This is a genomic window from Nostoc sp. 'Peltigera membranacea cyanobiont' 232, assembly GCF_002245985.1.
Classification (GTDB): Bacteria; Cyanobacteriota; Cyanobacteriia; order Cyanobacteriales; family Nostocaceae; genus Nostoc.
The window spans coordinates 1-57,671 of record NZ_NOLK01000043.1 but is presented as its reverse complement, the minus strand read 5'-3'; the positions used below and the strand labels follow the sequence as shown (position 1 = coordinate 57,671).

Here is a 57,671-nt window from a genome sequence, read left to right as displayed (position 1 = left end):
GCCGAAGAGTCAAATTTTTATATTGTCTTTGTCTGTCAGTATCAGTTCGTTCAGGCAGTCTGCGACTACCGCTACTATTGGGCTGTCTATTATTGTCATTATTTTTGGGTTGTTTTTTATTTGTAGTCATGCTACCTTCTCGATTTGCGCTCTAAACCGCATAAACAAACCAAACGCATCAATCAACCTAAACGACAAAGCTTCCTGTTCCCGGAAAGTATGGCAATAATCATTACTTTTATCCTTGAATACTTCTTGTACCTGCTGCTGTAGGTCAGCACCCCAATAAGTTGAAATTTCTTGAAAGCAGTCTTGTAACTCTTGCTCTAAGTACAATGCTGCGCCACCGCTCAAAATTACCTCGTTCACCGCAGGTAAAGTTGATTCCAGCCAATCGTAAAGCCTAGACCAATACTCAGCTTTAGCAGTAGCAATGGCATTAACAATCATCTGCAATTCATAATCAAGATTTTTAGGTTCTCTGCTTTTGACCAGAGTGCGAATTGCTTGATTATCAGTCGTGATATCTGAACCAGCTGCATAGATGGCAGAGGTCAAAGCAGTGGCATCCTGTCCAGATGTGCGCTCAATTACTCGCTTTACCATTTGGTGAAAGCCCAGCCCATTAGTGTAACCCGCCGTCATCTTGCCCCGTTCAAATAATAGAAGGCTGGTATTGCGATGCCCAAACATTAGCACTGCGATGGTTTGAGCGTTAAACCATTCTTTACCATTCTGGCGTTGGCGAATCATTGCCAATCCCGCACCTTCAGGTAAGCACTCGAATCGCTCCAGTTTCACCCGCAACCTTTGACCCCGAAACCTAAAATCCTTGAGTGCAGACTGTAACTGTTGCTCAAATGCTTGGCGATTTTGATATTCACCATAGGGCAGTAGTGAGGTCAGTGATAGTGAAAACCTGTTAGGCAATTTGTTTTGTTGAGCGATCGCACCAATAACCGCCAAGGCTTTGTGAATTGAGGTTTCGTACTTGAGCTTATCAAGTCTGGCAGATGCTGAAAACTGCCGTGCCAAGAATCCAACTACTGTACATTGTGTATCACCATCCGCAGGACTTGACACCCAGGCTTCATCTACTGGTTTAGGAGATTCCAGACCCTTGCGACTCGACATATAAGCGTCAATCGAACTTTGAGGCAATTTCAGCATTTCTGGTTCCATTGTCATCAAACATGGTTTGCCTTCAGTTGCTAGTTCGTAAACAATCTTGGTCAAGGAAGCACCAGGGTCAAAACTGACTATCAAGTTTGACATTGACTGTGGTTCACCTAAAAGCTTTCCTTTAAGTTAAGTGCAAATATAAATCATGCCAATCTACCCACTGACCATTTTTATCAGGCGAAAAATTAGCCCATTGGTTATTTTTTTGCTGCATTTTCTCAAGTAGTTATTTTTGTGCTATTGAATTCGATTCAAAAATACGCCACTCAAATGCCAATTCAACGCCACTTAAGCGTCACTTGATCGCCAATTCAATCCCAATTGAGCGCCAATTCAACGCCACTGCATACATTGTGTATATATTCTTCTTATCAATAACTAAGCTTATTGACAATAAAATGGTCAAAAAATGCCAATTCAGTGCCACTTAAATGCCAACTCAATGCACTGATGTTTTTAATTTGAGTAGCCCAAAAAAACCTTTGGTGAGTAGCAAGCTATGTTGCTGTCCGGACATTTTTTCTGGGGAGAAAAAACGCACCCCCAGGTGCGGCAACAAACTTGCCCTCTTTTCACGGTTCCCCTACCTCAGTAGGTCAACCACCGTGACAGAGGGGAAGACGATACGAAAATTCTCTGTAAAAGTTTAGCCTAGAAAATTTCTGCGAGGTTTAAGCAGATTAGCTTTTTAATTGCGCGATGTGCTACGCCTTGCCGTAGGCGATCGCTTTCGCTATATCGAGATGCCCCTAGCGCTATCTTGACTTCCTTAGTACTCAACCAAAGCTATTGCAGCGCATTCCATTATCTCGCGTCGCATTTTGGCATTGAACCAGAATCGTAAGTAACCGCTTGGTCAATGACAAATGATAGTGCAGTCGTCAAACTTAAAACAGCTAATGACTAATGCATCAATAATGCGACAGAAACGCTCACACAGGATAGACATTAGACTGACTTTGGCAGAATATGAGAAAGTACAGTTAATGGCAGATGAAAATAATCTCACTATGAGTGAATTGTTTCGTGCCAAGACTCTGAAAAATAGATTGCCCAGGCGTGTCACCAAAGTAGCAGGTCAAACTTACTGGGAGTTGGGGAAAATAGGCAATAACCTCAACCAAATAGCTAAAGCAATCAATACTTCAGTACTCATGGGAGAACCTGTGGTCGTAGATAGAGCATTGTTGTCACAGGTAAGAGATTTGGTGAAACAGGTGCGCCGAGAGATTGCTGAAATTGATTTAATCACTGATTTACAAGATGAAGGATGATTGGCAAGCACATCAAAGGTAAAAGTTTTCGGGGACTGCTAAACTACCTTTTTGGCAAAGATGGAGCGAGACAAATCGGTGGGAATATGGAAGGAACAAACCCACGCGAACTAGCAGCTGAATTTGGTATATCTCGAAGATTAAACCCGAAGGTGAGCAGAGCTGTTTATCACGCTTCTCTCAGTTTGGCCCATAAGGAGAGTTTAGATGATGATACTTGGGATGAAATCGCCCAAAAGTATCTGCAAGCAATGGGTTTTGATATGAACCAATATGTCGTAGTGCGGCATACTGATCGGACTCATGAACACATACATATTGCTGCCAGTCGCATTCAATTAGATGGCACTACGGTTTGTGATAGCTGGGACGATCGCAGAAGTGAAGCGGTAATTCGCAAGTTGGAGCAGGAATACAATTTACAATCGGTGCAACCAAGTTGGGAAAAAGATAAGCATAGTCCAACTACTGGTGAACGTAGGCACCTTGCCAGAACTGGAGAGGAAAGCGTTAGAGTGAGACTTCAGCGATCGCTCGACCAAGCAACCCACGACCATCCCACTATGCCAGAGTTAATAGAGCGAGAGCAACAACAAGGTATTAATATCCGCGTTGTTTATACTCGCACAGGCATTGTCAAAGGCATTAGTTATCAACTTGATGGTGTGGCTTTTAGTGGTACGCATCTCGGTAAAGCATATACCTTTCCTGGTTTACAAAAGCATCGAGGTGTAAACTACAGTCCCAAGCGGGATGACAAACGCATCCAGAAACTCATGGAACAAGCTATTGAAAATCCTACACCAGCAGTACCTGCAAAACAGGATGACAAACGTATCCAGAAACTCATGGAGCAAACTGTTGAAAATAACACGTCAGCAGTTACTCAAACAAACTCCTTGCCTACACGAGAACCAACAAACTGGGAGCAAATACGCCTAAACTTAAGCCAGCAGTACAATTTACCCAATTCTCTGCTCACAGAATTGTATGAAAAGGGTTGGCTCTATGCAAGTCAAACAGGTCAAGCAATATTTGTGGAACGCACACTCGATGATCTTCCAACTCTTGCCAAGCAGCTAGAACCAACAGGTAACTTCACCGCCATTACTCTCAACTCTGAAGCTACGAAAAATGGTAGTTTTTGGATTGCTACAGATGCCACAGTAGAAAGAGCAGTGCTACTAAGTGACCCGATTGAAGTTCTCTCTGTCATTGCCTTAGAATCAACTGTTGACAAAGAAAAGCGCAAACCTACATTGTATTGGAGTGTAGGCGATAGCGAGCAAATACCTTTAGAATTTTTGCGAGCGATCGATACAGTAGTCATCGCTTTTAAAAATAATGAGAAAGTTGAGGACTTGATAGTTGAGATACTGGCTGAACTACCTCAAGCCAAAAAAGTTTCTCCCGGTGAAGCTGGTTGGAATGGGATGCTAACTAACAATCACTCACAACCCAACCAAAGCCGAATACCAGAGCTTCAAGGTTGGGAACTTTGATATCATTTATCATTACAGCAATTTTCAGGTAATTGAACTACAAGAAACGGCAAGCTAAAGAGATAGTGATTGTCAAATTCAATGCCAGTAGCTTACTCAAAAGATTTGCGTGGTCGTGGTTATCGGCGAGATAGTAGTTTGGATGTTGTCTGTCAGTATTTAGGGCTTCATGAACCGACACGCTCAGATGAAAATTTGAACAACACCTGTAATATTTTCATTGCCATACCAAATGGCTATCGCTTCCCAGTAGATGTTGTAAATATATAGTTGTCACCCCGATCTGAAATCCCTGGGAAAACGGAATCGGACAGACCGATTTTCAAATATTTGGTATGAACTGTGTAATCACTCTCCTATAAATCTTGGCACAGTTGTTGTGGCAATTGCTTCATCACACGGACAAAAGGAGCCACATCATCCAAACCCTGCGCCACAATCAGAGCGCCTTGAATGGCAATAGCAGCATCTTCCCCACGCTCATGAGCCAGGGTCTCATCTAATCCGGCTGCCCTCAAAACAGTTGCTATTTCATCAATCCAGGTTCGTAATAGCGTTTGCACCTTGGTATGAAAGATATCTCGTGCTGACCCCATCAACAAGATGGCACACATACAGGGTTGTTGTCCGCCTTCATATAGCTCGTTAATCTGCTCACACATCTTAGTCAACCGAGTGAGCGCATCTCCTCCACCGCGAAGTATCTGTAAAATGTGTTCCTCCAACCAACATTCCATAAAATCCAACACCGCCGTCACCATTTCATCCTTCCCACCGGGGAAGTGATGGTAGAGACTGGCTTTCCCCAAACCTGTCGCTTGTGAAATTTTCGATAAAGTCGCCCCATCGTAACCATACTGTCGAAACAGTTGTAGCAAGCAGGGAATATAAGTATCTTTTGCCATTTACAGAAATTGAAATCTCATCTCTTGACATTATACCGAACGATTGGTACAGTTATTTTGTACCAAGCGTTCGGTACAAAATAACTGTACCAATTCCTTAATTTGCAGGGATGTCTATGCAGCATCTCGAATCGCAAGAGGTATCAGTTGACAACGGGAGAAATCAACTTGCCGTGACTATCTCTGATTGCTGTCGTTCTTATTCCCGTTAGACCGCTAATTTTTAACCTAACAGTGCTTCTTTTTACAGAATATTGAGGATTAACCAATGATTAAGCTTTATGGTCACGAACTCTCTGGTAACAGCTATAAGGTCAAGCTCTTGCTATCACTATTGGGCATTGAACATGAATGGATTAAGGTCGATTTGCTGAAGGGGGAACACAAAGCCTCTGAATTTCAGTCGCTTAATCCCTTCGGTCAAGTTCCCGTATTAGTGGATGGCGACACAATTATAAAAGACGCACAGGCAATTTTAGTTTATTTGGCTCGTTGTTATGGTGGTGAACAATGGTTGCCACTGGATGCTGTCTCACTTAGTCAGGTTGTACGTTGGCTATCTACAACTGCGGGTGAAGTGCGTCAGGGGCCAGAATCGGCTCGTTTGTACTATCTGTTTAATGCCACCAGTATTGATATTGACAGAGCTAACCAAAAAGCAGAGTTTATTCTTACACAACTTAACCAACATTTGCGCGATCGCCAATGGTTAGAGTTCGAGCGGATAACTATTGCAGATATAGCAGTATTCCCCTATGTTGCCTTAGCACCAGATGGCAAAATTGCTCTTGACTCTTATCCTCATATTCTGGCATGGATTGAGCGAGTTAAGACCCTTCCCGGTTTTATAGGAATGCAAGGAATTGCAGCACCTACCTTGGTATAGGCAAATAACACCCAGTTTAGATGGAGAAGGTAGAGAGTCAGAGGAATTTTTTCCCTTCTCTGCTCCCCTGTCTTTTCTCTATCTTCCCCTGTTTTTAGATATGTAAAAATAAAGAGTTATATGGCACGTAAATTTACGCAAATTGCTTTCACGCCTGCTGTCAAAGTTGCTCAAGAACAACGTGGCTCACGGCAGACCTATGCTCGATTTGAGCAAAATGGCCCTTCTAACGATACCATCACACCAGAAATTGAGGAATTTATCGCCCAAATGGATGGTTTTTATTTAGGAACCGTCGGTTCTAATGGTTATCCATACATTCAATTTCGTGGTGGACAACCTGGGTTTTTGAAAGCTATAGATGAAAAGACTTTAGGATTTGCTGACTTCAAAGGCAATGTTCAATATGTTACCGTTGGTAATCTTGACGAAAATGACAAAGCTTTTTTGTTTTTGATGGATTATCGCCATCGCCGACGGTTGAAAATTTGGGGACGGGCTATGTATGTAGAAGATGATAGTGAACTAATTGAAAGCCTGAAACTTCCTAACTATGAAGCAGAAGTGGAACGAGTGATTCTGTTTCACATTGAAGCTTGGAATTGGAACTGTCCACAGCACATTCCTATTCGCTATTCTGAACAAGAAGTGGCGGCATTGCAAGCGAGAATAACTGAACTAGAGGAACTTGTTGCTAAGAAGCAGCAAATCTAATTTTTCTGAGTGAGCCAAGCCAATCAAAGGTTTCACGCGAAAATTTATCTAAGTCAAATGTGGAAAAGTTTGTTCTAGCGCAGCTAACGCCACTTAGAGAGGGATAAATTCTCTAGGCGTAACTGCCATGATCTTCAATCCCAGACAAACAACCATTAAATTTCTTAGACAAATAGGCTTTACCACCGGAACCAAAATTTGGCTCAGAATTTCTTGGGACTTGCCCATAGAAATGATACCTAAAAACTGGAATAACTACTGTCGCAATGGTCAATTTGTCTACTCCCACTACATTCTCTGCGGTAAAATCACCCAGCAAGGATTTCAACTCTACTGCTGTACTTACGGAGGTCGAGACAAACAAGGCAACACCTGCTGGCGGCTGACACCTAAACGCTATGCTGATGGTTGGGCATTGGCATTTAAAATGTCATATCTTGGTGCCACAGTCAGCTTTTACCCCAACCAACCAGACAAGGGAATCAGCAATCAGCACGTTAGTCAATGCCAATGTTTATTCTACGAAATTGATGATTTGGCGTTGAATGAGCAGCGACAAGCTGTAGATTGGCTAAAGGATGAAATCAACTTGGAACCTGCCGCCGTAGTTTACACAGGTGGGAAATCCCTGCACGTTTACTTTAAATGCAGTCATTTCTTGAATCCTGCTGAATGGCTGTATCTCAATCGCCAACTGACGATTATCCAAAACGCAGATCCAGCCATTTGCAACTTAGCTCGTTCCATGAGATTGCCAGGTATGCTTCGCAGACGGGTGGTGGATGGAATATTGAGTGCAACCATCCCCATTACCCTACAGTATTGGTCAAACTGTCAGTATAATGTGGAAGAGCTAGAAACCGCATTTGATTCTACAGCCTTATTTCCCTACGAACTTTCTGAGCAACGTTGGCGCAAGTGGGTACAACTTCTCACAAGAGCGAAAAATGGAGAAGTTCTCGACCCACAAGCAGCGTTACTGCAACCTTCTGTGACTGTCCCTCGCTCAACCTTGCATTGCCGACGAGGGACAGTAACACAGGCTACAACCAGAGATAATCGCTCATCTCTTAAACAACTACGCGCTAGCGGAGTGTCTGTTCCTTTATCTATCTGTTTAACAAAGAGCGATCGCACTTTACTAACTTATGGCGAATCTCAGGGAAACAGAAACAATTCTGGCTATAAATTAGCTCTTAACCTACTGGGTACATCTAATTTACTCACTAGAAACCGAATCGCTTATCATCCCGAACCACGCCAACTATTTGACCGATATTGCGATCGCTGTATACCTCCACTTGAACCAGCTGAGGCGGATACAATTTGGCACAGTGCAAATAAAACAACAGCCTTTGCCAGCCGGGACTTTGGCTCAATTGTCATGAGCATTCGTGAGTGGAAGTCACACCGCAAATCAAACAAACAGTGCGTAAAAAAACCAAAAAGATTAGTTAACGCGAGGTTGACAAAATCGATGTAATACCCTTGCAATTTTTACCCATAATCTACCGTGTACAGACAACTCTAAAATACTTGTGTGTACACGGTAGCCCTATTTTGGGGAGACTATATGACTATTAAAGGTACTATCTCTAGTTTTATTTTCCCATTTTTGGTAAATAAGACTGACGATAATTGTTCTTAGCCATCAGCCTAGCCTCACGCTTTGTCCACTGTTTTTGTAAAGGAACATCAGCCAATCTTTGCAATAATATGAATACACTATCATCTCCAGTCAACCGAGCGATGATTTGAGCGATCGCCTTACAACAACTCCAAGGATGACGCACCACCTGAACTTCTGCAAATCTCACTACACCCCAATTGCGCTCCAAGAAAAAACGGTTACGGATTTTATCGTCATCAACATCAATACAGTGGTGAGGTTTACCTGTATCTCCAGCATAAGGTTCATCAATCTCAATATCGAGAGCCAACCCAGAAAACCGATGGTAAAGGATAAAATCAGCCGAGTAACGTCGAGACGAACCAGGAATTTCAAATTCCACCGCTTGACAGATAATATTCTCTAGAAAAGCACACAGTAAATGGCGAAAAAATTGCTTTTCACTGACACCTTGTTTGGCCGTACCATTTCCATTTGGTAATTGAACGCATCCTTGAAACGAAGCTTTCAGATGCTCCCGACTTGTAGAATCCTTAGTGTATAAACGTCTTACTAGTGGTGGATAAAGAATAATTGGATAGTACCCAGTAAACATAACCACACGTTTGTTAAACTTTTAGCAATCAAGAAGAACAACATCAAGACAATAACTAGAAGTTATCTAATCTAATATCCTTCCAAATATCAGAAACTTGCCATCCCGTCTTACCAACAGAAAGGACTATAGGATTATCACGCGCTGGAATATAGTTAGCTTCCTTATTACTTCCACCTATTTGTGGCTGTTCTTCAAGCATTGGTTCTTGCATATTAATAATGTCAATTTGAAAATTCTGTTCTTGTGTTTCCTCGATGATTTTTGTTTCTTGGAGTAGCTTTTCCGATTTTTTGATGAGCTTCATATCTATTTGTAGTTTTAACGCTTGACATTGACAAAATAACAATAATCTGAAATTAAGTTAATTCCTAAAAATTTGGGAGAATACCAACACATATAGGTGCGCTATCGCGCCAACATTGATGGTGTTAAACAACCAAAGCAATGCAACAATTAACAGCAATTTTCACTAAAGTTAAAGCGCAATTGGTTACTCCTCCCATTTCAAATCTTCACCCTACACAAAAAGTCACTTCCAATTTATCTTTCAATACTAATTTAGATTCAGGCACTATAGCTATCTTAGAACAGATTGAAGCTGAATATGAATACTATCAAGTTTGTGAGGAGTGGTAGTCATGAATTTAGCACTCGCTCAACAATCCTTAGCAGGACTTTCCCAAACTGCTGCTCATCTCTGGGAACAGCTAACTAATTGCCAGACTCCTGAAGAAGAAGCTGAGATCATCACCGCTATTTGGGAAACTCAGGAAGTTCAGGAAGAAGTTGTTGATATCCAAGCAGAATTAGCATTGCAACTGGATGCTGAAATAACGGCTATTAAGCAACGACTAGAACATCTAAAAGCTGTACATCAATCAGCACTATTAAGACTAGAACGCTGGCGACAAAAATTAGATGAAACTATTTTAGAACAAACCGCCGCCGGAATTCTACCTGAGCAAATGATTGGTAATTCACTTCGCATCACAATTCAAGAAAATCCGCCAAGTTGTGAGGTGCTGATAGATGCAGAACAATTGTCTCCAAAATACCGCAGAGAAAAGACTGTTTACTCAGCAGACAAGAAAGCTATTATTGCTGCTTGGAAGAAAGGTATTCCTGTAGATGGCACTCACATCATACGTAAGCGCCGAGTTATCTATGCTTTGACAGCAACAGCAATTCATGACTTCAAAGACTCTCTTTTAACTTAACAATAGCTTTAACTAACTTATCAGCCAACAGCAGGAATTTCACTGTTTTGTTGGCTGCTACTTATAACTATTTTTTGATACTTAAGTAGGTTGACACTAGGAAAGTTAAATATGTTCAAACGTAACTCAATTAAGCCTGGTTTCTAAAATAAATAGTGTTTCATCTGTTTCTCTAACTGCTCATTTTTAGCCAACCAAACACAGTCGCAACAGTTAACTCCAAGTCTATCCCGGCTAACACTGGCAAACGCTCATCACCCTGCAAAAGTTCTGGTTGCTGATTTGGACGGAAAACCAAAATGGAACGATCTTCTGGGTCTATTAACCAACCTAATTGGCAACCATGATCTAAGCAATAGAGAATATTGCCTGTAACTCGATTTGAACTTTGTTCGGGAGAAAGAATTTCAATTGTCCAGTCTGGAGGAAGCAGAAAATCGTTGGGTGCTTCCCCATCAGCACCAAAGGGAATACGCGACCAGTTGAAAACTGCTACATCAGGTACTATTGAGCGGATACCAAAACTACACCGTAGTTCTGGAAAGGCATAAGCAACATGAAGGCTTTCGGCAACATCGTTGATACTGTTGCACAACCTTAACTGTAATCGGCTATGCTTCCCTTTTGGCATTGGTTTTTGAATAATCTCACCATTAATGTAAATGTTTGCAGGCTTTGTTTCTGGTAGCTTGAGAAACTCCTCCAGAGTCAGGGATTGGGTAATTACCGTAGACATGGCTCAGTCGAGAAAAGCAAAGGGGATATGTTTTAGTCTAGCAGTACCTACTCTCAAAAACAGTTTCTACTTCTGGCTACCGCCACAACTGCTTGCACACCACTTAACAAGGCCAAAAAAGCTATGACTACAAAATGGCTAACACCAGAACAGGCCATTGTCAAAGCCAACCTCACTGTTACATCTGAAATCTTAAAATCTTACATTTCAGAACAACAGGGAAAAACCACTGCTGAAGAACAATTCCAAGCTTTAGGATTGCTATTTGACAGGGAACGTTTGCGTGCAGGTAAAGCTAACTTTTTACAACTTTTAGAACCAGTAAGTGATGAGAATAGCTACGCCGAAGATGAAATCGACTCTCATCAGTTAGATGACGATGAGATACAAACATCTGCTACCAACAAGGTAAATCAACTAGAACCATTTATTTTCGAGCAATGCAAAGTTCAAATTGTCATCACTTTACTACCTACACAACAAACAGGAGATAGACCTGTAATGATTGCTGCCAGCAGTCACGGTGATTTCCCTGTAGTTACCATGCTCAAACAAGAAGAACTCGGTGATTTACCACCTGCAATTGTTCAACTACTGGACGAACTGAAAGCCGATTTTCCTAATCGCCAAATTCGCCGGAATATAGCCCAGACTAAAGTTGTCAAAACCAATAAACCGCCCACTGCCCAGACTCCAGTTCGCACTGAAACTGCTAGCTCAGATACTACTAAACCAGTAAGTAATACTACGCAAATTTCACTTTTTTAAATGCCATGACTACTACAAATAGTAACAAATTACTTGTTATCTACGAAGGTCAACAGCACTGGATTCCAGAAGCGATCGCCTTTGACGACCAATTACTACGGGATGCCTTCACTCCTCTTTGCGCTGAACTGGCAAACGCAGACATTGAGCGTCAACCAGGAGAACCCATTCACATCATCAAGAAACCCGGTAAGAAAGGTGCTTCTTCTCTAGATTCCCTGATAGTGGCTCCTGAAGAAATCAACCCCGCAGTCCAAATGTGCTACCAAATGCGTCAACGTCAAGTCATTACTGGAATTGACTGGCAATATGCAGGACAGCTATCAGTCCAGATTGAAGAGGCGATCACAGCTGGGACAGAATTTTCTGAGTCACTCAACCAAACCCTAAAATCCCTAATAGCCTGCACTCCTACATCTAGCGTTATCCCTGAAGGTTTTTGAGTGCTGATAAAAGGAGTTGGAAATTGACTTGAGGGGTAAATTATTGTCCAAATTACAGCAGTTTGCATTTCGGCTGAAGTAGACCCCATACCCTACCTGCATCTCTTCTTTAATTCCAACGCTCATAATAACGAATTGTACAAAGTATGTCTCACCTCGTACCCCTCAGCATGGCAGAGGCAATTTATAGTCTTTATCAGTGCCAACTTACCTTAGATGCCAAAGAATCACTCGATTATCTGGAAACCCAACTCAACATTTACTCCTTACTAGCACTGTATCAGCACTATTTTCCCACCGAATGGAAAGCCAGCCAAGCCACTATTTACCCACCTACAGATGTAGATTGCCATAGTCCCAGAGAACTGGAATTCATTGTACTGATTTACACTCATCTATTTCCGTTATCTCACTGGACTGTAGAAACAGCCTATGAACAAAGATTGCATAGCATTCCTATTACCCCAATGGGTATTGACTGGACAATGGATGGAGAAATTGAACATCTCAAAGATGGTTGGCAACTACTTTTACCTTTTAGCCATGACAGTCGCCGTTGGCTCGATGAAATACACCCAGAAGGTAGCGATTGGTTTGATAGTGAATTTGCAATTTACGAAATTACGTACAGTGACATCGACCGCCCAGACAAAATTGACCACAAAAAACTGAAACGCCAGTGTCATCACTTAGATAATCCTTTAAAGTTTCTGCCTTTAACTTTAAAGCTGCTAGACCATGAAACTAAAAACCTTTGGTTGGACGAGTACGCAGACGATTATTACTACCAACCTGACTGCACCTCTCTACCTTGGTCAAAAGCATCTATTGATTTGCTCACTAGAAAATGGCAGCAAGCCACCCGGATGCTGAACTGTGCAGCCAACTTAATTGATTGGCTAGAAGCAGACTTAAAACCTCATGCTCAGATTCTACTACAACTATGGAAACAAGCATTGAAACCACATTAATCGACGTTACATCTACAGCAATTCTATCCAGCGAGATTCTACGAGCAATTTTGGCAGACCCTCCTCGGAAATCTCCAGTAATTCAAGCAGAATTGCTGTTTTTGGATGGCATTTACATCTTCCACCACCGAGACAAAGAAATTCCCGATGCTCATATTTACAAATGTATCTCACCCGCAGCCCTGAGAACTGCTTTCAGTAACGAACCCATTGATACTGGTTGGATGGAACCAGGAATTGTGCGCTGGGGTACGGGCAGTACAGACACATATTTGGTAAAATTTATCCCACCAGCCACTCATACGATCAATTGCGATGAACTTGGATCTTTAACCGTTCCACTACCTGCAATAGTTTTTGTGGGCAAGGGATTAAAGTATTGGGTTTGGGCAATTCAAGAACAAGAGTTTAGTCCTCAAGCACCAGCCTTTCATGTGCCACTACCCAATGTCTACAGTTCTGGACAGGTGTGTTGGGGAGTGAACGAACCATCTGCTGCTAATGGTCTATCAATTAACTATGCTTGGAATTTGTTTATTTTCAGTATTTTCACCAACCATTTAACAATAAGTAAATCACAAAAATACCGCAAGGATGTTCGCCAGCAACTTCTAAAACTGCACAAAAGATGCAGACGCACAACCTATCCTGTATCTGACCTTGTGCCTATCGGCAATCAGAAAAGTGTCGCTATGCTTGTGCAGGAAATCCTCGATGAACCCATTGCTTGAAGGCATTATTGGTTACAAAATTGTCACAACTTCATCTCTACCAACACACACCAGCAGTGGACTAGAGTACCTTTATGCCGGAAATGGCATCTTTGCTAGAGCCATTCGTCCTGGCATAGAGGTATTAATGCCTATTTGCTTGTGTTCCCAAACTATCAAAGGGCTACCTCACCTAACACCTTATCTCAAAGTCACTCCCTTAATTCCCAAACCGCTGCTACTGGAAATGTGGCGGTCGAGTTATCAAGCTGGCAATCAATTTCATGAAATTCTCTTTCACCTCCACTGTACTGATGCAGACTGGGATTTACAAGTCCCAGAGCAAATTCAAACTCCAACTAGCTGCCAGCCAACTCATTCTGGCAGTGACTCTTCCCACCAGAAAGCGGCTGTAGACATCCATTCCCACGGTTCCTTACCTGCCTTTTTCTCTACCACTGATAATGCTGATGAATCTGGCTTTCGCATCTATGGCGTACTAGGTAGAGTTAATACCCTGAAACCAGAGATTAAATTACGGGTTGGACTGTTTCGCCACTGTTGGGATGTACCTGCTAGAGCAGTGTTTGACATTGACCGAGACTTTTTTATGGTTGATGTCTCACTTTCATCTGGCTGTAAATTTTACAGTACCGATGTACCGACTGTAAATGTGATGGAGAAGCTATAAAGGTGAATTTCAATTTAGCAAATGCTTGTCCCCTCACCAATACTTATATCAACTTTAACCAAGCTTACTATGGAGCTAAATCTTGATTTGGCAAATGCTTCTCCTGTCGTGACTGTCAACTACTCGAAGATAGAACTGTGGCTAGTTGGGTGTGGCGGTACTGGTTCTTGGTTGGCTCCTTCTTTGGTTCGGTTAGGTAGAGTTCTTTCTCAGCAAGGTAAACAGGTGAAACTCTACTTTGTTGACCCGGATCGTGTTGAGTCAGCTAACGTTTTACGCCAGTGCTTCTGTGATGCAGAAATCGGATTCAACAAAGCCAAAACGTTGGCGGTGCGCTACTCCCTGGCTTGGAAGATGGAAGTTACAGCGATCGCTCAACCTTTCCAACCCAAATGGATTGTTCCCAGTTACAATACCCTAATTGTTGTCACTGCCTGTGTGGACAATGCCAAAGCCAGAGAGTCAATTACCCAAGTTCTTCAGCACAACACTCATCGCCCTGCGCCTCACATTTGGCATTTAGATTGCGGTAACTCCAAGCGTAGTGGTCAGGTACTATTAGGTTCTCATCTGTCTACTAACCCCAATGACTATGATTTCGAGGCTTTAGGCTGCTTTCGCTTACCTGCGCCAACTATACAGCAACCTGACCTACTGGTTTTACAACCAGAAGAGTTGGCAGACAACAACTTGTCCTGTGAACAAATGGCCTTGCTCAATAGCCAGTCCTTGAGCATTAACCAGCGAGTTGCTGCGGAAGCCTTTGATTATTTGTTGCAATTGACGACGGGGAAACTACGACGATTTGCTACTTATTTCGACTTAGAAAGTGGTAGCGGAAAATCTCTGTATACAACGCAAGTCAGTATTATGCAGGCAATTCTCCTGAGTCACTCCTGTGCGTAGGCGTAACCCGTCGTAGACATCGCTCCCCTCTCAAATTAATAACCAAGCACTGTACAGTTGCTTCTGTACAGTGACTTCAATTAAGCAAACCAGCCCGTAAAGCTAATACTGCTGCTTGAGTGCGATCGCTTGCACAAAGCTTGTTCAAAACCCCACGCACATATACTTTTACACTTCCCAGGCTGAGATAGAGTTTCTGGGCAATCTCGTTATTGCTATAGCCTTGGACAATTAACTCCAAGACTTCCAGTTCCCGATTTGTCAATGGATCTGCTTGCAGAATGCTTGCTTGCTCTGGGTCAATTGCAGAGATCGTCACCGTCTGAGTAGCATTCGGTTTTACCGCCGTCGCCGCTCCTTGACGAGTATGCTTGAGAACGATACGAGCGATCGCTGGATCAATCCAAGACTGACCTTCATGGGTGATATGCAGCGCTTCCAACAACAACTCGAACTTAATTGTCTTCACACAGTAAGAGTCTGCCCCGGCTGCAAACGCTGCTAGTACCATTTGCTCTTTAGCAAAGGAAGTGAGCATCATTACTTTAGTCTGTGCTGCTGTTTCCGACACTAAAGATTCCCGAAACTGCTGCACCAGCCATATTCCGTCTCTATCCGGCAAGCCAATATCGACGATCGCTATGTCTGGTTTTGTACTTTGGAGCAGTTTCAACCCATTGGAGGCTGTAGCTTCATCACCCACGACTTGAATACCTTCTTGCTCGTTGAGAGAACTACGCATCCCAATCCGCGTTAAGCTGTGGTCTTCAATAATTGCTACTCGAATATCTACCATCATTTACCTCAGCAGCTTGGTAACTATACTTTTTTAACTGTCGAATATGGTTTCAAGGAAAGGATTACTCCATTGGACGAAAAATTTTAGCTATTCAGCCAAAATGTCGCTACTGAGATGCAAAGCGGCATTTCAATGTTATTAAACCTCATCCAGGTTGAAACCAGTAGTTTTTACAGTATTGGCTGAAAAGTTCATATATCAAGGGCTACATATCTCAACTAGCTGTTGAAAAAGCTCCAATGTTCAAAATGGACATCGTTTAATCTGAAAATTCTCTGAAAAAATCTTCCCAAAGTATAAAAAAATATAAAAGCACTGAAGTTAAACTGAAACCAATACAGTTTATTCTGACTTGTGTCCACATCACACCCATAGGAGGATGTAGCTTATTTCTAAGCGAGAACCCTGGCTCTTACACATAGGCAGATTAACAATTGCGTTTTATGAAGAACACTTTATCTTGGAATATAACTTCAGAACAAAGAAACCAAAGAATTCTGCTGGTTGATGACTCAGCTGACAGCCTCCGCTTGCTACAAGTCACTTTAAAGCTGAAGGGATACAACGTGATCATAGCCGACAGTGGTGCTGAAGCATTGGTAAAAATTGCCGAATCTCCTCCCGATTTGGTACTGCTTGATGTAGTGATGCCGGATATGGATGGCTACGAAGTTACGCGGCAAATTAAGCACAATTCAAACTTACCTTTTATCCCAATTTTGCTGGTGACAGGTTCTGAAAAATCAAGTGTCGTCAAAGGTTTAGATGCAGGTGCAGATGAATTTATTTGCAAGCCAGTAGATAAGAAGGAATTACTGGCCAGGGTGCGGGCTTTGTTGAGACTGAAACACAGTATGGACGAACAACTGTTCCTCATTCAGCGACGGGAAGATTTTGTGACCCGCCTCACTCACGATCTGCGAACTCCGTTGATAGCTGCTGACCAATTCCTAAAGTTGCTGCAAAGAGGTGTTTTTGGCAATACCTTATCAGCAATGCGTGAATCTTTAGAACAAATGGCTCAGAGTAACCAAACTTTGTTGTCAATGGTCGATACCTTATTAGAAGTTTACCAGTATGAAGCTGGAGGCAAAACTTTGGATTTCTTTGTGGTTGATCTGTGGGAATTATGTCAGCAAGTAGTGCAAGAATTAATGCCTTTGGCTAATGTTAAACAGTTAACTCTCAAAGCTGCTTTGACAGAGGATACTGAAGCTTCTTTAGCTAGGGTTAGAGGCGATCGCCTGGAACTACGCCGACTTCTCACTAACTTAGTTGGTAACGCCATTCGCTTCAGTGATGCTGGGTCAGTAGAAATTCGCCTCAATTCCACTGTTCAAGGGGTAACGATTGAAGTAGAGGATACAGGTATTGGCATGAATCCAGAAGAACAATTACTCTTATTTGATCGCTTTCGACAGGGCAAGCATCAACGCCGGGGGAACGGTTTAGGATTATATTTGTCCCGTCAAATTGTTGAAGCCCATCAAGGGAATATCTCTGTTTCATCGACTGTTGGGAAAGGCAGTATCTTCACAGTTTATTTACCTGTGCAAACAGCTTATTCAAAAATGTTATCAGCATAAAAAATTTGGGAAATCGAGCTTAAGGATTTGCACCGAAATAACTTACCTACTTTATCAAAAAAAACTGATAATCAAGGTTTTCAGTTATTCAAAAAGGTAACTTATTAATGCGTGCCTCTTAAGGAAAGTTTTACCAAGATTCATCTGGTTCAGGTGGACGCCAACCACGAGTAGTTGAACTTTCATCACCTAGTCGATCAATTGCCCCAGGATCGCTGTTGAGGAATTCATCTAAATCTTCGTATTGACTTGGATAATAATAACCTGATGTAGGTTTGATAGGATTTTCCTTAATTATTATGCTTTCACCAGGTTTGAGATGAGCATATTCGGGGTAATGCTCATCTTGGGATACATTATCAGAAGGAACGATCAACTCATCTCCTGGCGAATCTGGGTCATCGTCATAAAGCATTACTAATAAACCATCTTCTAGCCGTTGAATTCTTTTATTCATAAAATCTAGTGGTAGCTTCAAAATTGTGTAGCCTCAGTAACACAGTGGAACAATGATAATACGATTAAAAGCACTGTTCAGCTATTTAACTTTCTTGGAAGTCTGCTAGCAGAGCTAATACCGTATAAAATACCGTCTGCCATGAAATCAGTAAATTATCCACTTGGATGATTTTATCGAGTGTAATTTCGTGCCAAGGTGGATATTGGAGTCTCATGCTTGCTAGATAAGCTGTCTAATAGATGATTGGTAATGGATTTAACCACTAGAGTCTCAGAAGGTTCTGGTTTGAGCATACCTATCTTTGATGGGTCGTATAACAATGGTAAGGGGAGATATTTATCTGAACCAGAAATCATTAAAAATTCTCTGCTCGAACAGATGTTTGAAGCAGAAGATTTACAATCTCTACTACTGGTTAAAATTGATAGTAAAAATCCAGATGCCAACCATTTAAGACAAAGAACCTTTCAGGATGGAATCCGACGCAAGTTAGCTTTCAGTTCTGGTAATAGTTATTACTTTGCTGATGGTTCACTGCATAAAAAAATTAGACGCTTATTCGCTACAGAACCAGATACTGCCTGTCGCTATGGTTCTTTACTAGTTAGCAATTGCTACAAAGGCTCAGAAACTTTTACAGGGCTGCGAGTCAAAATTGTGGACTTTGAAGATCCACAGTATGCTCATTATAAAACAGGAGACTGTCACGGCAAGATTTCGCCTCAACTTGCCAAACAATTGGGAGGAGAAGGCAATTGTCCATTCCAATTTCGCTTTGCCTGGAGAAGTAATTGGGCTGAACCAGATAATTCCCTGTGCCCAAAAACCAGCTTCTTATCCAAAGGTACTTTCCTGCCCGATGCCAATTTGACTGATGCCAAAGGGTACGACATTATTATGGATCGTTCCTCAATTAAAGGCATTAAAAAGTCGGAACTCAAAAACTTAATACCCTGCGGTGACTATGAGTTTCCCCAAGCGGTAATCGGGAATCGAGGTAACGCCAAAGCTACCAGCTACGATAATAGTTGGCAGTTTACCATTTGGTACTCAGAAGAAGCAATCAAACAAGATTTGAGCAAACCCACCCAAGAAAAAGCTAGAGAACTTGCCGAGTTGCAGCGTAATCCCTTGGTGTTGGCAAAATATATCATCCAACAATATGACAAACAACAGCGATCGCAGCAAGAGCAGTCAGAAGAAGCTTTTAACGAAATTGAGGCTAATGCTAACAATCAAGCACAGGAATCTCGCTGGATTTCCCTATTACGTAGCGATAAATATGGTCAATTGATTGAAACCCCCAAATTTCGCAAGTTTGCTACCGATTACATAGCCAATCAATGGCGTGACTTAGCGATTAAGGGAGGATACAACCATAATTCGGGTATGGCAATGCCTTGCGATCGCCTAACTAGTGGCACAATCTGTGTACCTCATCTACCGGAAGGAGATGTCATTCTCACCCGTTATCCCATCGTCAATTCAGACAACATCCGCCTCTACCAAAATATCCACGATCCAGAATTGAAAAAAACTCGCAACGTAGTTTGGATTCACCCCAAGGATGCCGAGGAATACCACCAAGCCGATTTTGACGGCGACCAATTAATGGTCAGTTCTGCTAGTAAACTACCTCATATTGCTCAAGAAACTCTCCGCGCAGGTGAACCGGGACGATTTGAGCCAGTTAAACAACGTCCTAAGCTGGCGTATACGGAAATTACAGATGAAGAAGGCAACTTAAAATACAAAAATTTAGCAGAGATTGCTGCTGCCAGCAGTCAAAATAAAGTAGGGCTGGTAGCAACAAATATTGGGCGTGTACAGTCATCAATGCCCCAAGACGGGGAGAACGTAGAGCGATTTGAAAAACGACAAAGGAAGCTACTAAACCGTCTATTTCAGGCACTTCAGGTTGAGGTAGATTCGCCCAAAAGTGCAGAAAGATTGGAAGATATCAAGGAAATAGGTGGGGAAAATTTACTCGCCGATGCCAAAAAATGGTCAGAGTCTCACCCCAGTTACTTCTTTGACTTTAAAAAAGATGAACGGCTCTATCGCTCCTTTGCCATGCCTGCGGATGCTCCTGGCTCAATTAACGTCATTGCAAGAGTTGTAGTCAATCCTTTGTGGGAACCAACACGCATTCGCAGCAGAGATAGGCATGAGTTTCGCTACCTATTTCCTAAAGAGACGCTATCTGTAGATGCCTTGGAATGGGCAGAAGAACTGAAAACAAGGTTTCAGCAAGCTAGAGACGAAATTAAGGAACGGGTGGGAGATGACAGGGAAGCCTTTAATGAGGAACTAGGAAAGCTCTACGAAAGCTATCGGGCGGAAATTGATGAATTATTCACCAGTCCAGAAGAGAGGTTTGTAAATCCTGCGGACAGGCTCAATCAATGCGTAGCGTCTCGCAGAGAAGGCGCGGCGGCACTGTGGCATACACAACACACCCGTCCAGAATTAGATCGGCATCGCAAAGACTGTTTAAAGCTGGCAGAACAGATGGAAATTACGTTTTCGTTTCAGCACGATTATGAACTGCCAAGCGTTGCATTACCACAGGATATTTATGTTTTGAGTGTTCCTTTTGGTGCAAGTGCTATTAAATGGAAAGAATCTTTAGAACAAAAGGGAATTAAATTTGATGCCACAATTCATCCTCAATTACCTCTGATTGAATTTGCTTTGAAAGACTTATCACCCAAAGTAGTTGATAAATTAGCAGCTAAATTTGGCGAAAACATTAACGATTTAGATGAACTTAATATCCCGAAGGATTTGAGAATTATTCCTCCAGCAGATCATAGTTGGGCGACATCACGTCAGGATTCAGGTGTTGGTGCTTTGGCATATAACCTGTTTACAGAGGAAGTATGTCAACAGCTTCAAGATTTTCAGTTTGATGAAATTAAAGTGTTGGGTATCAAATACAATGACTTCGCCAATGAAAACTTTGCTAGTAAGCAATGGAAAAAGCGCAGCGTTACTTTGGAAGTAGGAGTTTTTGAGCTACCCGAATCTCATCCAGAATTTTATCGTTACAACGGTACACCGATATTACAGATTGATGGTAAGAATTTAGGTACTTTTGCTCCTGATAGTCCGAAACTGCCGATTGGTGCTACATTTGCAGCTACTTTGCAACCAGATGGCTCTAGTATTATCCTCAAGGTGAATCCTGAGTCAATCAATCTACCAGAAGTTCCATTACCGGAATCAGAACCAAAGTTAGATACTGCTGGGCAATTCCAAGCCATTCACCGTGAACTCTGGCGTAAAGAAATGTTTGATAATTTGGTAGGAGCGATCGCTACTACCTACGAACAGCGACAAGCCAATCAATCTGCAAGTAATGAAATTGAGCAGTTTAAAATTGGTAGCCATTGGACTGCTTATGTGCAACCCAGTGGTGATTTTATTGTTCGGAATGAAGGTAAGCGGACGATTTGTCGAGGCAATCTACAGACGGGTGAGGAGATATTTCCACTTTCAGAAGAACGTGCCAGTGAGCTAGAAGCGATGATTTTAGAGAGAGAGCGATTACTTCACAGAAAACATGAATTATCACACAATGGACACCATATTAGCAGTCAGGATATAGAGTTGAACTGAAGTCGCAAAGGAGATTATGTTCCACGCCGCCTGTACCAAATCCTGAGAAGTGGTCGAGTGAAGCGATCGCTCTTTAACGGAGTAACATCCAAAGGTAATTGAACTGTAAAAGTGCTGCCTTTACCTAATTCGCTTTGTACATTTAAATTACCTTGATGTGCAAGAACAATAGCTTGAACAATGGCTAGTCCCAAACCAGAACCGCCAGTGTTACGAGAGCGATCGCTACTTACTCGATAAAAGCGATCAAAAATCCGCGTCAGTTCGTGTTTCGGGATACCAATCCCTGTATCTTGAACTTTAATTACAGCATTATAGTCGTTGCGATCTAAGAAAACTGTTACTTCCCCACCTCTAGGTGTATATTGTATTGCATTGACAATTAAATTAGAAAACAAGCGATAAAGCTGGTCAGAATTACCTATAATATTCAGAGGTTGATTCACTTGTATTAAAGATGTCAGCTTTATCCCTGCGGCAGTTGCGATCGCTTCAAATTCCTCAATTAAATCACTAACAATATCAGTTACACAACAAATTTCATATTGTAACTTTTGGGCTTGTCTATCCATACGTGCCAACATTAATAAATCAACAACTAAAGTAGTTAGTCGCTGATTTTGACGCTGTATAGTTTGCAAAATATCCCGTGCTTCTTCTTCGTCTAGTTGAGACATTAAAAGTGCTGATTCCACGGTTGCACCTGTCGCAGCTAGAGGTGTTCGTAATTCATGGGCTGCATCTGCTGTAAACTGTTGAATTTGTCGGTAGGATTGATAAATTGGCTGCATAGCTAATGCTGATAACCACCAACTAGCACCAGCAATCATACCCATTGCCACTAGCAACCCTAACACCAAAATTAGTTTTACACTATCCAAGTAATGATTAAACTCTTGTAGACTTCGCCCTACCTGCATATATCCCCAGTCTTGATAATTTTGGGTATGCAGTGCTAGGGTAATTTGATGGTAATCCTTACCTTTACTATCTTTGAGAAATTGCCAAATTTTTGGATCAAAAACATCAGGTAATCCCTTGGGATAATAACCAGCATTAGCAACTAATTTTCCTGAAATATCAAAAAAACGTATATAGTAGCTAGTTTTAGTAACAATACCAAGAAGATGGCGTTTAGAATGCGGATGTTTTTGAATACAATTAGTAGCTTGAATTCCACAGTTATCTAGATTTGGGAATAACTGATGCGCTAAAGGTTTCAAATCTCCAGGCGACTGTAGTTTTAATTCAATACTATCGTGCAGTGTCCCCCCCACAGACTCGATTTCACTGTCTAAAGCCACCACATGAGCATGAAACACTGCTCGATAGAAACCGAAAGCAGATATGCTTAAAATTAAACCCATAACGATCGCATAATACAGAGCCAACCGAATACGGGTAAGTCGAAACAGCTTATTCTGATTCATTGGTGAAATTCAGACGATATCCCATACCGTGCAAAGTTTCTATCAAATTAGGACAGTCGCTATTGCTGAGTTTGCGACGTAATAAACGTATTTGTGCCGCCACTACATTACTACTAGATTCCGCATTAACTTCCCAAATTTGATTGCGAATTTGTTCAGTAGTGACAATCTGCTTGGGGTGCTTCATAAAATATTCCAATAGTTGGAACTCTTTATTAGTTAAAGGAATGCTTTGCTGTTCGCCTATACTATTTTGTCTTACAACTGTACTATTGCCGTAATCTAGAGTCAAGTTACCAACAGTCAATTGTTGAGGTTGGAAATGTGGAGAGCGGCGCTGCAAAGCCCGCAATCGTGCTAGCAATTCTACCATGCCAAAGGGCTTCACTAAGTAGTCATCTGCACCTGCATCTAAGCCAGTAACCTTATCTTCCATTCTATCTTTAGCGGTTAGCATCAAAATAGGAAGAGGATTTGCTTGAGAACGCAGTCTTTTACACAGTTCTAAACCACTAATTCCTGGAAGCATCCAGTCAAGAATTGCTACTGTATATTGTGCCGAACTATTTTCTAAGTAAGCCCATGCTTCAGTACCATCCATTACCCAATCAACCAAGTATTTTTGTTGATTTAAGGTACGCTTGATAGCAGTCCCTAAATCTGGCTCATCTTCGACTAGCAGCACCCTCATATCAAATTCAGTAGTTTAAGGTTCGTTGTAAATTTGTGATGTAAACATAGTTTGCAATAGGGTTGTCCCCTAATAAATAATGTTACAGAAGTTTATGAAATTAGGATGAAATTGCTATGAAACCACATCTATTTTGAGAACCATACTTTTTAAAAGTAGTAGGAGCATCTTGCTCCCTGCTGGTAGTAGCGGGCAAGACTTCGGCGTGAGCGCTCAGTCGAACGCTGCCCGCACTCCTGGTTTCAAAATGGACGAGGTTTAAATATCATAATTTGCTATCTAAACTTGTGGCTTAGTAGAGACGAAACGAAGCCACACCTATGGGAATTTCTGCATCAATGCCAACCTCTTTAGCCGAGAAGCTGTAGACAGAACCATTACCAAGATTTTGTCTTTTTATTTTATTAAGCTCAATCTCAAACTTAGTGTTAGGAGCAACTGCTTCGGGGAAAGCTAGTAGTATTATTTGACCGTTGACAGATATATTGGTGTTAACCTTATGTTGATTTTCATCAACAACATCAATATTGCTAACGTCATTACTCACAGTTACATTATTTGGAACTTTGATAAGTATTTGGGTAATAGCTTTGCTATTTTTGGGAACGTGTAAACGGAAAGTATGTCTAAAAATTCCCCAGCGTGTGGGAGGGAATTGTGCATTTCCATCAATATGGATAACTCTACCATCATCGGTTCTAGTACTTGCATAGCTAGGAGCAATAATAGCTGTGCTACTCAGAGTCAATATAACAGCGTAAATTAATAACCTCTTCATATTTACCTCCAAAATAATTAAATACGTTAGCTAAAGTGCAGGTTCATGCTTTATTAGTGAATCTGCTCTTAATAGATAGATCAAAATTGGGCAAAACCACAAAATACTACCTTTAGACAGCTATTGATCAGGATAAATAGGCAGTTAATTTGACATTATCAGATTCAAATTTTCTGTGATGTTCTTGCTGAAGAGATATGCTACCTCTATCTAATAGCATGACAAGTCCTAATGAAATTAGGATGAAATTTTCATGCTTGTAACTAAAATATATAAATAAAATAAAATAAAGCTTCCAGAAAAATCTCATAATCTGTTAAATAAAGTCTTTATCATACCCAAATGAAATCAGGATGAAATTTACACATTTTCTGAGGAATAAATTATCATCATGTCGTTAGATAGATGCTCTTACGCCGACAATCGTCTAACGTGAATTATTAGAAGTATAACTACAGCTTCATAACTGATTCATTTAGTTAGGAAGAAAATTATGACTCAAACTACGAATCTATCTTTAAAACTTGTATTCAAGCTTATTTAGAATACCCTGAAGCTGAATATATGCTACCCAATTTACCTTTGAATAAAAGTCATTAAAATGAATAACAAAGTTTTAACTTACAGTCTTGTTACTCTACTGACAAGTACCACTATTACAGCTTTTTCCATTATTGAGAGCGCCAAAGCTAGCGATCGCAATCAAGTTAAAGCTCCTAATCCAACCAGTACAAGCCCTATGCTTAGTGGAATGAACATGAGGGCTGACGTAGATAAGTCGTTTATTGAAATGATGATTCCTCATCATCAAAGCGGTATTGAAATGGCTCAAATGGCTTTGAACCGAGCTAAAAGCCCTGAAGTCAAAAAGCTGGCGCAATCCATAATTTCAGACCAAACCCGTGAAATTCAGCAGATGCAAACTTGGTACAAGCAGTGGTATGGCAAAGAAGTCCCTAAAAACGTCATGAATATGGGTACAGGTATGGGCATGGGTAGAGGTATGAATATGGGTGCAGGTATGAATATGGGTGCAGGTATGGATATGGGCGAAGCAATGAAAACTTGTATGCAGCAGCAAAATATGGAGATGATGACAAGCTTGCAAAATTCGCCTGACTTTGATCAGGAATTTCTCCGTCAAATGACTCGCCATCACCGAATGGCGACAATGATGGCTGGTATGGTTGCCAACAGTGCTAGGCACACCGAGGTGAGAAATTTAGCTCAATCCATTGTCAAGAGTCAAAGTACTGAAATTGCTCAAATGCAGCAGTTGCTCCAACCAATGAATACTCAAAATCGAAATACTCCTACTCGAACGATTAGGTAGTAACTCAATTTCTCCAAAAAGGACTGAACTAGCTGAAAGTGCGATACTTTTGACTTCATTAAAAAGAATTTTGCAAAATCCCTTGACTCTCTAGCCAGCTAGAGAGTCTAAGATAAATTCATGAAGTAAGAGATTTCAGACAATCTCAAGCTATAGTGGTTCGTCTACTTACAGTTATGCCGTCTGAAACAGCAATCAAAGAAGCGTGCTAGTTAAAGCCGTAAAGCATTTGAGCCTTAAAATGCTGATTTTCTTAAATCCATTTTTTTATTATCTAAGTTCAAGGTTTCTAACGTTATGACACTCCAAATAACAGTTCCTAATATGGCTTGCTCTGCTTGTGGAGACACCATTACTAAAGCAGTCAAGACAGTTGATCCTACTGCTACAGTTCAAGCAGATCCAAAAACAAAAATCGTCTTAGTGGATACAAATGCTTCTGAAACAGTTATTAAGGAAGCAATTACTACTGCTGGCTATTCTGTTACTTAAAAGCGATCGACAAATAAAAGTAGAGCAAGATATAGCCTAAGCCACCCATTTAAAATATCTGAAACCCTTGCGAACAGATAAAGGACTGGCAATTGAATAATGTACCAATCATTTATGATTTTTCTGCTTGATATCAATTATCTGACTGGTACTTTATTTTTAGGCTAGTTCCTATTTACAAATTACGTTAGCGTACCCCTCCGGGGATCTTGCTACGCGCAGCGTCTCCTAGAGAAGTGGGGCATAGCCCATTATTTTAACTATGGATACTCTAATTCTTAAACTTCGAGGCATGAGTTGTGCCTCCTGTGCCAACAACATTGAAGAAGCAATTAGCTCTGTTCCGGGGGTGAGTAATTGTAACGTCAACTTTGGCGTGGAACAGGCTACTATCCAATACGATCGCAAGCGCACCAATCTAGAAACAATCCAAGCCGCCATAGATGCTGCTGGATACTCATCTTACCCACTCCAAGAACAAGAAATGATTACGGGAGAAGATGATGCCGAAAAAAACGCCCGTGAAGCAGAATTACGCATACTTACCCGTAAAATTGTTGTAGGAGCAATCCTCAGCACTTTGATTCTACTAGGGTCAATTTCTGCCATGACAGGGCTAAACCTGCCTGGGATTCGCGCATTATGGTTAGATAATCCGTGGGTACAATTGGTACTAGCAAGCGCTGTTTTGTTCTGGTGCGGTGGAGACTTCTTCAAAAATGCCTGGAAAGCCTTTAAACGTCATACAGCAACGATGGATACCTTGGTTGCTATCGGTACTGGTGCAGCGTATTTTTATTCACTCTTTGCTACTGTTTTTCCCGGATTTTTTACGTCTGCTGGATTGATGCCTGATGTGTATTATGAAGCAGCAGCAGTAATTACCACCTTAATTCTGCTAGGCAGGCTATTTGAGAATCGGGCGAAAGGACAAACTTCTGAAGCTATCCGCAAACTTATTGGTTTGCAACCCAGAGATGCCAAAGTAATCCGAGATGGGAAAGAAATTAATGTTCCTATCCAGGAAGTTCAAATTGGTGATGTAATTTTGGTGCGTCCGGGTGAAAAAATTCCGGTTGACGGAGAAGTTATAGAAGGTGCTTCTAACGTTGATGAAGCGATGGTGACTGGTGAAAGTTTGCCAGTTAAAAAGCAACCGGGGGATGAAGTAATTGGAGCCACAATTAATAAAACAGGTAGCTTTAAATTCCGAGCAACCCGCATTGGTAAAGACACTTTTTTGTCTCAAATTGTCAAAATGGTGCAACAAGCTCAAGGCTCTAAAGCACCAATTCAACGTTTAGCAGATCAAGTCACGGGATGGTTTGTACCAGTAGTTATGGCGATCGCGATCGCAGCCTTTGTCATTTGGTTTAACGTCATGGGCAACTTGACATTAGCTCTAATCACCACAGTAGGTGTGCTGATTATCGCTTGTCCCTGTGCCTTGGGTTTAGCTACTCCAACTTCAGTAATGGTAGGAACCGGCAAGGGAGCAGAAAATGGTATTTTAATTAAAGGTGCAGAAAGTTTAGAACTCGCTCATAGAATCCAGACCATTGTGCTGGATAAAACTGGAACTTTAACACAGGGAAAACCCACTGTTACTGACTTTGTTACTGTCAACGGCACAGCTAATAGTAACGAGTTAAAATTTTTGCAGTTGGCAGCGTCTGTAGAACGAAATTCAGAACATCCATTGGCTGAAGCGGTGGTTAGGTATGCCCAATCTCAGCAAGTGGAACTGACAGAGGCTAAACAATTTGAAGCGATCGCTGGGAGTGGTGTCCAAGGCATTGTTTCAGGCTACTTGGTACAAATTGGTACTCAGCGTTGGATGGAAGAATTAAATATCGACACCCGCACCCTTCAAGAGCGCAAAGCCTCTCTGGAAGCTGCTGGTAAAACAGCGATTTTAATTGCTGTAGATGGGAAAATTCAAGGCTTGATGGGAATTGCTGATGCACTTAAACCTTCTTCAGTAGCAGTTGTGAGAACGCTACAGAAGTTAGGTTTAGAGGTAGTTATGCTAACAGGGGATAATCGCAAAACGGCAGAAGCGATCGCTAGTGAAGTTGGGATCACACGAGTATTTGCAGAAGTTCGACCCGACCAAAAAGCGTCTCAAATACAAGCATTGCAAGCAGAAGGGAAAATTGTCGCAATGGTGGGTGATGGTATCAATGATGCGCCAGCACTGGCTCAAGCTAACGTGGGGATTGCAATTGGTACAGGGACAGATGTAGCGATCGCAGCCAGCGATATCACCCTGATCTCTGGAGACTTGCAAGGTATTGTTACTGCAATTCAATTGAGCCGTGCCACTATGCAGAATATCCGCCAAAATCTCTTCTTTGCCTTGATTTACAACGTTGCTGGGATTCCCATTGCTGCTGGAGTTTTGTTTCCGATCTTTGGCTGGTTACTCAACCCAATGATTGCAGGTGGGGCGATGGCTTTTAGTTCCGTTTCTGTTGTGACTAATGCCTTACGGTTGCGTAACTTTAAACCAAAACATATCTCAAGTAATCGTGGAGTAATTTAGCAAATGTTCAACAAAAGTAAGATTTTTGGCAGTATTGCCGGGTTAGGATTTATGTTTGGTATTGCGTCAAATGTAGCAATAGCAGAAATGCCAATCCATTCATCAGAACAGACCAATCAATTTCGCCGCATTGAGCAACCACTAGCATTAAAAATTGGTGTTACTTTGGGCGGCTTAGGATTAATTGGATTAGAACTGTGGTGGTTTCTATTGAGTAAAAATAAAGCTGCAAAAGCTAATCTCGGTCAAGGGATACAGGAGTTAACAATTAATGTAGATGGCGGTTATGAACCTTCTCGTGTAATTGTGAAATCTGGTCTACCTGTACGGCTAAATTTCTTTCGTAGCGACCCTAGTAGCTGTTTGGAAAAAGTGTTGTTACCTGATTTTCATATTGCTCAAGATTTGGCTCTCAATCATGTTACTCCCATTGAATTTACACCTCCCCAACCAGGTCAATATCAATTCACCTGTGGAATGAATATGTTTCGTGGTGTGGTAGAAGTCCAGTAGTGAGGTAACAATAAACTTTACCTACTGTTATTTTTCTTTGTTGTTCATTCAACAATTAATGCACTGATTGTCAAACCACAGATAAATATAGACAAACTATCTATATTACAGTACGGTTCAGTTAACGAAATCATAAGGTGTTTAAACAATTTAAATTTCGTTAACTATAGTGTCTGAAAAACCCTTAAATGAACCGTATTGATCTATATTCATCTTTATTTATCTATGGTTTTTCAGCTAATCATTTTATGAAAAATCTATTGATTAAAAGTAAACCTGCCGTTTACTTTTTCACCTTTAACATCGGCAGTTACTTTTACCTGATATTGACCAATTGCTTTTTCAGTTAACTGTGCTGTGTAATGTTTTCCACTAGCATCATAAGCAAGAGGAACTGTCTTTTGTTTTCCATCAGGTAGCTGAACTTGAGCCGTTACTTTTGCATCAGGTACTGTTTGGTGATTGTCACCTTTTAGCACATATAAATCCATGTGAGTTGCACTTGCTTCTTTCTCAGGAACAAATTCTAGATGATAACTTCCTGTTTCTACAACTTGACCTCCATGAGATTCACCATGCTGACTATCTGTTTTAGTGACAGGTGAAGCTGAAATAGATGGGGTTTGGGCGTTTGAGGTAGAAGCGGCTGGACTATTTTCTGTATTAGCTGCTTTATTATCGTTACTGCAAGCTCCTAAAAATAGTAGTCCTACACTTCCAAGAATAATTAAGCTAGATTTAAGTGATTTCATTGGTTTATTCCTCATTTAAAATGTGTTGATAATTGAGATAAGATTTCTATGGCAATCCAGTCTTTGCAAGATTTTTAGATCCTGGCATTGAGTCTATATAAAGTTTTTAATCCACCTCCCTGAATAAAATATCAAATAATGCCAGATACCAAACAGCAAAAATTTTCATACAATTGACTCTTGAGTAACTTGAATATTGTATATTTTTGTAGTCTTATTCGGAACTAAAAACCTCCCAAATAGCGAATATAAAGCTGGTAAAACTAATAGTGTTAAAGCAGTAGAAGTAAATAAGCCCCCTAACACTACCACAGCCAAAGGTTGCAAAATTTCTTTACCTGCACCAGAACCAATCACTAATGGAACCATACCTAGTGCTGACGAAAGTGCTGTGAGAAGAATCGCTACTAATCTTTCCATTGAACCATCAACAATTACTTGTTTAAGTGGTATTCCCTCAGCGAGGCGATTATTATAGTTATCCACTAACAGTAATCCGTTGCGAGTAGCTACACCAAATAGAGTGATAAAACCAACCATCGAAGCAACGGAAATAATACCACCACTCAAGGCCACAGAGATAACCCCACCAATTAATGCCAGTGGCAAGTTAATCATAATCATGACTGTGGCAGGAATTGACTTGACAGCAAAGTATATCAGTACAGAAATCACGGGAAAGGCGATCGCACCTGCAATTATTAAAGTCTGCGTTGCTTGTTCCTGTGCCTGAAACTGACCGCCAAATTGGACGTAGTAACCTCCAGGTAGTTGAATTTGTTTGACCCGTTTCCGTACATCTTTAATTACAGAACCCAAATCCCGTCCAGCAACGTTGGCAGAAACCACTATCAGCCGGGAAACATTTTCACGATTAATGGTACTTGGCCCCGTGCCATAATCAACTTTAGCAACCTGGGATAAGGGAATTTTCTGCCCGTTGGGTGTATCTACCAACAAGTTACCAATAACATCCAAATTGTTACGGGAGCGTTCTTGCAACCACACAACGAGATTAAAAGTTTGTTGCTTCTCCAAAACTTGGGAAACGGCTTTACCATTCAATCCAGTCTCTATCGTTTCTGCAAGTTCCCCCACAGTTAATCCATAACGAGCTGCTGCATCGCGGTCAAATTGAATTTGAATTTGTTTAACTGGAATTTGGGGTTCTAATTGCAAATCCACAATACCGGAAATACCATTTATAGCAGATTGTACTTGTTTCCCAAGAGTGCGGAGTTCTTCGAGTTCAGACCCGTAAATTTTCACAGCGATCGCACTTCTCACGCCAGAGAGGATATCATCTATTCGGTGGGAGATAAACCCACCAATATTAGTTGCCACACCAGGAAGTTTTTCAAACTCTTTGCGGAGTGCTTCAACAGTCTTCTGGCGGTTTTTCGCTCCTTCTTCGCTAATCTGCACATCCAACTCACCAAAGTTTACTCCAGCCACTTCAGGATCTCCTTGAGCAAACCCAGATCGTAAGGCAATGAAATCAAAACGGCGATCGCTTTTCAGGGCATCCATCACCGCCAAAGCAGCTTGATTAGTTGCATTCAGAGATTCACCAGGCAAAAGCACCATTGAATTGACCAAAGAACGGTCTTGAAATTCTGGTAAAAAGACTTTACCCAACCCAGGAAGAATAATTATCGATGCAATAAACCCCGCAAGTGCCAACCCTAAAATCACCTTGGGGTAACGAATCGAGAACCTTAACGCTGGACGATAAAATTGATGTGCTTTGCGCTCAAGCCAAGTTTCGGTACTTGGTAAACGTCGATTTGCTAGTAATAAAGCACATAATGCTGGAGTTAGTGTTAATGCAACTAAGGTAGAAGCGAGAATCGATAGCAAATATGCCATTCCCATCGGCGTAAAAATTCGACCTTCCACGCCAGACAGGACGAAAATCGGTGCAAAGACCACTGCAATAATGACAGTGGACAATAAAACACTGACACGCACTTCTACTGAACCATCAAATACAACTTGTAAAGGATTTTTCGGGTTCCCTGCTAGTTGATTTTCTCGCAATCGGCGGTAGACGTTTTCCATATCAACGATCGCATCATCTACCACTGAACCAATTGCAACGACTAGTCCACCCAAGGTCATTGTATTAATACCTTGTCCAGTCCAACTCAGAATAATCATGCCTAACAGTAATGACAAAGGCATAGCACTGAGGCTAATAATTACTGTGCGCCAGTTCATCAAAAAGATGATCAGGATGACTGAAACGATAATGATGCCATCGCGCAGAGCTTCCTCAACATTTTTGACCGAAGCTTCGATAAATAAATCTTGGTCAAAGGTTTTAGTAACCTTGATATCCCGTGGTAGCCCTGGCTTAATCTCCTCCATTGCTGCTTCTACAGCTTTAACTACAGTGGGAGTATCTGCCGCAGGCTGCTTAGAGACAGTTAAAATTACTGCTCGTTTCCCTTGAAATAGTCCATCTCCTCGTCTTAGTCCTGGGCCAATTTTGACTTCTGCTACTTGTTCCAGTAATACAGGTGTACCTTTAACCGCCTTGATAACTGAACGTTTGAGTTGATCAATTGACTCTATTCGCCCAATTCCCCGAATTAGTGTTTCTTGATCGGGAGTAATCAAAAATCCTCCCGGCACATTGACGTTAGCATTCTGCACTGCTTTAGTGACTTCTGGCAACGAAACATTGTAGGCTTTAAGCTTGTCTAGATCTACCAAAACTTGATATTGCCGCTCATCACCACCGTAGAGAAAAACATTACTCACTCCTGGTACAGCCAGCAAGCGATTTTTTACATCCCAATTAGCAATCCGCCACACTTCCATCATGTCAGTGCTTTCAGCAGAAAAAGCATATTTAACAGCCCATCCCAAGGGCGAGTTAATAGGCAATATTTCCGGCTGCTCTACTCCTTGTGGCAGTTTCACCCCTTGTAAGCGCTCTGTTACTAGTTGGCGATCGCGGTAAATATCAGTATCCCAGCTAAAGACAGTTTTAATCGCAGAAATTCCAATAGCAGATGAAGATCGCAGAGACTCTAGTCCAGGTGTGCCATTAATCGCGCTCTCAATTGGGCGAGTCACTAAAGATTCGATTTCTTCTGGTGCTAAACCGGAAGCTTCAACTTGAATTTCCACTTGCGGGGGAGCGAAGCTAGGAAATACGTCGAGAGGCATTTGTGTGATGACACGCAATCCCCACAGACTAATTAATATAGAGGCAATAACGATTAGCCACCTTTGGGCGATCGACCATTTGACAATGGAATTGAGCATTTTTGAGACAAATCAAGGGTTTTTTGCTTGACGATACAGTTAATCCATCTGGGATAATCTGTAGTTTTGACAGTTAGGCACTGTATCTAATGTCTCAAATAAAGATGAAATCAGGATGAAATCAAGGTTGAATAATGGTAAACTAAAAACTCGGTAGATATTACCGCGAGTGGATGTATTACCCTTACTAGTAAATGCTTTTACTCCCTATGAGCAAACCTTTTTTTGAATTAAGTTGAGCAATAGAGGTAAGTGATGGCGAAAGCAAAACGTAGCGGTGTAAAAGGGTTTGGTAAACCACCTAAGCCACCATATCTCGATAGCTCATTAGATTTTGAAGAATTAGTTAACGGCAATCTGATTTTAGTAGCGAACGTAATCACTGACGAGACTAAAGGGATTGGAGATGCCTTTACATTTATAAAATATAACGAGCTGACTGACGAATTATCAGATTTTAGGTCAGCTATTGCTACAGCATTTGACTCCTCATTGATTAGACTGGCGAAGCGGCGACGAATTGAAGAAGGTAAGGGTTTACTAACTCTGACTCCAAAACATTATCGTCAAGAATGGGGGCTTAGTGATAGTTCTGACGGTAAAATAGTTTTTAATTGGTGGACTTTAGCAGAGTTGAAAGTTGCTCAAGAACGGAGCTACATATTTGGTGGAACCCGAATTCTTGCCAGATTAACAGAATCTCTAATTATGCATTCTCAAGAAAGGTTTCCGGTTATCTACCACGCTGTTCCATGTACAAGTGGAAATGATCAGGTAAATTATATGCATCTCATGTTTACTGTTCCACTCAGTTCCAACGAAGCAGCAGAATTTCTTAGTATCAATATAATTGAACGTGAAACTACACCTTTAACAGAACTTTTACCTCCTACTTCCTAAAAAGTCCCTTAAAAACAAACAATACTATGTCTAAAATCCGTATTGGCAATACTATAGTTAAAAGTAATGAAAAGTTAAGACAAATACAATCACAAGTTTTTACTCATTATGGCTATCAAAAAGTGAATGATTTTTTGCTCAATGATAGCAGAGATTTTAGAGTTGTATTTGATATGTTATGGGAAAAATATCATAGTCAGCCCAAAATTTTTTATGATTCTACCTTAATAAAGGTACTAGAGGAATCTAAATCATTTAAAAAGTTTATACTAGCCGTTAATATACAAACAATTTCTCAGATGAGAATTCCTTTTGATAAATTTTATATCCCGTGCTTAAAAGAATGTTATCAGAATTATGAGACTGATAAAGAAACAGGTGCTAGAGGTTGGGTAGTCGGTGTTATTCCTTTTCTCGGTGCTACTTACCCTGAACGTCGAAAATTTTTATCGAATTTAATTGACTCTTTAGATATTACAGAAAATATTAATTCAGGAAGAATTATTTATTTAGATAAGCATCTAGCTTTAACTTATAAACAAGATGATTCTAAAAACCAAGCGTTAGGAGAACTATTGTTTGCAGCAAGACGTTCTGAAGATTTATGGTCTTTTGATCAAACAGATGTTTTTGTACCTGTAAAATCATTACGTCAAGCTAAAATTGCTTTAGCTAATTACCAAGGTAAGCACCGAAAAGGCGAATTAGTAGGAAACGATTCTGCACGTTTTTCCAGATTTTTAGGCTTGGATATTAGAGATAGCTATGCATATATGCCTGACTATGAAGAATTAGCTAATTATAGAGGAAAAGGCTTCCAAAAACCATAATTAATTGTTAATCGCTACCAATAAAAGCTAAAAAAATTATGCAGTTAATAAACTTGATTTAATCTAATAATTTAATTATACTGCCCAAAAGGTTACAGTTTTGGATACTTTGAATTGGATGAAAAAATCGCCCATTTAATAATGGCACTCAGTATTTTTATTGTTGAGTATTTTTACTAATAATTATGACTTTTGATTCTTCATGAGGTGCATGATGGTTATCATCTAGGTTTGTAGAATAATTAGAAGAATCTTCTGCTAGGTTGTGGGTAAGTTCTGGCGTTACTGGAACAAGTTGATGATTGCTGCGACGACCCACCATAAAAGCTATTAGAGCTATTGCAGCCCCCCCACCTGCTCCTAGTAACCACAATGGTACTGTTTTAACCTCTGTTGTCTGCGATGAAACTTCTGTGTGTTCATCTGCTTTTACATGGGTACCACCTCGCAGAGATTGGGCGTAAAGTTGCGGTGCGCGTTGGGTGACAATCATATCTCCCTCGAATAAGCCACTCTTGACTTCAACCATATCGCCAGAAGTCTGACCTAATGTGACTTCAACTGTTTGGTAAGCATTACCACTCTGCACATAAACAACTTTCTTCCCATTCGCGTCTACCACTGCTGAGGTAGGAATAGCTGAAATAGCTGCTGATATTTGGTCTGTTAAAACTTCTAGTTCCGCAAACATTCCGGGTTTGAGTTGTCCGCGTGAGTTATCTATCTCTGCTTGTACTGGTACAACTCTTGTTTCTCCCTCTACCATTGTACCAATGCGGGAAATTTGACCAGAAAAAGTGCGATCGCTCACACTAGCAACTTTTAATCTAATTCTCTCACCAATTCTTACCTTACCTAAATCTTTTTCATAAATATTAGCTGTAGCAAAAAGCCGACTATCGTTGACAATCGTCATCAATTTGCCACCGGCATCATTAAAAGTTTGACCAATAGTCACTTCTCTATCAGCAACCTTACCAGAGATAGGAGCAGTTACTGTCACTAATCCTTTAGAATTTGGGAGATTTCCTAGTTGAGCAAGTCGAGTTTGATAACTAGTATTACTGCGATTAATATTTGACTTTGCTAGTTGAACTGATGCTTGAGCGCGTTTGAGTTGATTTTCAGCCCCGATAACATCCCTGCGGCTCTTCGCTTTAGTAAGTTCGGCTTTTGCCTGCGCTAGCTGGGTTTGAGATTCCAGAGCATTGCGACGGGGTAAAGCGCCAGCATCAGCTAACTGTTTGTCTTTGTTGTACTTTTCTTGAGCAAAGTCAACTTGACTCTGTGCTTGAGCAATTTCCGAGTCGGCTATTTGTTGATATTTTTGATAATTTTGTTGAGCCAGTCTTAAATCAGCTTCGCTGTAGTGTAAATCAGCTTGAGCTTGTGCTAATTTATCCTGAGATTCCACACGCAATGTTACTAAATCTGGGCTAGTAACAACAGCAAGGGGTTGACCTTTTGTTACTGATGCGCCAGGTTCCACCAACAATTCAACTACTTTCGCTCCTTGAATTGGGGTAGTCACTTCTACTTTTTGGCTGGGAAGAGTCTCTATTTGTCCAGTAGTTTTGATGCCAACAGCTAACCTTTGATGTTGGACAGGCTCGACTTTAATCCCTAGACGTTTGGCTGTGTCAGCATCAACCTGAATAGAATTATTCGTTGCAGTGGCATCACTTCCTGCTTGAAATTCATTTCCATGTCCGCCATGAGCCATAACAACTGTGGGACTTGCTAATAACAGCAGGCTCAGGAATGTGCCAGAAACACAAGCAATAGCTGTAGGTGTTTGGGAACGCAGAGAGTTAGACATTGCTATTAAAAGTCCTTGAGTATGGGAGAGAGGATATTGCGAACGGTCAAAAGTACTTTTAAGTTTTAGAAATACACTCTCTTACTAGTCTTTCATTCAGAAATGAAATTAGGATGAAATCAAGTTTTGACCGCTCTCAGAATCACATCACTCTAAACACAACTGGAATTCAAGAAAGCAAGTGTTCTCTATCTATTTGGCATTGGATACTTGCATTATGCTTGACATAGATACTTTTGCTTCTCTTCAGGTGACGCTCTTACTGAGGCTGGACTACTCGCTAACACCAGTTCCCTAACTTGGGAAACCTCTTAGGGTGAAGCTCTTAACGTCGCTAACACTGAGTTCGCGGAGCGTCTCAGTGTTAGCGTTAGCGTCTCCATACCCCTCCGGGGATCTTGCTACGCGTAGCGCCCCGTAAAGCCTGCGGCATAGCTACGCTTAGGGCGCAGTCTCTCGTAGAGAAGGAAAGATAGCCAGTTCCCTACGGCGGGAAACCCGCCTACCCTGCGGTTGTGGTAGTAGGGTTTGATGCTTGGTTTTGGGAAGTGGGTACAGCAATGGTGTTCAGCTTTTCCAGGTCTTCCCAGTTATCAACGATTTATTGAATGGATACCATCAACGATGATACCTTTGTGCGTCTATCTGAAGCATTGTTTAGGACAGTGTACGGGTATCGGTTTTATCGATGCAACCAGTCTGAAAGTCTGCCATAATCGTCGCATTTCTCGCCATCGGGTGTTTAAAGGTTTAGCCTCTCGTGGAAAGACTTCTGTAGATTGGTTTTTTGGGTTCAAGCAACATAAAAGTCGTCAATGAGCTTGGTAAACTCTTAAATGTTACTCTCACTGCTGGTAATATTGATGACCGTAAACCAGTTCCTGATTTACTCAGTGGTCTGTTTGGCAAAATCTTTGCCGATAGAGGTTATGTCTCCCAAAAGCTAGCTTCTCAACTTTTATAAGACTTCGGAATTGAATTTTTTGCCAAACCTCGTCGCAACATGAAAAATAAGCTCATGCGTCTTCATGATAAGCTTTTCTCCCGCAAACGCTCAATTATTGAAACAATTAACGACCAACTCAAGAACATTTCTCAGATTGAACACTCTAGACACCGATAGCGAAGCGGTAGCCGGTACCCCGGCGTCAGCCCGTCAATTTTTGTGTTAACGTTTTGTGCGGATTAATCGCTTATTGTCATCAACCTAAGAAACCCAGCCTTCAACGGGAGTGGCTTTTACCTTCATATGTTTAACCCGAACTCAGGTTAATTGAGATTTCTGATGGCTTAAGTCTTCCAGAACCCAGGCTTGGACTAAAGACAAAAATTCAAGAATTACGTTTGAAAGGCCAGGAGTCAATAATAGCCAACTGGACAACTTATAAATCGCCATTTGGTCTAGCTGCTTCCAGATCAAGCCTTGTTAGACTAACTGCTAAGGCAATCAGCTTTGAGTACCTATGGCTACCAAAACACTGACCAAACCTAAGCAAAGACAAAATTCTCAAAATCGCTCATGGGAAAACCTGACAGATCGCCGCAAACTCCGCCATATTGAAAACACATTGGATAAAGCGATCGCATCCTCAATTCAGGATGATTCTATCCAATCCCACGAAGACTTTAAAGCCTATGTAGAAAATTACAGCCAGGAATCAGGTAAAGCCCCCATCACAGTAGAACTCTGTGTTGGAGGTGGAGATGATGACGAGATTAGAGGCTATCGCTTCTATCTCACCAATGATCCGAACCACAGAACCAGTGGCAAGTACTTGATTAAAAACCTAGAAGGAATTACCAGCAAAGATGAAAACTACTTCACCCCTTCTAACATTGCTGAAATTTGCGGTTTTGCTGAAACAGAACTAGATGATCTCGATGATGAATTAGAAGATGACCTGCTCGATTTAGATGAAGAAAATGAAGAAATAGATGATACAAACGATGAACTAGACGACCTATTAAATGACGATTTCAACACCAAACTTGATGACCTAGATGACTTAGGTGAAGAAGACGAGCCATCTGTTAGTCGTGTTAGCGCAGCCCAAACTAAAACTCAAGCCAAAACTTCAACTAAAACCCAAAGTAATTCTCAGCCTAAAACACAACCTAAAACTCAAGACAGAGCTAAGACCAATAAAACTGCTGCCAAAAACTCCAAATCCAGAGAACCTCTAGACGAAGCTTCGCGTTTAAGTGCCACAGCTGCCACCAACGGACGAGAAGTGAATGGGGTGAATTTGGCAGGCTTAACAGGTCAACTGGCATCTCTGGGAATTGCGGTAGGACAAGGTGTTTTGGAACAGCTAGCAGCCGAAGCTGATTCCAAGCGGCTTGAACGAATTCTCAAAGAACTGCAACAGCAGAATGACCGCGTAGATAACATAGCCAGTCGCTTGCAAGAAGCAAAACCGGACTCACCAGAGTCTCAAAAGTCTCAAGATTTTCAAGATTTTCAAACTGTATCTGAAGAGTCAGCCGCAGACAATCCACTGGCTGTAGCTGCTACCAAAATTGGCTCGAAAGTAGACAATCTTGGTTCGCAAATAGACCCCAAATACCAATCTCAACCATTTGAATTAAATAAGGATGCCAGCGTCAGCGAACAGCTTGACCAAATTGAAGCCTACCTGAAAGTTCTTTCCAAGCGACTTGACCGTTTAGAAATGGTAATTAGCCGATTGGAAAAACAGATGGCAGCACCACAGAATAATTCTACTGTTGTCGAGTCAGAAACTGATGCAGATATTGTCCAACCTAACTCTGCTAACCAGCCACCAGCAGACGTTGACATTTTAGAACATCTAACGAAACGCCAAGCACAGCAACAACAAGCTGCCTGTGCCGATGCTTTAGTGGGGTTTGCCAAAGTAGCTGGTGAATTATTTGACCAATCTCCCCAAGCAGGTATCGCCATTTCCAGTAACAAAACTTTATGGGTAGAAGCACAGGACAAGCAGGTAGCGATCACCTTAGAAAATACCCAAGGTGAAACACTCTTTGCTGGTACTCGCACTCAGGGACAGTGGGCGATCGCACAAGACAATCTCACCCCTGATGAAAAGGCTGGCATCTGCAAACTCCCACAGTCGAAAGAAGAATACGCCCTCAAAGCCAGTACCCAAGCATTAATTCAAAAATTTCAAGAACAACTACCTAACCGATTTAACAGCAATGATGAACCCACATTCACCTGGACTGAAAAGGGCAAAGTCAAGTACGAATTTGAACTAGTAAAACTGCCCAATGGTACAAGGCTACTTCAAGGATTTAACCCTAATCGTAACGATGAACAAGTGCTTGATGCCGTTTTAGTACCAGGGCAGCCCCCGGAGATTTTGCAGTGTAGCATCCCCCTGCGTGAGATAGAAACGCTGCTGGACAATCAGCAATCAACTCGCTCTACCCAAGCCCAGACTGATAAAGATACTGCAAGGCAACGCCAGAAACAAACTCAAAGAAAAGCCAGCAAACCAGAAATGCAAGTTTAATTCTACAAACGAGAACAAAAAAATGAACAACACAAAATCTCACATTTCTCAGTTAAAACTGCTGTCATCTCGGAAATTTTCAACCAACTTGAGAAACCTGAAAATCAACCGCACGGACTTACTTTTCATTTTACTATGTCTTGCGATTGGAATTTATTTGTTAGCTACCAAACCCCTATTCGTCACTATTTTGGGATGTGCCACCATTGTTTTCTTGAGTATTGGGTATGTAATTCGGACAGTACCAATTTTAGAAAAGTATTTAGGTAGAAAAATTCGCTTTTGGCATATAGTTGCCGCCATTATCACTGTTACCGCTTTACTCGATACCTTTACAACTCCAGCCCAAGCTATTTTCTTAAGTGGGTTGGAAAGCTTCTTCAACAATTTAGCCCAACAAAGTTCCCAAGCCGGAGGCGGTTCTACTAGCACTTTGGATGCCAACGTTGTTGGTTTGACATTCAACCTCATCCGAGGTGCATTCTTGCTGCTGGTTGCTGCTGCTTCTCTATTTGCCTATAACCAAGCACAGCAAGGTAACGACTGGCGACCGATTGTTACTCAAGTTGGTTTAGCGTTCTCCATCGTAATTGCCATTGATGTCATCACTTTCATATTTGTCGGTAATGGCACAGGAACAACATCAGCCATCAGGTAAACCCTCACTGGGAGCAGGGGATGCAGGGGACGCAGGGGGGTTAGTGATTTCTCAACCAAGGTGATGGATTATTAATCATATTCACCAGACCAGATAAAACTTGGTTGTAATTTGCATAAATTTCTCGTCCTAATTCTACATTTATGTAGTTGCATTTGACAGCAAATTCAATCCAGGTTTGAGTTTCGGCAGCTTCTACTTGTCTACGACACGCTCCGCGAACGCAATCATTTAATTTAGCGATAAAAGCTGCTTCATAACGCCGTTTTCTCCATGCTTCTGCCATATTTGCACACACAGAACGTGATAGCGAAGCGGTAGCGAGTCTTCGAGCGTCTGATCTACGAATTTGATCAGTTAACGAATATCTCTCCTCGACAGGGAACTTCTTTGATAACTCAAAAATTTTCATTGCTGCTTCAAAGGCAATTTTATAAATTCCCAAATCTTTATGATCTTTGATTGCTTCTTTATTCATTGTTTTGCCTCCCCTGCTCCCGAAGCCTCCCCTGCCTCCCCTGCTCTCTTCACCATAATCTCACTTTTTCGCGTTGCTCCCCCCTCACTTGTCACTTCTTGGTTGACTGACTACTAATGCAGCACTAGAGAATTACACAAATATGGCACAAGACAATCGAGAATTCATCAAAGTCAATCGGATTCTAGGCAAGCAAGCCAGCATTGGGCCAATTCCGGCTGAACAGCTACTTCCTTGGATTGCCATCATTGTAGTTTGCTATGTTCTCACCAATGGTTTACTCAGTTTGGGTATGGGTTGGTTCTTTGCCACCTCGTTCTGGCTAATTATCAGTTGGTGGATTCTCACAGGCAAACAGCCCCATCAGTTTTTAGATCGATGGCGTAATCCACCGGGAACAGAGTGGTGCAATAGTAACAGCATTTACATCTCACCGATCCCTGAATATCGACCCTGGTGGGTGCGTCGGCGTTACGCAGACTCGCAAGTGCAAATCCGATTCAAGCCGCTGATTGTACCGAATCAATATGGAGGCAAAAGTAAGCTCATGCCCTTCCAAAATGAGGTAAACATCTGCTGTATTGCAGAAATTAAGAAGGATGATCGTGAAGTGGCTGCCCTGTTATTGGATAAAGGCAACTCTCAGTATCAACTCGTGTTTGGGTTTCGCATCGCTGGACTGCATGACATACTCCATGAAAATGAGGTCAGCGAATTTGCCCACTCTATCGAAGAGGGTTTGAAAGAACTACCTCCCGGTGAAAAAATTACCTTTTGTACAGGCTGTTATAGTGATGATACTGAGTCATATCTCCTACACACAGACTTTACCAAGGGAGTACTCCACAAACGCCAAACCCCGCTTACTGCCTTAGCAGACAATTGCCACTTGAAACCAGTTTCTGTGCTGCTTCGCAACGAGCAATTGCGGGTGGAACAACTCAAGGAAGCAGGTTCTCGCCAAATCTGGAATCAAATCGCCTTCTGTACTTGGACGAGCGATGATGAAGCTGGTTCACAGCAAAAGGACTTTGTGGGTGGACTGATTGAAAAATGCAGAAAATTTGGCTCTTGGGCAGTTGAACTGATTACAGGGAACAAACGCATTTACCAAGAGGAGTTTTTCAAAAAGCTCTTACTGCAAGGGTTTCAGCAAGGATTTATCCAGTGGGAATTGCTGCTCAATACCAAAATTGGCTTAGAAGTAACACCTTGCAATGCTACAGATTTGTGGCAGTGGCTTTGGAATCGATTTAATGAGGGTGCAGCACCTCCTATTCCCCAAGTCATTACACTGAAGGAGACTGAGACGGGACTGGAGTTAACAGAAACCCTAACCACCGATAAACACATCTGTACATTACTGATTGAAGGACAACAGGGACGTTCCGCTTGTCCCGAACATCGGGGAGATAATGACCGAGTTTACCTCACAGGTAAAAGCAAGGTTTGTGGAGTCATGGTTGTAACAGATCCCCCCGTCGGTTGGTCTAATGCCCAAGAGCAGCTAAAGTGGGTCTGGAAAATCCTTGCTTCCAGCTACGTCCACGATACAGAAGCTTGGATTGAAATCAGCCGCAGCAATGACTTCTTAATCCAAGACAACCTGGCGCGTCAGGCAAAACAATCCAAAACAGCCCGCACTTTAGCCATAACTAAAGGACAAGGACGGGACGTTGGAGCGGAAATCAAACAGGAGGAATCCTTTGAAGCCCAACGACGACTTTATGAAGGGACGAAAGCGTTGCACTGTGCGCCTGTATTTCTAGTTTATCGTCACAGTGCCCAAGAGTTAACCCACGCTTGTAACTTGTTAGCTAACAGTTTTGAGACTGCCAAAGTCATTCGAGAGCGTAATATTGCTTGGGAAATTTGGCTGCAAACCCTGCCGATTACCTGCAAATGGTTGCTACACGGGGGTAATCTCAGCGAACGCAGAATAACTTTAGATACCCATACTGTGGCTGGGATTATGCCCCTAACTGTCCCCAAGGACATCGATAAACAAGGTGTAGAATTCCTTACCAGTCGTGGTGGCAAGCCTATTTATGTTGACTTATTTCACCAACAGATTGGACGCGCGCTAATTACAGGTACTTCCGGCTCAGGAAAGAGCGTTTTGGGATGGCGCTTTGCTCTAGAGGCATTAGCTAACAATATTCCTGTTGTTGGTATGGATATCTCTGCTAGTGGTAACAGCACTTTCAAGACGGCAATTGAACTTTTGGGGGAGCAAGGAGCATATTACGATATTTCCAGTGGCAGCAGTAACCTACTGGAACCGCCAGATTTGCGACGGTTCGACAAGTTAGAACGGGAACGGCGCATGGAATCTTGGAAAGACTTTATTCGCAAAGCATTAACAGCGATCGCAATGGGTAAAGTTGAAAACCCCCATCTAGCTCAACGGGTTGATGCTTTACTGGTGAAAGCTTTGGACGTATTTTTAAAAGACGCAGAAATTATTACTCGTTACAACCGAGCCTTTGAGATGGGCTGGCTTTCACCAGAATGGCAGCAGATACCCACGCTACCAGATTTCGTCAAGTTCTGCACTAGAGAACGTCTCAATCTCAGATCCTTTGAAGAGATTGACCGACAGGCACTTAACCAAATCCAAAATCAGGTTAGTGCTTTACTAGCATCTAGGTTGGGCAAAGCGATCGCTCGTCCCAGCACTTTTTCCCCGTTACCGGCGATTAAATTCTTTGCCCTCAGTGGATTGAGTAACGAACAAGATGCTTACTTGATGGCAATTAACGCTCATAGTGCCTGTATCCGTAATGCTTTATCCCATCCTAAGAGTTTGTTTATTGGCGATGAGCTTTCAGTATTATTACGTAAAGATGGCTTTGCCCAGATTATAGGCGAAACCTGTGCCACCGGAAGGAAAGAAGGCATTGCTGTTCTGCTGATGTCCCAAGACCCGGATACCATTTGCGAGTGTTCGACAGGCGCTCAAATTATGCAGAACATGACCTACCGGATTACCGGACGTATTACCAGTAGCGGTATTGCTTCTTTCCAACAGTATCTGGGCTATCCCGTCAATATTATCAGTCAGAATGCAACTGAAGCATTTTTGCCCCGTACCAGCGACTTTTATTCCTGCTGGCTAGTAGAAACAGGTGGTAGATTCTGGCGTACTCGCTTTTATCCTGGCGAAATGATGCTGGCCAGTGTTGCCAATAATCAGGATGAACGGGAAGCACGAGAACGGGTGATGGCTCAGTATCCAAATACCGCTAAAGGCAACCTGTTAGGACTGAGAGCGTTTACCGATGCTTACATTCCTGCTTTGAAGGAAAACAAAGGGTTTAAGCATATTGGTCAAGAGATACATCAAACCACAGCATTGCGTGATTGGGTAAGTCCTGCGGACAGGCCCCACCAAAGTGGAGCATCTCTGCAACAAGAAGGCGATCGCCAAGAAAGTAACGATGGCCAACAGGCTGAAAGTAGCCTGATTGCAAGTTGATATATCTAAAAACTGCATTAAGGAAGGTGAATCATGAAATCTAAACTTACCTTTATCAGATTGATGGCACTAATTCTAATTTTTGAACTTGGTTCTATCGCCAGTCCAGCCCTTGGTCGCACTCAAGACAACGATCGAGATCCAGTAGCTGCTGCTGTTAGTAACAAAACTACTGGTAGTAGTATTTTCACCTCAGACACAGCATCTCAAATCAATGATTTTGTCGGAGATGTCAAAAATTTTGCTCAAAATGACCTATTTAATCCTCTTGGCAATTTGCTCAATTCTGCCTTGGGTGCAATTCAAATTCCAGATTTAAACAAAGTTTTGGCTGGAATTATGAACGGTTCTGCCAACAACGATCCTGGTGCCGTGCTGTCTGAAACTTTGGAGAACAAAACCAATGGTCAAAGCTCTTATAGTATCCGTGAAGACCTTGGTAAATATGCTACTAGAACAATTGCCACAGAGATCGCTAATCAGGCTACTTTGAGCCAAACAGCCCAAAGTCAGATGGCTCAAATTAAGCAAGCTACTCAACAAGATACTCAAGAAAGCGTCAGCTTGGGTGAGGAATCCCAAAGTTTAGATGTCACCCAACAGATTTTGCAAAACCTATCCCAACAGACTGCCCTTACCAGTCGCGTCAACGAGCGGATGCTTATTGAAGCCCAGCAAGCACGCATTGACAGGGCATTGAGTAACACTTTAACCGCTCAAACAGCCAAGGAACTTTCAGCCATCAATACTGCCGATCGCCGTAAGAGTGTTGCCGCAGGCAATGCTGCCACTCAACAGGCGGGCTTATTGATCATGCCTGGTGGCATTACCCTTGGTTCTGACAAGCAGTAGCTTTGATTTCGACACTCATGATGCACATTATTGCTCAATCATTTCCAGTAACAGGCGGAGAATCCGATGCCCTAGAAATTATCTCCAGTTCTTTAGAACTTTCTCGCGCCACAGTTGAGTCGTGGAATACCGTCTGGCTAGTTACTTTAGATCCGCTCGGTTCAGCATTATGGATTGGCTTGATTAAATTGGGCATCACCTTGGGAGCCGCCAGCATCTTATTTGTGGCGTTGACTACTGGCAAGGAAATCATTGAAAAGCAATCATGGTCAGAACTGGCATCAATCTTTGTTTGGCCCATCGTAATTATGATTTTCTTGGGGGCCAACGGCAATATGCTGGCGAAGACAATTACTGTTATCCGAGGCTTCGCTTACAACCAAGTGCAAAGCGTTCTTCAGCTGCAAGTTGGTGAACTAACATTTCGAGATGCTATTACTAATGTGGCAATTAGCAGTATCGCTAGACAACAGCTAGAAAACCTCTATAGCGAATGTCAAGGAAAAGTTGGTACAGAGTTAGTTGAGTGCTGGAACTCGAAGCAAGCACAGGCACAGGCAATTGTTACCAAAGCTGAAGAGCAAGCTAAATCTCCACTCCAACCACTACGAGATTTTGGTAGTTTTCTCTGGAATAGAACTTTACCTGGTCAAATCGGTACTGCTGTTCAGTTTGCCAATGATCCAGGTAGTGTGTTTCGAGATACTGCCATCCCCATCATTCGCTTTATCCTGTATGCCCTGCAATGGGGCTTTGTAAATATTTTGGAAGCTGCTCTGTTGCTAACAGCATTATTTGCACCGATCGCAGTTGGTTTATCTTTACTGCCATTACAAGGTCGTCCTATTTGGGCATGGCTGACAGGGTTTATTTCCTTGTTTGGTGTTCAACTTGGTTACAACATTTTAGTAGGTTTAGCAGCCGTCGTCCTGGTGAAGTCGGGTGCTGAATTAGCATCTGATGTAGCATTTTTATGTTTCCTGAGCATCTTTGCACCAGTTTTGGCGGTATTGATAGCTGGAGGTGGGGGAATGGCAATCTATAACGGCATTTCTGCCAATGTCAAAGGTTTAATCGATATTTTTAGCAGTGCCATTGGAACTGCAACCAGTATTGCTCTACTCCGTAGGGGGTAATACCAATTTTGGATTTTAGATTAAAAACCTTTAACACAAGGCTGTTCGGTGGATTTTCAAACAATACTACTTATGCCAATTTGGTATGACTCTGCAAATTAAACGACTTCAAGCTCCATTGCTTCCAGAAGCCAAAAACCTCCTAGCTGTTTGCTTTATCTGCCTAACTGCATTTAACGGTCTGATATTTTTGTTGACTCTATTCACCGCTTTCAGGGTCAATAAAATCGCCGATCGCAAGACGACCTTTGCCCAGTTGGTAAATGGCGAGACAATCTACATTTCCGAGCAAGACCGCAACTGGCGTTATCCAGCTGTAATTCAAAAAGTAGTTAGTGACTGGACAACTTTAACATTTAACTGGGATGACAAACTCACTGGCACTAATCAACCAGACCAAGGCATTCAAGTTGGTAGAAATGGGCGCATTCCCACAAATACTTGGTTTGCTTCCCTGCTGCTAGAACCGGAATTTGCCAAAGCTTCTCTACCGAAGATTGCCGAATTAGTTCCTACCAGCTTCTTTTCAGGTCAGCTGCGTAGCACCACTATTATTTCCTATCTGTCAGAACCGAGAGCAGTACGACCTGGGGAATGGGAAATAGACATGATTGCTACCCGTATCTTAGTTGACCGCACAACTGGTAGAGATGAACGTATTCCTTTTAACCGCACATTTACCGTCCAAGCAGTGGAGATTCCCCGATCTCCTTTGGGTAAAGATGCTCCTCTGGTAGAACAGAAAATTTATGAAGTGCGATCGTCTGGACTGCAAATTACCAAGATGGTTGAGTTCAATTCTCAGCAACGACGCTAAAGGAAAAGGGTAGAATTATGACCAATTCAAATCAAAACCATGAATTTGACTACCTAAACGAGAACTCTGCTGATTATTCGTCAGAATTCAACAGTATTAACGGCAATCATCGCTCTAAGCAAGCCACTTTGGTTGCTGATGATGATATCAGCCCTGAAGAGGAGCAGTTGTTGGCAGGTTATAACCCTACCGCAAGTCACCTCATTTCCGAAGAATATCGCTTGAAACAAGATGCAGAAGGAGCAGTAGAGCGACCGTTAGCAGAAAAACCTAGTGTTCGACTAGGTTCAGTAGTTGCCTTAGTGGGAATCGTTATTGGCTCTGTAGCACTGATCTGGTTTGGATTTCTCCAACCGAAACCTCCTGTCAAACAAGTAGTCCAAACCCCTACTACATCTCCAAAAGACGAACCAGTTTTAGATGAATCTGCCGAACTTAAAAGCAGATTAGCCTTTCAAGACCAACGACAACAACTCAAAGTAGAACCTGTTGCGGCTAAATCCCCAAGTCCAACCCTACAAAATAAATCCAAACCAACGCCATCTCGACCTCAAGAGACTTTTTCACCGCGCACAACTCCTACATCACGCATAACACCAATAACTCCTGTAAGAATTTCTCAACCTGCGCCCCCAGTAGTGCGGTATATTTCTCCAAATCCTGTTAGTTATCAAGCTTCAACACCAATACGACAGCCTGAAAGGAATGTCGATCCTTTCCAGCAGTGGAGCCAACTAGCTAGCCTGGGACAGTCGCAAATCGGTAACTCTAAAGCAGCTGAAACTCAGTCAGAAGTTGCTCTTAACACTCAAACTCCAACAGGCTTGAAACCAACAGCTAGGGCATCCATTTCCACTCCCGAAGACCCTGGTATTCAAACAGTTTTAATTGGCTCCAAAAGCACTGATAGTAAAACTGATAACTTGACTCCAGGAATGGTAGGTATCCTCAATCGCACCCCTGTAGCTACAACCAATCTCAATGTAAATGAAACTAAAGAGGTAGCACTGGGTACATCTGCCCCAGCTAGAATTATCATGCCAATGATTTGGGATCAGGGAGGGAATAATCCCAGCGATCGCTTTGCTATCGAGTTAACCAAACCTCTCACAGCCACAGATGGCACGGTGGCACTCCCGGCTGGTACTGTTTTAGTAACGAAAACAGTGGCAGTAGGTAAAAAGAATAACTTAGTATCTGCTAGTGCGATCGCGCTTATTTACCCCGACTCCCAAGGCACAGTCAAACAGGAAACTATTCCGGCTGAAACTCTGTTAATTCGCGGTCGAGGACAGCAACCGTTAATTGCTAAAAAGCTGAATGATGTGGGGACAGATATTGCCCAACAAGATTTATTAGTTGGATTACTCAGTAGTTTGGGTAAAGTGGGAAGCATAGTGAATCAGCCCCGTACTCAATCTAGCACTGTTGTTTCTAGTGGCACTTTTAACCAAAGTACTATTACTAGTAACTCTAATCCTCAGATTTGGGCGGCAGCGCTGGAAGGCTTTTTTAGTCCAGTTAGTGAACGTCTGTCTAGACGCTCTGACCAAGCAGTGCAGGAATTACTAGAACGTCCAAATATCCAGTTTTTACCTGAAGGTACAGAAGTCTCGGTTGTCGTCAATAGTTTTTTGAAAGTTGAACGATGAAACAATTTGCTACTCTTATCATCGGCACTAGCACATTACTGCTCAGTGTGACAGCACCTGTTGTACAGGCACAAGCACAAACTCCTACATATCGCTTGATTGAACGGGATATGGCTGCAAGTAATAGGATTCAGGTTCAAGTTACTCCAGGACGTGCTACGCCTATTAGCTTTACTCAAACCGACGAGGCGATCGCCTACATTTTGGTAGCAGATCCTTCACGACTGGTCTACACCACAGATACAGATTTAAAAAGCGGACGCGCTACAACCATCTTTCTGAGGGCAATCCGACCACTAAAGTTTCCAGGGGCTACCACCACTGCCATTACTAACTTACTTGTGCAAACTGTAGACAAAACGGGACAAAAGCGACTCTACAACTTTGATATCGTTCCAGTGCGTAGAAACACTGGGTATCTTGGTATTCAGATTGCAAATGCGATTGTCTCCGGCACTGCGCCAAGACGCGGAGCGGCTTCTGAAAGTAGCGCAATCGCTGGACAGCAGACACTATTAATAGATAAAAATCGCAGAGCGAGAGTAGATGATATTGAAACCGGGCTGAGAATTGCTATTAATCGGGGTTACACCAACAAAAGCGATCCAGTTGTTCCTAAAGTGCAGCAAGTTTTATCTCTATTGCGAAATAGCAGAGTAACAATCCCAGAAGCAGCTACATCTGTTGGTGTTCCAGTTGAGGTTATTTCTGAATTAGGAAGAATCGCCTTAAATGACCGTTTACTCAGACTAGGACAGCAGCGCTAGAGGTGATGCACAGGGGAAAATAGAAAGGAAGTTAACAACTCTCAAATAGTTGACAATAGTGTTAACAAGCCGCTAAAAACCACAATATTGGTACGTATCTTTGTGAGAGTGCTAAATTGATTTTGTCTGTGAGTGATAGCGATATTTTTTTGAATCAATGAGAGTGACCTTTACCCAATCCTCCAATGAAGGTGTTTTCAGAGGATGGATTTTGCTCCGCATAGAAGCCAATGATATTTGCACCCAAATTTGGACATCATCTACATTCAATCCTTATAAAGAACTGTATATCTGGCTGGGGCAAATTCGAGACTTTCAACTACCTGCCAAAATGATAATAGATGAGGAAGGTCATGGAGTAGAGCTTATAGCTGAATGTTTGAGCGATCTATTTGTGCAATTCCGTATTGAGCCGTGGATGTGTGGGAATGATACTACAACACGTCTCAAGATTGCTACTGAGCGTTGTGAATTGATCAAGGCTTTTCATGATGGAGTCATCAAATTTCTTAAGGATGAGTATCAACCATCACAATGGTCGTATATTGATGATCTGAGCAATACAAATTGGGGATCTCTACTCAAGCCATCTAATATCTCTGGTGAAAATTGGCGAATACGTTTAGCAATGTACTGGGGAGGACGTGGCAGGGTTCCTGAAACCGGACGTGAAACCGTATGGAACCAAATCACCCTAGAACAACAATGGCTGGTAATCCTACATGATGTACTGCTATGGACTACACAATTAACAGCTAACGGTCAAATCACAGAAGCCTATGCACTTGTCAGCTTCTACAAAAATCTACCAATCGATCTTGCTTTAGGTGAATTTGATGCAAGTTGGTATGAGAAGCGAAGAATTGAGTTAAACAAAAAATATGGACTGTGTGAGTACTCTATAGAAAGACAAACACCTAAGAATTGCCGTTCTTCAGCAAAGGCGAGGTTGAAAACGCTTAAGCTTGGTCAACTTGTAGATGGCACTATCCGTGGAATTAAACCGTATGGTGTCTTCGTTGATATTGGGGGATATTATGCGCTATTACATATCAACGCAATTTCTCAACTAGCTATTAATCATCCAGAGGAGGTCTTTCAAGTTGATGACTGGATTAGAGCAATGATAGTCTGGATTGATGTTGAAAAAGGGCGAGTATCACTCTCAACTAGCGATTTAGAGACTGAACCTGGTGATATGTTAAGAGACCCGTTGGGTGTGTATGAAAAAGCAGAAGAAATGGCAGACAAGTACTATCAGAACGTCTTGTCAAAGCTGGAAGCTGAGTAGTGCAGTCTAGCATAGCATGAATTTAATTATATCTATTAGTATGGATCAAATTTTTAACACTTCAATGATCTTATCCACAAGTTCCATTGGCTTAATTGGCTTGGCAATAAAAAGTTGAAACCCTGCTTTTAAAATACGTTGCTCATTTTCAGCTCCAGCAAAAGCGGTGAGAGCGATCGCTGGAATTTGTCCCCCTTGTTCTATAGTGCGGGAGCGAACCTGACGAATCAAGGTAAAGCCATCCTCATCTGGCATACTGATATCACTAATCACTAGAGCAGGCGATTGCTGTTCTAAAAGTGCCAATGCTTCTTTTACTGATGCTGCCACTAATACATCTGCCGCGGCGCTCTGGAGGACAGTCTGCATTAACATCCGAGCATCTGCATCGTCATCCACAACCAGAATGCACAAGTTCTCCAATTGGGCAATTTCCTTATTCCCATGCAGCAATTCTCCTAGTACTAGTTCATCATTACTCAACTGCTTTGTCATTGTTACGATAGGTAGCCTCACCGTAAATGTCGAACCCTTGCCGAATCCCGCACTGGCTGCTGTGATATTGCCATTGTGGAGTTGTACTATGTAATGAGCGATCGCAAGTCCTAGCCCTAATCCACCAGCAGAACGAGTAGTGGAAGCGTCACGCTGACTAAACCGTTCAAAGACAAATGGTATAAATTCTGCTTCTATGCCCCTCCCTTGATCGATAACAGTAATCTGAGCTTGAGACTCAACTTGTTCCAACCTGACCTCTACACTTTGATTCTTGGAACTAAACTTGATTGCATTTGAAAGCAAATTCCAAACCACTTGTTGTAAACGAATGGCATCACCTAAAACGTTGGACACACCAGTATCAAGATGTAACTGAATTTGAATGCCCTTTGTTTGGGCTGACAATCGAATAGTATCTGCTGCTGACCGAATTACACTTGCTAGATCAACAGGTTCGATTTCCAAATTCATCTCGCCCTTCTGCATCCTAGCCAGATCCAACAAATCGTCAATTAAGCGAACTTGTAGATGGGCATTCCGCTCAATCGTTTCCAGTCCCTCAATTTTCAGTGCTTCATCCATCTCAGATTCAGTTAGCAATAGTTGCGCCCAGCCGTGGAGATTATGCATGGGAGTACGTAACTCATGAGACAAGACAGCGACGAATTCATCCTTTACTCGATTTATTTCTGCCAGTTCCTCAGTCTTTTGTCTCAGTTCTTCCTCTACACGCTTTTGTTCAGTGATATCAATGCCGATTAAAAATGCGGCTTTGTTCTGGTCATATTTTTGAGCCACAATTAAATAACTACGATCTGCGCTTATCGATTTCAACTCATATAATGCTTCAGATTGATCTCCAGCAAAGAAATTTTGCACGAACTCACGAAACCCATTACCACTAGCTAAAAAACCAATATCCTGACCAACAAAAGCTTCGGGAGACAAATTAAAACTATCAGCTAAGTGCTTGTTGACACCTAGATAGCACAAATCGGAACTGACCCAAGATACAATTCCAGGTACAGCCTCCAATACAGTCTGCAACTGATCTCTAGCTGCTTGCAATTTTCTTTCTGCCTGGTTGCGCTGGGTAATATCTAGAAATACACTTACACACCCCCGCACTTTTCCATCTTCATCAAATAAAGGGGCAGCATACTGCGACAGATTAATTCTCACACCATCATTACGAACCACCTCAATCTCAGAATCCAGTATTTCCACACCATGAGTGGTAGCATATTGCATAGCTAGTTCTTCTGGAGCTAGTTCTCTGCCTGACTGGTAAACTTTAAAGTTAGTTGGACGTTCATCATTAGGAGCGCTGAGAGAGGCATTTGCGTCAATAGGTATGCCAAGTAGTTTGGCAAGAGCCGGATTAGCTCGAATAGTTCGGCATTCTGGATCTTCTGCAATGCCAATGCCAGTTGGAATCACCTCTAATAAAGTTTGTAGTTCTTTAACTCGTCGATTTAAAGCTTGGTTTAACTTGATAATTTTTGCTTCTGCTTGTTTGCGGTTCGTGACGTTTTGGAAGATTGCCAAGCCAGTCAGAATTTTGCTATTTTCATCTTTGACTGGAAAAGTTTGTACTAGATAAACTTGATTGTTATAAGGGATTTCAATACACATTGGAGTACCCTGTAAGGTACTACGGTAAGCTGGTTCTATCAGTTCGTAAGTTTCAGGGAGAACAGTTTCGTGCAGCGTTTTACCTTGGAACTCCTCTTTTGGTAAACCAAAGATTTGCAGTTCTGTACCCTCAGCACCCATAAAGCGCATATCTCGATCAAAGAGAAAAACTACTCCATTGGGTAGATTTTGGGTTAATGTTCGGTATAGTTCCTCACCTTGGCGAAGTGAACGCTGACTCTGTAATAAATCTTTTAGATTGATTTGGGCTTCTGTTTTATCAGTATCTGACTGCTGTTTACTTGACTGAAAGTTAGCAGTTAGCGCACTGATTAATAGACCCTCGATAACAAATAATACAAATTCCAGACTATTGAGAGTAGAAGATGGGTTTGTAAAAAAGTAATGACTAGCTAAAGCAGCCAAAAACACTGATGTCAATCCTGAAATGATACTACCGTACCAAGTACTTATAGCGATAGCAATCAGCCACAAGCTGAAAGAACTTGTAATTCCGGTTAGATGCTCTAGTCCCAGCTTTACTAGCAAGGTTGCTCCCACACTGAAAAATGCAATCCTGTAAGGCAGGTATTTTTGTTTGATCAATAACATAGAGATGGGAGCAACGCTCCAAAGTGAGGCCGGATAAAAAACGAGCAATGTCTACGGCGGGCCACGCCTACGCTAAAAACTATTTTCAGTATATTAAAATATTAGGTATATTAAAACACGTATTAATGCGTAGTAAGATTTACTAGGTCTAATGTATGGTGACGAGCGCGAAAATTTGTAATGACAAGAATTAGCAAAACACCTGCTCAACATCTCGGAGACGATCTGGCAGAGGTGGCATAACTGGCTAGACGATGACACGTACTGGCCTGTACATTCTGCACTCATCCACGGTGACTTACACCCAGGACACATCTTGGTTGACCAGAACTACCGAGTGACTGGATTACTGGATTGGACAGAAGCCTCGGTTGCCAACCCAGCAACAGACTTCGCTCTTTACTACGCCATTTTTGGTGAATCCGCACTCTCTCATCTACTTCAGCAGTACCAACAGTCTGGGGGTCAAGTTTGGCCTCGAATGCACGATCACATCGTCGAATTGTATTGTGCCTACCCTGTCATGATTGCAATGTTCGTACTGCGAACAGGTGAAAAATCTTACATAGAACTAGCACAGATGATGCTGTCCACACATGAACAGCAAATTGTTGGTTTGGGATATTGATTGCTGATGATGCCGAATGGATATGGAAACATATTCCTCAAACCAGAAAGAGTGTTGTTTTTCGGAGAAGTAAAACCAACAGCTATCGCTGCATTGAGTGGATCAATTAATATAATTAGCGAAGCGATGATGATCCAAACACTTCCTACTTTCGCTGCAACAGGTTCTTTTCCATTTCAACTCACCCAACAGCAGCAAAAAGCTTTAGATGCAATGTGGACATTTATACAGCCAACTGTGATGGCTGCTTTATTTCTGCTGGTTGGCTATGCTGGAACTGGCAAGTCAACTATTGTTTTCCAACTAGTTAAAGTTCTTGTCGCTACGGGTAAGCGAGTTGTACTGACTGCACCCACTAATAAAGCTGTAGGTGTGCTGCAACGCATGGCGGCAGAAAATGGCGTAACTGGGGTAGAATTCTTCACCATTCACCAGTTGTTAGGACTGGGTATGGTAACTAGAGGTAAAGAGAAAGTACTTGACCAAACTGGGCCTTCTTATATCAATCTATTTGATGTTGTCTTTATTGATGAATGTTCCATGATTGGCAAACAACTCTGGCGCTGGATTGAGGATGTTGCTAACCAATCATCCACCTGGACAAAAATCAAAATTATTCTCATGGGCGACCCAGCACAGTTAAATCCAGTTAATGAAGGAAAATCCCCCAGTTTTCAAGTACCAGATAAAGCAGTATTGACTCAAGTTGTGCGTCAGGGAACTGGTAGTCCTTTGTTAGAGTTTGTCACTGCTTCTCGCTATGCAGTCACCAAGAGCAAGTTTCCTTTTGAGCCTTATGCCAAATATCTACCTGATAAAAGTAATGGGGCGCTGATGGTTAAACGTCAAACTTTGCTGCATTATGCCTGCAAAAAGATGAAGAGAGAATTTGCTCAAAACCCAGATTGTTTCCGAATTTTGTCCTGGACTAATACTCAAGTTGACTTTTACAATCATCAGATTCGCACACATTTATATGGTGAAAATATCAATCGCTTTATTCCTGGAGAGAGATTAATCACCAGAGAGCCTGTGATGGCTCCTGATGGTAAAACTACGATTCTTTCTACATCTACAGAGTTTACTGTTTTAGATGTTTTTGGGGATCGTTACAACAACTATGATACTTGGAGGTTAAAGGTAGAGACAGATGAAGGGATTGTGCGTCAAATCTATGTTCTGCATGAAGATGAGCAAAAACAATTTGACCAAGAAACCAAACGTTTACTCAAAAGTGCCAAGCGTAATCCCTTTCTGTGGAAGCAGTACTACAAACATTCAGAGCAGTTTGCTAACATCAGAAACTGCTTTGCATTAACTGTTCACAATAGCCAAGGTAGCACTTTCTTAGAAGCGGGTATTGATGGTAAAGATTTGAGTAAGCGACTTTATCCAGAACGAGGAGATGACAGTAAGGCAGTCCAGGCAAAGATTAGAGAGTTTAATCGTTTGTACTATGTTTCTAGCTCACGGGCTAGACAACGGATATTAGTTATCCGGTAATAATTGTGTATAGCAATCTCGACACAAAATTCTGATTAATCATTCGTCAACAATTCCGATTAATCATTCATGAACAATCAGAACCCCGATTTATCTAATAAATCGGGGTTCTGTGCCTTGTAATTTTCACAAATCAAATAAGCTAATGAGCATTTAAGTTGCATGAAAGCAGGGCTTAAGCCCTTACTAAAAGCGAATAAATCTGGAAAAATAAATGACGATTAGCTTATGATTGCTAGATTATGAAATCGAGATAGATAATGTATTATTAAACGTTTGCTCACTTTAATAACTGCTTAATAACTATATAAATCCTGTCTTTTTTTTACAAAAATTCGGCTAATAATCTGATTATAGCAGCTTTTTATTCTCCAATAATTTTGAAAGCTTATCTAGATTTAGTAACTACTTAAATGATTTTTATGAATAAAATTCTAGCTAAGTTTAGTAGCAAAAAGGTAAAGCTTTCGCTTTATTTTACTGAGGTAAAAAACATTATTCTTCCTAGTAAATGTGGTACAGGCAGTGATTACCAATTCAACCGAAACTTTTCTAAAAGACGCTGTTGTTGAAAGATATAACATCTCTAAGTTGAATAAAACTCGTATCCGTTTCAAAATTCAGTTAAAGAAGACAACCAAGAGTAATGCTCCAAAATGGACAGATGTTCTCAAATATTCTCAAGATGAACAAGAATCTGACTTAGTGAAGGTTACAACCTCAGAAGTTGGTTTAAAGGGCATCAAAGTTTTCAAAGCTTTAGACGAAGCAGCAAACCAATTAAGGCAAGAAATTGCTTCAGTCCAAGAATGGATGAATTATGACAATGGTGATTGGATTTGTTCTATAGACTTAGCGCCCTTGGTCTGGAATCAACTAATCGGAATTCGAGATAATATCGCACCTGTTTTACGCACTCAACTGAAAGAAGAGTATGAAAAGGGGTACACAGACTATCAAGAACGTATTGACAAATTTCTTTCACTCAATGCTTGGCAGTTATCTGTAGAACAACAACAAGAAGTTAAACAGAACTTAGCCAAAGCTTTTCCCTGTTTAGAGGAACTAGAGGACTATTTACAAGTAGTAATTGGTCGTCCTGTCATTATTCCCGCCATCAGTGAACAATTGTCAGAGAAACAAGCTGAATGCTTAGGGCAAATAACTCGGTTTATCGAACAGTATGACAGAAATTTAGAACAAACACTGAG

Annotated in this window: 50 protein-coding genes and 2 pseudogenes (1 of these 52 running past the window's edge); 35 read left to right on the top strand and 17 right to left on the bottom strand. The window is 41.7% G+C overall.

Features of this window, described 5'->3' with window-relative positions:
• Positions 1 to 130, bottom strand: partial view of a hypothetical protein gene (locus tag CDG79_RS16570; RefSeq protein WP_094343089.1) — the 5' portion only. Its footprint begins 509 nt before the window's first position; only the first 130 of its 639 coding nucleotides appear in the window; the start codon lies at positions 128 to 130; its stop codon lies beyond the left edge, outside the window.
• Positions 127 to 1,275 carry a ParM/StbA family protein gene (locus CDG79_RS16565; protein ID WP_094343088.1) on the bottom strand — a complete coding sequence of 383 codons (1,149 nt, stop codon included), beginning with the start codon at positions 1,273 to 1,275 and terminating at the stop codon, positions 127 to 129. Before CDG79_RS16565 ends, CDG79_RS16570 begins: the two co-directional genes overlap by 4 nt.
• Positions 1,276 to 2,081: 806 nt before the next feature.
• Between CDG79_RS16565 and CDG79_RS16560 the strand changes: the two genes are divergently transcribed.
• The 3 genes from CDG79_RS16560 (at position 2,082) to CDG79_RS16550 (ending at position 4,228) form a co-directional block, all read left to right on the top strand.
• Entirely contained in the window at positions 2,082 to 2,456 is a 375-nt protein-coding gene (locus CDG79_RS16560) for a plasmid mobilization protein (protein ID WP_223278182.1), read from the top strand.
• Positions 2,453 to 3,958: a relaxase/mobilization nuclease domain-containing protein gene (locus tag CDG79_RS16555; protein ID WP_094343086.1), complete on the top strand. Its 1,506-nt coding sequence runs from the start codon at positions 2,453 to 2,455 to the stop codon at positions 3,956 to 3,958. The genes CDG79_RS16560 and CDG79_RS16555 overlap by 4 nt, the downstream gene beginning before the upstream one ends.
• A gap of 69 nt (positions 3,959 to 4,027) precedes the next feature.
• The gene (locus CDG79_RS16550; RefSeq protein WP_189525023.1) at positions 4,028 to 4,228 is read left to right on the top strand and encodes a hypothetical protein; all 201 of its coding nucleotides are present in this window, start codon (positions 4,028 to 4,030) and stop codon (positions 4,226 to 4,228) included.
• An 86-nt stretch (positions 4,229 to 4,314) separates the two neighbouring features.
• On the opposite strand, the gene CDG79_RS16545 is transcribed toward CDG79_RS16550, so the two are convergent.
• On the bottom strand, positions 4,315 to 4,863 hold the full coding sequence (locus tag CDG79_RS16545) for a TetR/AcrR family transcriptional regulator (RefSeq protein ID WP_094343084.1): 549 nt from the start codon (positions 4,861 to 4,863) through the stop codon (positions 4,315 to 4,317).
• Between the two features lie 268 nt (positions 4,864 to 5,131).
• Between CDG79_RS16545 and CDG79_RS16540 the strand changes: the two genes are divergently transcribed.
• The 3 genes from CDG79_RS16540 to CDG79_RS16530 all read left to right on the top strand — a co-directional run bounded on the left by CDG79_RS16540 (position 5,132) and on the right by CDG79_RS16530 (position 7,946).
• A complete protein-coding gene (locus CDG79_RS16540; protein ID WP_094343083.1) occupies positions 5,132 to 5,749 on the top strand; it encodes a glutathione S-transferase family protein in 618 nt (205 codons plus the stop codon).
• Between the two features lie 120 nt (positions 5,750 to 5,869).
• Positions 5,870 to 6,463: a pyridoxamine 5'-phosphate oxidase family protein gene (locus tag CDG79_RS16535; RefSeq protein WP_094343082.1), complete on the top strand. Its 594-nt coding sequence runs from the start codon at positions 5,870 to 5,872 to the stop codon at positions 6,461 to 6,463.
• 127 nt (positions 6,464 to 6,590) lie between these two features.
• A complete protein-coding gene (locus CDG79_RS16530) occupies positions 6,591 to 7,946 on the top strand; it encodes a hypothetical protein (protein ID WP_094343081.1) in 1,356 nt (451 codons plus the stop codon).
• A gap of 118 nt (positions 7,947 to 8,064) precedes the next feature.
• On the opposite strand, the gene CDG79_RS16525 is transcribed toward CDG79_RS16530, so the two are convergent.
• Entirely contained in the window at positions 8,065 to 8,688 is a 624-nt protein-coding gene (locus CDG79_RS16525; protein ID WP_094343080.1) for a hypothetical protein, read from the bottom strand.
• Between the two features lie 55 nt (positions 8,689 to 8,743).
• Positions 8,744 to 8,995, bottom strand: a complete 252-nt coding sequence (locus CDG79_RS16520; protein ID WP_189525022.1) for a hypothetical protein — start codon at positions 8,993 to 8,995, stop codon at positions 8,744 to 8,746.
• A gap of 140 nt (positions 8,996 to 9,135) precedes the next feature.
• Here CDG79_RS16520 and CDG79_RS16515 point away from each other — a divergent pair, with 140 nt between their 5' ends.
• Together CDG79_RS16515 and CDG79_RS16510 are read left to right on the top strand one after the other, a co-directional pair.
• A complete protein-coding gene (locus CDG79_RS16515) occupies positions 9,136 to 9,327 on the top strand; it encodes a hypothetical protein (RefSeq protein ID WP_094343079.1) in 192 nt (63 codons plus the stop codon).
• A gap of 2 nt (positions 9,328 to 9,329) precedes the next feature.
• Complete coding sequence (locus tag CDG79_RS16510; protein ID WP_094343078.1) at positions 9,330 to 9,908, top strand: siphovirus Gp157 family protein; 579 nt, start codon at positions 9,330 to 9,332, stop codon at positions 9,906 to 9,908.
• A 172-nt stretch (positions 9,909 to 10,080) separates the two neighbouring features.
• On the opposite strand, the gene CDG79_RS16505 is transcribed toward CDG79_RS16510, so the two are convergent.
• Complete coding sequence (locus CDG79_RS16505) at positions 10,081 to 10,644, bottom strand: Uma2 family endonuclease (RefSeq protein WP_094343077.1); 564 nt, start codon at positions 10,642 to 10,644, stop codon at positions 10,081 to 10,083.
• A gap of 123 nt (positions 10,645 to 10,767) precedes the next feature.
• Between CDG79_RS16505 and CDG79_RS16500 the strand changes: the two genes are divergently transcribed.
• The 6 genes from CDG79_RS16500 (at position 10,768) to CDG79_RS16475 (ending at position 15,133) form a co-directional block, all read left to right on the top strand.
• On the top strand, positions 10,768 to 11,412 hold the full coding sequence (locus CDG79_RS16500) for a hypothetical protein (protein WP_094343076.1): 645 nt from the start codon (positions 10,768 to 10,770) through the stop codon (positions 11,410 to 11,412).
• Positions 11,413 to 11,417: 5 nt separating this feature from the next.
• Entirely contained in the window at positions 11,418 to 11,855 is a 438-nt protein-coding gene (locus CDG79_RS16495; RefSeq protein WP_094343075.1) for a hypothetical protein, read from the top strand.
• A 146-nt stretch (positions 11,856 to 12,001) separates the two neighbouring features.
• Entirely contained in the window at positions 12,002 to 12,826 is an 825-nt protein-coding gene (locus CDG79_RS16490; protein WP_143855499.1) for a hypothetical protein, read from the top strand.
• Positions 12,799 to 13,557 carry a hypothetical protein gene (locus CDG79_RS16485; protein WP_094343073.1) on the top strand — a complete coding sequence of 253 codons (759 nt, stop codon included), beginning with the start codon at positions 12,799 to 12,801 and terminating at the stop codon, positions 13,555 to 13,557. The genes CDG79_RS16490 and CDG79_RS16485 overlap by 28 nt, the downstream gene beginning before the upstream one ends.
• A complete protein-coding gene (locus CDG79_RS16480; protein ID WP_094343072.1) occupies positions 13,541 to 14,227 on the top strand; it encodes a hypothetical protein in 687 nt (228 codons plus the stop codon). Before CDG79_RS16485 ends, CDG79_RS16480 begins: the two co-directional genes overlap by 17 nt.
• Positions 14,228 to 14,296: 69 nt before the next feature.
• Positions 14,297 to 15,133, top strand: a complete 837-nt coding sequence (locus CDG79_RS16475) for a ThiF family adenylyltransferase (protein WP_094343071.1) — start codon at positions 14,297 to 14,299, stop codon at positions 15,131 to 15,133.
• 76 nt (positions 15,134 to 15,209) lie between these two features.
• Here the strand turns inward: CDG79_RS16475 and CDG79_RS16470 are convergent, their stop codons facing one another.
• Positions 15,210 to 15,929: a response regulator gene (locus CDG79_RS16470; RefSeq protein ID WP_094343070.1), complete on the bottom strand. Its 720-nt coding sequence runs from the start codon at positions 15,927 to 15,929 to the stop codon at positions 15,210 to 15,212.
• 446 nt (positions 15,930 to 16,375) lie between these two features.
• Between CDG79_RS16470 and CDG79_RS16465 the strand changes: the two genes are divergently transcribed.
• Positions 16,376 to 17,518, top strand: a complete 1,143-nt coding sequence (locus CDG79_RS16465) for a hybrid sensor histidine kinase/response regulator (protein WP_094343069.1) — start codon at positions 16,376 to 16,378, stop codon at positions 17,516 to 17,518.
• Between the two features lie 130 nt (positions 17,519 to 17,648).
• Here the strand turns inward: CDG79_RS16465 and CDG79_RS16460 are convergent, their stop codons facing one another.
• Both CDG79_RS16460 and CDG79_RS44860 read right to left on the bottom strand, forming a co-directional pair.
• Positions 17,649 to 17,975 carry a hypothetical protein gene (locus tag CDG79_RS16460; protein ID WP_094343068.1) on the bottom strand — a complete coding sequence of 109 codons (327 nt, stop codon included), beginning with the start codon at positions 17,973 to 17,975 and terminating at the stop codon, positions 17,649 to 17,651.
• 85 nt (positions 17,976 to 18,060) lie between these two features.
• Entirely contained in the window at positions 18,061 to 18,192 is a 132-nt protein-coding gene (locus CDG79_RS44860; protein ID WP_262985806.1) for a hypothetical protein, read from the bottom strand.
• Positions 18,193 to 18,227: 35 nt separating this feature from the next.
• Between CDG79_RS44860 and CDG79_RS16455 the strand changes: the two genes are divergently transcribed.
• A complete protein-coding gene (locus tag CDG79_RS16455) occupies positions 18,228 to 21,599 on the top strand; it encodes an RNA dependent RNA polymerase (RefSeq protein WP_094343067.1) in 3,372 nt (1,123 codons plus the stop codon).
• Between the two features lie 14 nt (positions 21,600 to 21,613).
• Here CDG79_RS16455 and rppB read toward each other — a convergent pair whose 3' ends face one another.
• The 3 genes from rppB to CDG79_RS16440 all read right to left on the bottom strand — a co-directional run bounded on the left by rppB (position 21,614) and on the right by CDG79_RS16440 (position 24,498).
• Positions 21,614 to 23,029 (bottom strand): two-component system sensor histidine kinase RppB, encoded by a 1,416-nt coding sequence (gene rppB, locus CDG79_RS16450; RefSeq protein ID WP_094343066.1) that lies wholly within the window; start codon positions 23,027 to 23,029, stop codon positions 21,614 to 21,616.
• Positions 23,016 to 23,720 carry a two-component system response regulator RppA gene (gene rppA / locus CDG79_RS16445; RefSeq protein WP_094343065.1) on the bottom strand — a complete coding sequence of 235 codons (705 nt, stop codon included), beginning with the start codon at positions 23,718 to 23,720 and terminating at the stop codon, positions 23,016 to 23,018. The genes rppB and rppA overlap by 14 nt, the downstream gene beginning before the upstream one ends.
• A 292-nt stretch (positions 23,721 to 24,012) precedes the next feature.
• Complete coding sequence (locus CDG79_RS16440) at positions 24,013 to 24,498, bottom strand: DUF2808 domain-containing protein (protein WP_094343064.1); 486 nt, start codon at positions 24,496 to 24,498, stop codon at positions 24,013 to 24,015.
• Positions 24,499 to 25,099: 601 nt separating this feature from the next.
• On the opposite strand from CDG79_RS16440, the gene CDG79_RS16435 reads away from it, so the two are divergent.
• The 4 genes from CDG79_RS16435 to CDG79_RS16420 all read left to right on the top strand — a co-directional run bounded on the left by CDG79_RS16435 (position 25,100) and on the right by CDG79_RS16420 (position 29,381).
• A complete protein-coding gene (locus tag CDG79_RS16435) occupies positions 25,100 to 25,831 on the top strand; it encodes a DUF305 domain-containing protein (RefSeq protein ID WP_094343063.1) in 732 nt (243 codons plus the stop codon).
• A gap of 297 nt (positions 25,832 to 26,128) precedes the next feature.
• Complete coding sequence (locus tag CDG79_RS16430; RefSeq protein WP_094343062.1) at positions 26,129 to 26,323, top strand: heavy-metal-associated domain-containing protein; 195 nt, start codon at positions 26,129 to 26,131, stop codon at positions 26,321 to 26,323.
• A gap of 262 nt (positions 26,324 to 26,585) precedes the next feature.
• Positions 26,586 to 28,868 carry a heavy metal translocating P-type ATPase gene (locus tag CDG79_RS16425; protein WP_094343061.1) on the top strand — a complete coding sequence of 761 codons (2,283 nt, stop codon included), beginning with the start codon at positions 26,586 to 26,588 and terminating at the stop codon, positions 28,866 to 28,868.
• Between the two features lie 3 nt (positions 28,869 to 28,871).
• The gene (locus tag CDG79_RS16420) at positions 28,872 to 29,381 is read left to right on the top strand and encodes a cupredoxin domain-containing protein (RefSeq protein WP_094343060.1); all 510 of its coding nucleotides are present in this window, start codon (positions 28,872 to 28,874) and stop codon (positions 29,379 to 29,381) included.
• 257 nt (positions 29,382 to 29,638) lie between these two features.
• Here CDG79_RS16420 and CDG79_RS16415 read toward each other — a convergent pair whose 3' ends face one another.
• Both CDG79_RS16415 and CDG79_RS16410 read right to left on the bottom strand, forming a co-directional pair.
• Entirely contained in the window at positions 29,639 to 30,133 is a 495-nt protein-coding gene (locus CDG79_RS16415) for a hypothetical protein (RefSeq protein WP_094343059.1), read from the bottom strand.
• 165 nt (positions 30,134 to 30,298) lie between these two features.
• Positions 30,299 to 33,409, bottom strand: coding sequence for an efflux RND transporter permease subunit (locus tag CDG79_RS16410; protein ID WP_094343058.1), 3,111 nt, complete (start codon positions 33,407 to 33,409; stop codon positions 30,299 to 30,301).
• 255 nt (positions 33,410 to 33,664) lie between these two features.
• Between CDG79_RS16410 and CDG79_RS16405 the strand changes: the two genes are divergently transcribed.
• Both CDG79_RS16405 and CDG79_RS16400 read left to right on the top strand, forming a co-directional pair.
• The gene (locus CDG79_RS16405; RefSeq protein ID WP_094343057.1) at positions 33,665 to 34,309 is read left to right on the top strand and encodes a hypothetical protein; all 645 of its coding nucleotides are present in this window, start codon (positions 33,665 to 33,667) and stop codon (positions 34,307 to 34,309) included.
• Between the two features lie 26 nt (positions 34,310 to 34,335).
• Positions 34,336 to 35,139, top strand: coding sequence for a hypothetical protein (locus CDG79_RS16400; protein ID WP_094343056.1), 804 nt, complete (start codon positions 34,336 to 34,338; stop codon positions 35,137 to 35,139).
• 157 nt (positions 35,140 to 35,296) lie between these two features.
• On the opposite strand, the gene CDG79_RS16395 is transcribed toward CDG79_RS16400, so the two are convergent.
• Entirely contained in the window at positions 35,297 to 36,958 is a 1,662-nt protein-coding gene (locus CDG79_RS16395) for an efflux RND transporter periplasmic adaptor subunit (protein ID WP_094343055.1), read from the bottom strand.
• Between the two features lie 555 nt (positions 36,959 to 37,513).
• On the opposite strand from CDG79_RS16395, the pseudogene CDG79_RS45495 reads away from it, so the two are divergent.
• From CDG79_RS45495 to CDG79_RS16380, 3 genes and pseudogenes are all read left to right on the top strand, one after another.
• Positions 37,514 to 38,215: pseudogene (locus CDG79_RS45495) on the top strand (IS982 family transposase); the annotation flags it as partial.
• Positions 38,216 to 38,421: 206 nt separating this feature from the next.
• Positions 38,422 to 40,455, top strand: a complete 2,034-nt coding sequence (locus CDG79_RS16385) for a hypothetical protein (RefSeq protein WP_094343054.1) — start codon at positions 38,422 to 38,424, stop codon at positions 40,453 to 40,455.
• A 22-nt stretch (positions 40,456 to 40,477) separates the two neighbouring features.
• A complete protein-coding gene (locus CDG79_RS16380; protein ID WP_094343053.1) occupies positions 40,478 to 41,113 on the top strand; it encodes a hypothetical protein in 636 nt (211 codons plus the stop codon).
• 40 nt (positions 41,114 to 41,153) lie between these two features.
• Here the strand turns inward: CDG79_RS16380 and CDG79_RS16375 are convergent, their stop codons facing one another.
• Positions 41,154 to 41,591 carry a four helix bundle protein gene (locus tag CDG79_RS16375; RefSeq protein WP_094343052.1) on the bottom strand — a complete coding sequence of 146 codons (438 nt, stop codon included), beginning with the start codon at positions 41,589 to 41,591 and terminating at the stop codon, positions 41,154 to 41,156.
• A gap of 142 nt (positions 41,592 to 41,733) precedes the next feature.
• Between CDG79_RS16375 and CDG79_RS16370 the strand changes: the two genes are divergently transcribed.
• From CDG79_RS16370 to CDG79_RS16340, 7 genes are all read left to right on the top strand, one after another.
• Positions 41,734 to 45,069: a hypothetical protein gene (locus tag CDG79_RS16370; RefSeq protein ID WP_223278181.1), complete on the top strand. Its 3,336-nt coding sequence runs from the start codon at positions 41,734 to 41,736 to the stop codon at positions 45,067 to 45,069.
• Between the two features lie 33 nt (positions 45,070 to 45,102).
• On the top strand, positions 45,103 to 45,921 hold the full coding sequence (locus tag CDG79_RS16365; RefSeq protein WP_094343051.1) for a hypothetical protein: 819 nt from the start codon (positions 45,103 to 45,105) through the stop codon (positions 45,919 to 45,921).
• A gap of 2 nt (positions 45,922 to 45,923) precedes the next feature.
• On the top strand, positions 45,924 to 47,057 hold the full coding sequence (locus CDG79_RS16360; RefSeq protein ID WP_223278180.1) for a hypothetical protein: 1,134 nt from the start codon (positions 45,924 to 45,926) through the stop codon (positions 47,055 to 47,057).
• A gap of 85 nt (positions 47,058 to 47,142) precedes the next feature.
• The gene (locus CDG79_RS16355; protein ID WP_223278179.1) at positions 47,143 to 47,874 is read left to right on the top strand and encodes a hypothetical protein; all 732 of its coding nucleotides are present in this window, start codon (positions 47,143 to 47,145) and stop codon (positions 47,872 to 47,874) included.
• A 17-nt stretch (positions 47,875 to 47,891) separates the two neighbouring features.
• Positions 47,892 to 49,526 carry a TrbI/VirB10 family protein gene (locus CDG79_RS16350; protein WP_094343049.1) on the top strand — a complete coding sequence of 545 codons (1,635 nt, stop codon included), beginning with the start codon at positions 47,892 to 47,894 and terminating at the stop codon, positions 49,524 to 49,526.
• The gene (locus CDG79_RS16345) at positions 49,523 to 50,293 is read left to right on the top strand and encodes a hypothetical protein (protein ID WP_094343048.1); all 771 of its coding nucleotides are present in this window, start codon (positions 49,523 to 49,525) and stop codon (positions 50,291 to 50,293) included. Before CDG79_RS16350 ends, CDG79_RS16345 begins: the two co-directional genes overlap by 4 nt.
• A 157-nt stretch (positions 50,294 to 50,450) precedes the next feature.
• Positions 50,451 to 51,584 (top strand): S1 RNA-binding domain-containing protein, encoded by a 1,134-nt coding sequence (locus tag CDG79_RS16340; protein WP_094343047.1) that lies wholly within the window; start codon positions 50,451 to 50,453, stop codon positions 51,582 to 51,584.
• A 45-nt stretch (positions 51,585 to 51,629) separates the two neighbouring features.
• Here the strand turns inward: CDG79_RS16340 and CDG79_RS16335 are convergent, their stop codons facing one another.
• Positions 51,630 to 54,329, bottom strand: a complete 2,700-nt coding sequence (locus CDG79_RS16335; RefSeq protein ID WP_094343046.1) for a hybrid sensor histidine kinase/response regulator — start codon at positions 54,327 to 54,329, stop codon at positions 51,630 to 51,632.
• A gap of 202 nt (positions 54,330 to 54,531) precedes the next feature.
• Here CDG79_RS16335 and CDG79_RS16330 point away from each other — a divergent pair, with 202 nt between their 5' ends.
• From CDG79_RS16330 to CDG79_RS16320, 3 genes and pseudogenes are all read left to right on the top strand, one after another.
• Positions 54,532 to 54,957, top strand: a complete 426-nt coding sequence (locus tag CDG79_RS16330; protein ID WP_094343045.1) for a phosphotransferase — start codon at positions 54,532 to 54,534, stop codon at positions 54,955 to 54,957.
• A gap of 6 nt (positions 54,958 to 54,963) precedes the next feature.
• Positions 54,964 to 56,460, top strand: a complete 1,497-nt coding sequence (locus CDG79_RS16325) for an ATP-dependent DNA helicase (RefSeq protein WP_223278178.1) — start codon at positions 54,964 to 54,966, stop codon at positions 56,458 to 56,460.
• 513 nt (positions 56,461 to 56,973) lie between these two features.
• Positions 56,974 to 57,671, top strand: a pseudogene (locus CDG79_RS16320) (hypothetical protein); the annotation flags it as partial.

What these genes read in the sequence shown, in the direction of transcription:
- CDG79_RS16480 (WP_094343072.1), top strand. Translation starts at nt 13,541, where the DNA reads ATGAACCCATTGCTTGAAGGCATTATTGGTTACAAAATTGTCACAACT.
- CDG79_RS16520 (WP_189525022.1), bottom strand. Translation starts at nt 8,995, where the DNA reads ATGAAGCTCATCAAAAAATCGGAAAAGCTACTCCAAGAAACAAAAATC.
- CDG79_RS16545 (WP_094343084.1), bottom strand. Translation starts at nt 4,863, where the DNA reads ATGGCAAAAGATACTTATATTCCCTGCTTGCTACAACTGTTTCGACAG.
- CDG79_RS16565 (WP_094343088.1), bottom strand. Translation starts at nt 1,275, where the DNA reads ATGTCAAACTTGATAGTCAGTTTTGACCCTGGTGCTTCCTTGACCAAG.
- CDG79_RS16535 (WP_094343082.1), top strand. Translation starts at nt 5,870, where the DNA reads ATGGCACGTAAATTTACGCAAATTGCTTTCACGCCTGCTGTCAAAGTT.
- CDG79_RS16405 (WP_094343057.1), top strand. Translation starts at nt 33,665, where the DNA reads ATGGCGAAAGCAAAACGTAGCGGTGTAAAAGGGTTTGGTAAACCACCT.
- CDG79_RS16395 (WP_094343055.1), bottom strand. Translation starts at nt 36,958, where the DNA reads ATGTCTAACTCTCTGCGTTCCCAAACACCTACAGCTATTGCTTGTGTT.
- CDG79_RS16355 (WP_223278179.1), top strand. Translation starts at nt 47,143, where the DNA reads ATGACTCTGCAAATTAAACGACTTCAAGCTCCATTGCTTCCAGAAGCC.
- CDG79_RS16335 (WP_094343046.1), bottom strand. Translation starts at nt 54,329, where the DNA reads ATGTTATTGATCAAACAAAAATACCTGCCTTACAGGATTGCATTTTTC.
- CDG79_RS16540 (WP_094343083.1), top strand. Translation starts at nt 5,132, where the DNA reads ATGATTAAGCTTTATGGTCACGAACTCTCTGGTAACAGCTATAAGGTC.
- CDG79_RS16490 (WP_143855499.1), top strand. Translation starts at nt 12,002, where the DNA reads ATGTCTCACCTCGTACCCCTCAGCATGGCAGAGGCAATTTATAGTCTT.
- CDG79_RS16375 (WP_094343052.1), bottom strand. Translation starts at nt 41,591, where the DNA reads ATGAATAAAGAAGCAATCAAAGATCATAAAGATTTGGGAATTTATAAA.
- CDG79_RS16350 (WP_094343049.1), top strand. Translation starts at nt 47,892, where the DNA reads ATGACCAATTCAAATCAAAACCATGAATTTGACTACCTAAACGAGAAC.
- CDG79_RS16500 (WP_094343076.1), top strand. Translation starts at nt 10,768, where the DNA reads ATGACTACAAAATGGCTAACACCAGAACAGGCCATTGTCAAAGCCAAC.
- CDG79_RS16325 (WP_223278178.1), top strand. Translation starts at nt 54,964, where the DNA reads ATGATGCCGAATGGATATGGAAACATATTCCTCAAACCAGAAAGAGTG.
- CDG79_RS16495 (WP_094343075.1), top strand. Translation starts at nt 11,418, where the DNA reads ATGACTACTACAAATAGTAACAAATTACTTGTTATCTACGAAGGTCAA.
- CDG79_RS16415 (WP_094343059.1), bottom strand. Translation starts at nt 30,133, where the DNA reads ATGAAATCACTTAAATCTAGCTTAATTATTCTTGGAAGTGTAGGACTA.
- CDG79_RS16530 (WP_094343081.1), top strand. Translation starts at nt 6,591, where the DNA reads ATGATCTTCAATCCCAGACAAACAACCATTAAATTTCTTAGACAAATA.
- CDG79_RS16380 (WP_094343053.1), top strand. Translation starts at nt 40,478, where the DNA reads ATGAACAACACAAAATCTCACATTTCTCAGTTAAAACTGCTGTCATCT.
- CDG79_RS16365 (WP_094343051.1), top strand. Translation starts at nt 45,103, where the DNA reads ATGAAATCTAAACTTACCTTTATCAGATTGATGGCACTAATTCTAATT.
- CDG79_RS16385 (WP_094343054.1), top strand. Translation starts at nt 38,422, where the DNA reads ATGGCTACCAAAACACTGACCAAACCTAAGCAAAGACAAAATTCTCAA.
- rppA (WP_094343065.1), bottom strand. Translation starts at nt 23,720, where the DNA reads ATGAGGGTGCTGCTAGTCGAAGATGAGCCAGATTTAGGGACTGCTATC.
- CDG79_RS16475 (WP_094343071.1), top strand. Translation starts at nt 14,297, where the DNA reads ATGGAGCTAAATCTTGATTTGGCAAATGCTTCTCCTGTCGTGACTGTC.
- CDG79_RS16430 (WP_094343062.1), top strand. Translation starts at nt 26,129, where the DNA reads ATGACACTCCAAATAACAGTTCCTAATATGGCTTGCTCTGCTTGTGGA.
- CDG79_RS44860 (WP_262985806.1), bottom strand. Translation starts at nt 18,192, where the DNA reads ATGAGACTCCAATATCCACCTTGGCACGAAATTACACTCGATAAAATC.
- CDG79_RS16370 (WP_223278181.1), top strand. Translation starts at nt 41,734, where the DNA reads ATGGCACAAGACAATCGAGAATTCATCAAAGTCAATCGGATTCTAGGC.
- CDG79_RS16455 (WP_094343067.1), top strand. Translation starts at nt 18,228, where the DNA reads ATGGATTTAACCACTAGAGTCTCAGAAGGTTCTGGTTTGAGCATACCT.
- CDG79_RS16515 (WP_094343079.1), top strand. Translation starts at nt 9,136, where the DNA reads ATGCAACAATTAACAGCAATTTTCACTAAAGTTAAAGCGCAATTGGTT.
- CDG79_RS16345 (WP_094343048.1), top strand. Translation starts at nt 49,523, where the DNA reads ATGAAACAATTTGCTACTCTTATCATCGGCACTAGCACATTACTGCTC.
- CDG79_RS16510 (WP_094343078.1), top strand. Translation starts at nt 9,330, where the DNA reads ATGAATTTAGCACTCGCTCAACAATCCTTAGCAGGACTTTCCCAAACT.
- CDG79_RS16470 (WP_094343070.1), bottom strand. Translation starts at nt 15,929, where the DNA reads ATGGTAGATATTCGAGTAGCAATTATTGAAGACCACAGCTTAACGCGG.
- CDG79_RS16410 (WP_094343058.1), bottom strand. Translation starts at nt 33,409, where the DNA reads ATGCTCAATTCCATTGTCAAATGGTCGATCGCCCAAAGGTGGCTAATC.
- CDG79_RS16400 (WP_094343056.1), top strand. Translation starts at nt 34,336, where the DNA reads ATGTCTAAAATCCGTATTGGCAATACTATAGTTAAAAGTAATGAAAAG.
- CDG79_RS16435 (WP_094343063.1), top strand. Translation starts at nt 25,100, where the DNA reads ATGAATAACAAAGTTTTAACTTACAGTCTTGTTACTCTACTGACAAGT.
- CDG79_RS16440 (WP_094343064.1), bottom strand. Translation starts at nt 24,498, where the DNA reads ATGAAGAGGTTATTAATTTACGCTGTTATATTGACTCTGAGTAGCACA.
- rppB (WP_094343066.1), bottom strand. Translation starts at nt 23,029, where the DNA reads ATGAATCAGAATAAGCTGTTTCGACTTACCCGTATTCGGTTGGCTCTG.
- CDG79_RS16340 (WP_094343047.1), top strand. Translation starts at nt 50,451, where the DNA reads ATGAGAGTGACCTTTACCCAATCCTCCAATGAAGGTGTTTTCAGAGGA.
- CDG79_RS16525 (WP_094343080.1), bottom strand. Translation starts at nt 8,688, where the DNA reads ATGTTTACTGGGTACTATCCAATTATTCTTTATCCACCACTAGTAAGA.
- CDG79_RS16465 (WP_094343069.1), top strand. Translation starts at nt 16,376, where the DNA reads ATGAAGAACACTTTATCTTGGAATATAACTTCAGAACAAAGAAACCAA.
- CDG79_RS16425 (WP_094343061.1), top strand. Translation starts at nt 26,586, where the DNA reads ATGGATACTCTAATTCTTAAACTTCGAGGCATGAGTTGTGCCTCCTGT.
- CDG79_RS16560 (WP_223278182.1), top strand. Translation starts at nt 2,082, where the DNA reads ATGACTAATGCATCAATAATGCGACAGAAACGCTCACACAGGATAGAC.
- CDG79_RS16460 (WP_094343068.1), bottom strand. Translation starts at nt 17,975, where the DNA reads ATGAATAAAAGAATTCAACGGCTAGAAGATGGTTTATTAGTAATGCTT.
- CDG79_RS16485 (WP_094343073.1), top strand. Translation starts at nt 12,799, where the DNA reads ATGGAAACAAGCATTGAAACCACATTAATCGACGTTACATCTACAGCA.
- CDG79_RS16420 (WP_094343060.1), top strand. Translation starts at nt 28,872, where the DNA reads ATGTTCAACAAAAGTAAGATTTTTGGCAGTATTGCCGGGTTAGGATTT.
- CDG79_RS16555 (WP_094343086.1), top strand. Translation starts at nt 2,453, where the DNA reads ATGATTGGCAAGCACATCAAAGGTAAAAGTTTTCGGGGACTGCTAAAC.
- CDG79_RS16505 (WP_094343077.1), bottom strand. Translation starts at nt 10,644, where the DNA reads ATGTCTACGGTAATTACCCAATCCCTGACTCTGGAGGAGTTTCTCAAG.